Origin of the sequence: Lentzea albidocapillata, assembly GCF_000719115.1 — a bacterium.
Classification (GTDB): domain Bacteria; phylum Actinomycetota; class Actinomycetes; order Mycobacteriales; family Pseudonocardiaceae; genus Lentzea; species Lentzea albidocapillata.
This window is the reverse complement of record NZ_JOEA01000022.1, coordinates 1-57,671: the sequence shown is the minus strand read 5'-3', so window position 1 is coordinate 57,671 and position 57,671 is coordinate 1. Positions and strand designations below refer to the sequence as shown.

Below are 57,671 nucleotides of genomic sequence, written 5' to 3'. Positions count from 1 at the left end.
CGGTCCCAGCCCCACTGCTCGGGGCAGATCGGCGGCGGCGTCCCGAGCAGTGGTCCCAACCCCTTTCCGGGGGGCAAGTCCCGGCGGCGGCGCTCCTCGGAAAGGCCCAACGACCCCCGCGACGACCTCACGCGCCGAGGTCGTCGCGGGGGTTTTCGGCGTTCAGGGCACGAGGAGGCATCACCGTCGTCCCGACCACGCTTTCCCGGGGCGACACGACCTCCGGGGTGACCACGGGGTTGGAATGCGGAGGTGGCGTGACCACGGGGTGACCGCCGGCTCCGGGCGACGCCGGCCCGCTCAGGGCGACCCAGGCCAGCACCAGGGCTGTGACAAGCGCGACACCGATGGAAAGGAACGGAAGCGGCAAATCAGAACGCACCCGGCAGAAGGTAGCGACAGGTCAGGACGAATCCCCCGGATCACCCTCCAGCTTCCCTCGATCGAGTGGTAAAAGAATCGTCACCCATAGCGACAAAACCTACGATGCCGTAACCGACGGTGGCGTAACCAAGGGTTCGTTGTGCAAGCTGACCAGTCGCCTCCGGTCGGGAGCCCGAAGGCGAATGGCAGGACGGGCGAGGTCGTACGAGCAAGGGGGATGTTGTGCTGCTGCGATGGAACAGTCTCGTGTCCCTGGGGGACAGCTTCACCGAGGGCATGGACGACCCGGGCCCCGGCGACACCTACATGGGCTGGGCGGACCGGCTGGCGGGCATGATCGCCCAGCGGGCGCCTGAGTTCAGGTACGCCAACCTCGCGGTCCGAGGCAAGATGCTGCAGGAGATCATCGACGACCAGGTGCCGCTCGCGATCTCGCTCAAGCCGGACCTGGTGACGTTCTGCGGCGGCGGCAACGACATCATGCTGCCCAACAGCGACCCGGACGCGCTGGCCGAGGTCTACGAGGTGGCCGTGGCCGACCTCAGGTCCGCCGGTTGCGACGTCGTGATCTTCACCGGGTTCGACACGCGCTCCACGCCGCTGCTCAGGAGCATCCGCGGCAAGGTCGCCATCTACAACACGCACCTGTGGTCGATCGCCGAGCGCTACCACTGCCGGATGGTCGACCTGTGGGCCATGCACCCGTTGCACGACCGTCGCGCGTGGAGTGAGGACCGGCTGCACCTCTCGCCGGAGGGGCACCAGCGCGTGGCGCTCAAGGCCGCCGAGGTGCTCGGGCTGATCGACGACCAGTCCTGGAACGAGCCGTGGCCCGCGCTGCAGCAGGCCGACTGGGTCACCCAGCGCAAGGCGGACCTCAAGTGGGCGCGCGAGCACGTGGTGCCGTGGATCGGCCGCACGATCAGGGGTGAGTCGATGGGCGACGGCCTGGCGCCCAAGCGGCCCGAACTGCTGCCCATGGCGCGTTGCAGCGACGAAAGCCACGTCGTCAACTGACACAAGCGGAAGGCCCGACCGGCACTCTCCCCCGAATGCCGGTCAGGCCCTCCAGTTGCAGGCGCCTTACCCCCTCGGTAATCCCCCACTCGGCGGCCTGCTGCTCCAACATCCCATGCTTTGGGACCAGACGACTAAACGTCCGCTAAACCTCGGACGAGAGCGAGTCCAGCAGCGTCCGGACCTCGACCGCACGGGCCGAATTGACCTGCGCGTAAAGGCGCAGCGCCTCCGTCAGTTCCGCTGCCGCGGCAGCCCATTCCGCCCGCCGGAGCAACACGCCGCCGAGCACGTGCCGGCCGAAGCCCTCGAGGTACGTCACCTCGGCGACGGCGGCCTGGTCGACGACCTGGCGGGCCAGCAGCTCGGACTGGTCCAGCGCGCCGGCTTCCAGGTGCAGCTCGGCCAGGTTGGCGAGACCACGGATCAGCGCGACGGTGTCGCCCGAGCGCCGGTACACCTCGACGGCGTGAGCCTGGTGCTGCAGAGCGATTTCCACGTGACCGCGGGCCTGTTCCACCTGTGCCACGTTGTTCAGGCCGTGCGCTTCGCCGACGACGTCCCCGGACTGCTGGGCGAGCTGCACGGACTCCCAGAAGTGCAGCAGCGCCTCGTCGTGCTGCTCCAGCCGGAACAGGACGTCGGCGAGCTGGGCGAGCGTCAGCACGAGGTACTGGCGCTCGCCCAGCTCCGTCGCGATCCGGTGCGCGCGGCGAGCGTCCGGCAGCAGGACGGAACGTCCCAGCCGGGCGTTCGTCGTGTAGGTCGTGTCCAGCATGAGGACCTGTCCGAGGCGGCTCCCCGTCACCTCGGCCGCGGCCAGACCGAACCCGACCAGCGCCACCCACTCCCCGGTGAGTGCGCGCACGGTCGCGTAGTGGTGCAGCAGCCGGACCAGTTGCCACACCTGGTCGTGCAGGCCCCGTTCTGCGGACGCGTGCACGACCGCGACGATGTTGGGCCATTCCTGGTCGAACCAGTCGACCGGGTCACCGAACGCCGGTAAGGCCGTGGAACCGTTGTCCGCCAACACGAAGTCCAGGCCGTCACGGGCCGGGCGGATTGCCCGGCGCACGTGGTCGCACGCCACGAGGTAGTAGTTCACCAGGCGCCGCAACGAGTCCAGGTCGGCATGGCCTGCTCCCCGTACGTACAGGCGCACCAGTTCGTGCATCGTGAAGCCGTCCGGCCACGGCTCGACCAGCAGGTTCACCCCGACGAGCTGAACCAGCCGGGACCGGGCCGACTCGACCTGGATGCGGGTCAGCGCGGCGACGGCGTGCGGCGACATCCACCGGCCGGGTGCCAGGCCCACGGACTGGAAGACCTCGCCCAGTTCGGAGGGAAGATCACGGGTCGAGAGGTCCAGCGCCCGCGACACCCCCATCCCCGCCTGCGGCAGGTCGAGGCCGCGCATCCGGTGCCCGTCGTCGGCCAGTTCCCCCACCAGCTCGTCGACCGTCCACTCCGGACTGATCACGAGCTTCGCGGCGGCCACCCGCAGCGCGAGCGGCAACCCACCGCACAGTTCGGCGAGCTTCTGCGAGGCCACCGGGTCTTCCCGCGACAACGGCCTGCCCAGCACGTCGTCCACCAGCGCACGCGCCGACGGGTCGTCCAACGGGCCGAGCTTGCGCACGCGGGCGCTGTTGGTGACGACGAGTCGTTCCATCTGGGACCGCGACGTCACCAGCACCACCGAACCCGAACCGGGCGGCAGCAGCGGCTGGACCTGGTCGAACGCCGTCGCGTCGTCCAGCACCACCAGCACGCGGCGGCGGTTGAGCAGCGAGCGGTACAGCCCGACACGGTCCTCGACGCCGACCGGCACGCCGTCCGCCGGCACGCCCATCGCCACCAGGAACCGGGTCAGCACCTCGCCCGGCTCGGTGTCCCCCAGCGACGCGAACAGCACGCCGTGCGGGAACAGCTCGGAGTTCTCGTGCCCCCACGTGATCGCGAGAGCGCTCTTGCCGACACCGGGTGCACCGGTCAGCACGGCGACCGACGTCGCCAGCAGGTTCCGCGCCCCCACCACGTTGTCGAGCCACAACCTGTCGTCGTCCCGGCCGAACAACCGCGACGCGGAAGCGGGCAGCAACGCCGGTGCCACGATCCCCGCGCGCGGCGCGACGGGACGCGACTCGACCGCGCCGACCACGCTCAACGACGGGTCGTCGCGCAGGACCTGCTCGTGCAACGCGCGCAGCTGCGGCCCGGGGTCGATGCCCAGCTCGTCCACGGCACGGCGCTGAAACCGCTGGTAGGCCTCCAGCGCGTCGGCACGCTGCCCTGCCCGGTACAGCGCGCGCATGCTGTGGGCGACCAGGCGTTCCCGGAACGGGTACTCGGTGCACAGCCCGCGCAGCTCGCCGACCAACTCCAGGTGGCGGCCGAGTTCGAGCTCGGCATCGATGCGTTCCTCCAACGCGGACAGCCGCAGCTCCTCCAGGTCGGACGTCATCGGGTCGCCCGGCACGTCCGCGAGCACCGGCCCGCGCCACAGACCCAGCGCCTCGCGCAGCAAGCCCGCCCTGATGGCGGCGGGCTTGCCGCGAGAAGACGCCACGAGCTGCTTGGCGCGATGCAGGTCGAGGCGCCAGGGATCCACGGCCAGCTGGTAGCCCGTCGGCGTGGTGCGGATGGTCGCGGACCCCGCGGGATCGGACTCCTCCAGCACCTTGCGCAGCCGCGAGACGTACCCGTGCACGATCGTCCGCGCGGTGGCCGGAGGCGTGTCCGTCCACAGCGCGTCGACGATCTGGTCGATCGAGACGGGTCGGTTCGCCTCGACGACCAGCATGGCCAGCAACCCGCGCATGCCACGACGGCCCAGCTGGACGAGCCGTCCGTCCGCGAGCACCTGGAGTGGACCGAGCACGCCGAACTCGAGTCCGGTTTTGCTCCGCATGCCCCTCCTCAGGTGCGCTGACCTCGTCACTTCAACAGGTGCGCAAGCCCGAGTCTCAGATACAAGTACGGCCCAAGTTCGCGGGACGCTACTGTTCACACGTGCCGCGAGACAGGAATTCCGTGGTTGACCGCGGCGCCGGGTGCCTTCTCGGCGGCGCTCTCGGTGATGCGCTCGGTGCGCCCGTGCAGTACCTCGGCCTGGCCGACATCCAGCGCGAGCACGGTCCCGAGGGCGTTCTGGGGCCACCCAAGCCAGCGCTGTTCACCGACGACACCCAGCTGACGTTGTTCACCGCCGACGGCTACCTGCGCGCCTGGGTGCGCGGCAAGCGCACCGGCGAGTGGGAACCGTCCCAGATGGTCTGGCACAGCTATCGACGCTGGCTGATCACCCAGCAGCAACCGGCCCCCGAACGCGGGGCGATCGGCCTGCTCGCCGACGAACGGCTGTACGAGAGCCGCTCGCCGGGCCTCACGTGCCTGCGCGCACTGGCGGCTGAGACACCGTCCACTCCGGAGAACCCGCACAACGAGTCGTCCGGCTGCAACGGCGTCACCCGCACCGCACCGGCGGGCTTCGCGCCGTCCGCGGCGATCGCGTACGACCTCGGCTGCCGGTTCGCGGCCCTGACGCACGGTGGCACGGGCGGCTGGGTGTCCGGCGGCGCACTGGCGTTGCTGGTGCACCTGCTCGCCGTGAAGGCCCGGCCGTTGCGCGAGGCCATCGACCAGGTCATCGGCCGGGTGCTGCGCGACGACACGTACACGGCGACGGTGCTGACGCGCGCCGTGGTGCTGGCCGACGAGCACGACGGCTCTTCGTCCGTGCGCGTCGATCGGCTCGGCAGCGGCTGGACCGGCCCGGAGGCGCTGGCGATCGCGGTCTACACCGTGCTGACGCACCCGAAGCCGTCGCAGTTCGTGGACGCGATGCGCGCCTCCGCGAACCACTCCGGCGGCAGCGACGCCACGGCGGCGTTGACGGGCAACGTGCTCGGCGCGCTGCACGGCACCGACGCGCTGCCCCGCGACTGGCTGATGGGGCTGGAGATGGTGGACGTGCTGGACGCGATGGGCCGCGATCTGGGCATGTCCGCCGTGAACCTGGACTTCAACGAGGACCGCTACGCGTAACCAAACAGAAAGAGCCTGCCGCAGTGCGCTCCCGAATTCGCGCTGCAGCAGGCTCTTCCGCACGAGTAGTTGGTCGACAGCAGGCCGGGTCTTGCCCCGAGCGCGAGCTCCGATCCAGCTCTTGATCAACGAAATCATGCCCCGGAGTCAAGGCTCCGTTGGGCGAGCATGTTAACAGATGTGTACGGGAAGTCCAGGACTCGAGTACACGCGACGATCTTCGTCGACGATGAAGACCTCGCAGTCCTCCTGCTCCGCCGCCCACTCGATCCCGTCCCTGCCCAGCGCAAACGCTGCTGTGGCAGTGGTATCCGCGATCGCGAGGTCGTCGGAGAAAACCGTGACCGACATGATCCCCGTGACGGGCTGACCGGTACGGCCGTCCAGGATGTGCTTGCCGCGTTCGTACAACGCTGACGTGGCAACGGCTCCGTCCCGCACGCCGAGCACGACGCTGACCTGGTCGGCGAGATCAGGATGCCGAACGCCGACGCGCCAAGGCTTTCCGGGTTCGGGTTCGCCGGCCGTCACGACATCGCCGCCGGCGTTGACGCAGAACGACGTGGCTCCGCCCTGGCGCAGCATGTCCGCCGCCCGCTGCACGGCCCAGCCCTTCACGACCGCGCACGGGTCGAGCCCGCGGCCCGGCACCCGTGCCGTGAACGCGCCGCCCGTCGACTGCTCGTACCAGTCGCACAGCGAGAGGACCTCGACGAGATCCGGGGTGAGCTCTTCCCTGGTGAGCTCACCCCGGTCCAGCCGGGACACCTCGCTGCCGGGCTTGAACGGCGAGAACTGGGCGTCTGCCTCGCGCAGCCAGGCGAACGCCCGCTCGGCCAGCGCGGCGTCGCCGTCACGCAGGTCCACCGAGATCGGCAGCCCCATGATCTGCTCGACGCGCCGCACCGCCACCGCTACTGCGCCCCGTCGATCGCGGCCTGCAGCGACTGCTTGTAGCCCTCGGAGGTCGCGGTCGCGCCGGACACCGTGTCGATGTCCGCGCTCTGCGCCTTCAGGGCCGACTCGCGCAGCAGCGGCAGCGCCATCCTGGTCGGGTTGCTGTTGGGCGCCCGCAACGCCTTCACGTCGACGATCTTGGTCCCCTGCAACGTCACCTGCACCTGCACGGTGCCCTCGGAGGTGTTCACCGCGGGCCCGGACACGCTGCGGTTCTGGGCCTGCTGCTGGGTGGTCTGCTGCTGGGTCGTCTTCGGCGCGGCGCCGGTGGCCTGCGGTGCAGCCGTCTGCCGTGCCGTCGCCTGCGGTGCCGCCTGCTGCTGCGTCTGTTCCTGGGCCGGCGGCGCGGCGACCTCGCTGAGTTCGCCTTCGTGCGCGGCACCCGGCGAGTAGATCCAGACCGGAACCAGGCCGGCCACGCTCAGCGCCAGAACGGGAATTGCCCTCTTCACGTCGTCGGGCCCTTTCAGTTGGCCAGCGCGAAGCGCTCGGCGTGGATCTGGTTGCTGGGCACTCCCAGTTCGTCGAGGCTGGTGATCACCGCGTCGGTCATGCCGCCGGGGCCGCAGATGAACACGTCGCGGTCCTGCACGTCCGGCACGAGCGCGACGATGTTCTCCGGGCCGAGCAACGGACCGTTGGCGGTGATGGCCTTCGAGGAACCGGTGACCAGGCGCAGCACGGCGCCCTTGGCCCGTGCGAGACCTTCGAGCTCACGCAGCAGCACTGCTTCGCGCGGGTCGCTGACCCGGTAGAGCACCACGACGTGGCCCTTGATCTCCTCCAGCAGCGCACGGACCGGCGTGACGCCGACACCGCCCGCGACGAGCAACGCGTTGGGCTTGGTCTGGTGCATGGTCGTGAAGGCGCCGTACGGGCCCTCGGCGAACACGCGGGTGCCGACATTGATGTTGCGGATGTCCGCGCTGCCGGTGCCCAGGGCCTTCGCGGTGAGGCGCAGGTACTTGCCGTTCGGTGCCGCGGACAGCGAGAACGGGTTGGCCTGCCACCAGCGATCCTTGGTCAGGAAGCGCCAGAGGAAGAACTGGCCGGCCTTGGCGCCGAGCCGGTCGAGGTCCTTGCCCTCGATGTAGACCGAGACGACGTTGGGCGCCTCGGGCACCACGGCGGCGACGCGGAACTGGTGCTTCCAGTTGCGGTAGGCCGGGAGCACCACGCGTCCGATCAGGACGGACCCGAGCGCGAACGCCCAGAGGCCCCACCAGTAGCCGGTCGCGAGCGCGGACTTGCGGAACGTGCTGCCCACCGCGACCTGGTGCGAGAACGCCAGGAAGATCGCGACGTAGGTGTAGAGGTGGATGAAGTGCCAGGTCTCGTAGGCCAGCCGGCGCCGCGCGAAGCGGGCCGAGACGATGCCGACGACCATGATGATCGCCCACGCCACCAGCGCACGGAGGATGCCCTCCAGCTCGGTCGCCTGCCGGATGACCTCGGCGATCGGGCCGTCCGCGCCCGCGTTGCCCAGCGCGATGAAGACCAGGTGGCCGACCAGCGTGAAGAAGATCGTGAAGCCGATCCAGCGGTGCCACGAGGTGAGCTTGTCCATGCCCAGGCGCCGGTCGAGCCACGGCAGCCGCGCCACCAGGAGCAGCTGGAACGCCATGGCGAGCGCGCCGTACAGGCCCGCGAGCCGGCCGAAGTTGATCAGCTTGTTCGAGCCGACGCCCGCCACGTTGAACAGGTACGTCACGAAGGCCGCGTTGGCGAGGAGGAACACGTAGAGGCCGGCTTTGGCCAGCACCTTGTGCGGCGTCGCCCGACCGGCCGGGGCCGGTCGCACGGGGGGCTGCAGGGTGGTCGTCACGGCGGGCTCCTCGGTCAGGGCGGTCTCTGGCGGTCGGTCTCGATCCTTTGCGTTCGAGCTGTGGCTCCGCTTTGCCTCCGCTGTCGACTTCCTGTCGATCGAGCGGGAGAGCCATCAGGTGACGCACCATGAGCACGTGGACAAGGGGAACTCGGTTCGATTGCTCGTCGTAGATGACGAGCCGCACATCGCTGACCTGGTCGCGACGGTCGCCCGTTACGAGGGCTGGCAGGCCGCGACCGCGCTCAGCGGCGAAGAGGCCCTCAGAGAGGCCGCCGAGTTCCAACCCGACATCGTCGTGCTCGACCTCATGCTGCCTGACCTGGACGGATTCACCGTTCTTGATCGAATGCGGGCGGCCGGCGCGATGGTGCCGGTGGTCTTTCTGACGGCCCGTGACGGCACCGCGGACCGGGTGGCGGGGCTCACCCGAGGCGGCGACGACTACCTCGTGAAACCTTTTTCGGTCGAAGAACTGATGGCACGGCTTCGGGCCGTGCTGCGCCGCTCGACGGGTCCGTCGTGGAAGCGTTCGGTCCTGAAGGTCTCCGATCTGCTGATGGACGAGGACACCCGCGAGGTCCGTCGCGGCGGCAAGCTCGTGACGCTGACGCCGACCGAGTACGAGCTGCTGCGGTACCTGATGCGGCGCTCGCCGGCCGTGCTGACCAAGGCGCAGATCCTCGACCACGTGTGGGAGTACGACTTCGGCGGCCGTTCGAACGTGGTCGAGCTCGTCATCTCCCACCTGCGCCGCAAGCTCGACGACGGCCGCGAGCCGTTGATCCACACCGTGCGCGGTGTGGGGTACGTGCTCCGCCGAGCAGCGGAATGAAGCCTGTCAGCCAGTGGCGGCTGGGCACCCGGCTCGCGCTGGCCCTCGGCGCGCTGGCGTTGACGGTGTTCGTCATCGTCGGCTGGGTCATGGTCACGTCGATGCAGGACTTCCTGGACCGCCGCCTCGACGACCAGATGGCGATCAGCCAGACGGGCGCGGCGAAGGAGGTCCAGCACTACGGGAAGGTCAGCAAGCTTCCCCCGGACTGGTTCGCCGTCGTCTACAAGATGCAGGACGGCGAGCTGCGGCCCCAGCCGGGCGAGCAGCAGCCGGCCGATCGGGAGGAGTTCGACGCCATCGCGAAGAAGGCGTTGAACGGCGACCTGTTCGCGACCGACTACCTGCGTGGCGACGGCAAGTTCCGGCTGCGCGCCTGCGAGATCGTCGACAACGAGATCGTGCTGGTCAGCGCAGCCCCGCTGGACGACAGGGACGGCACGATCTCGCAGTTGATCACGGTCAGCGTGATCGCGTTCCTGGCTGCCCTGGTCGCGCTGGTGGTGGGCGGCCAGGCGTTGATCCGCAAGGGCATGCAGCCGCTGTCGGACATGGCCGACACCGCGCACGACATCTCGTCGCACGACCTGACCGACTCGGGTGACCTCGCCGTGCGGGTGGACAAACGGGGCGGCGGCGTCGAGGTCGAGGAGCTGCGCGAGGCGTTCAACAAGATGCTCGCGCACATCGACACTTCTTTGGTCGCCCGCACGGCCGCAGAACAACGCCTGCGCCGGTTCATCGCTGACGCCTCGCACGAACTGAGGACGCCTCTCACATCGTTGCGTGGCTACGCGGACCTCTTCAAGTACGCGGCGGCCAACGAGCCGGGCGAACGCGAGAAGCACCTGGAGAAGCTGCGGTCGGAGGCGTCACGCATGAGCGTGCTGCTCGACGACCTGTTGTTGCTGGCACGCCTGGACTCCGCGGCGACCGAGCCACCACTGCGCCCGGAGGAGCTGGACCTGTCGGTGATCGCGGAGGCGGCGGCGGACGCGTTCCGCGCGGGCAGGCCGTCGCACGTGCTGGACGTCGACGCCGACACGGTGACCATGACCGCGGACCCCACGCGGTTGCGGCAGGTGCTCGACAACCTGCTGGCCAACGCGGCCGTGCACACACCCGCGGGCACGTCGGTGGCGTTGAAGGTGACGGCCGAGAACGGCTGGGCGGTGATCAGGGTGAGCGACAGCGGACCCGGTATCCCGGCGGCCGACCAGGCACGGATCTTCGACCGGTTCTACCGGGTGGACGACTCGCGGACCCGCCAGCGCGGCGGCAGCGGCCTGGGCCTCGCCGTGGTCCAGTCGCTGGTGGAGGCGCACGGCGGCAGGATCGAGCTGGCCAGCCGGCCGGGGTCGACGGTCTTCACGATCCGCCTCCCCCGGCACCCGGACTAGTCCGCCTGGGACGACGTGGCCCACAGGTCGATGCCCGACTCGACGGCGTGCTTGTCGATCTCGGCGAGCTCGTCGTCGGTCAGCGGCGGCGCCTGCAGGGCCGCGAGGTTCTGCTCCAGCTGCCCCACTGAGGACGCGCCGATCAACGCCGACGTGACGCGCGGGTCGCGGATCGTCCAGGTCAGCGCGAGCTGCGCGAGCGACTGGCCGCGCGACTGCGCGATCTCGTTGAGCGACCGGATGCGGGCGAGGTTCTCGTCGGTGAGCAGGTCCGTCGACAGCGACTTGCCCTGCGAGGCGCGCGAGCCCTCGGGAACGCCGGTGAGGTAGCGGTCGGTCAGCATGCCCTGCGCGAGCGGCGAGAACGCGATGCAGCCCGCGCCGACCTCCTCCAGCGTGTCCAGCAGCTCCGGCTCGATCCAGCGGTTGAGCATCGAGTACGACGGCTGGTGGATCAGCAGCGGCACACCGGCGGACCGGAGCAGCTCGGCGGCCTCGCGGGTCTTGACGGGCGAGTACGACGAGATGCCGGCGTAGAGCGCCTTGCCCTGCTGGACCGCGGACACGAGCGCGCCCATGGTCTCCTCCAGCGGCGTCTCCGGGTCGAACCGGTGGGAGTAGAAGATGTCGACGTAGTCGAGGCCCATCCGGGTCAGCGACTGGTCGAGCGAGCTGAGCAGGTACTTGCGGCTGCCCCACTCCCCGTACGGCCCGGCCCACATGTCGTAGCCCGCTTTTGTGGAAATGACGAGCTCGTCGCGGTACGGCCTGAGATCATCCTTCAGGATCTGCCCGAACGTGATCTCCGCCGAGCCGTAGGGCGGACCGTAGTTGTTGGCGAGGTCGAAGTGCGTGACACCGAGGTCGAACGCCCTCCGCGCGATTCCGCGGCCCAGCTCGTAGGGCCGGTCACCGCCGAAGTTGTGCCAAAGACCGAGCGAGATGGCGGGCAGCTTGAGGCCGCTGCGTCCCGTCCGCCGGTAGGTCATCTGGTCGTAGCGCGCGCTATCCGCGAGGTAGGACATGGTGCCCAGAATGTCACGTCCTAACGAGACAGAGCAGGACGAGAAACACATCTTCATGCAGGCAGAGGACGTCCGCGCGATGGTGATCGAAGCGCAGGACTCGCCCACCGGTCTCACGATCCGCCGGACGTGGATCGACGGCACGCTCGACCTGGACTTCCTGACGATGGCCGGGCCGCTGGCCCTGGTCGGCTGCCACCTGCCGGAAGAACTGACCCTGCGGCACGCGCAGATCGGCACGATCGACCTCAGCAGCACGAACGTGTGGGGTGTGCGGGCGGAAGGCCTGCGCACCAGGAACTTCGAGATGACCCACGCGCGGTGCGGCGACAAGTTCGACCTCGACCACGCCCAGATCGACGGCACCCTTCAGCTGGGTGGCACCAGCGTCGGTTCGTTCACCGCGTACGGCCTGAAGGTCACCGGTTCTTTCATGGCGAGGGAGTTGTACGCGAGGCCGGGATGGCGCGGTGGATGCGCGCTGCACCTGGACAACGTCGACATCGGCGGTGACCTGGTCCTCGACGACGCCATGATCACCGGGCTCGCCGGACCCGCGATCACCGCGAACAGCGCGAAGGTCGGCGGTGTGTTCTCCGCCGAGAACGCGATCATCCGCGGTGACTCCGACGCGCTCTTCCTCCTCGAAGCCGACATCGGCGCGCTGGATCTGCGCGACACCGTGCTGCGCGGGGCGTTGTGCACGGATGGCGCGCGGATCCGTTCCGAGGTGAAGCTCGGCGGGATCGACGCGGTCTCGCGGGAGGCCGACGCCACCATCCGCATGGTGGACACGACGATCGGCGCGGGGCTTCTGCTGACCGGCCTCGTGCGCGGCCGCGCGGGCCAGGCCGTGTCGCTGCACAGAACGACGGTCGGGGCGAGCCTGACCATCCGGGAGGCCGACATCGACGCGGACAGCGGCAAGGCCGCGCTGGAGATCAGCAACTGCGACGTCGGCAGCGAGCTCACGATCCGCCCTGACGTTCTCCTCAACCGCGGTGACGGTCTCGAGCTCGATCTCTTCAGCACGAAGACGGTCCGGGCGCTCGGGCTCGAAGCCGAGGACCTCGTCTCGGCCGACGCCTTCACCGTGACGGTGCGGGGACTGTCCTATCCGGACGCACCGGAGGACACCGACGCGTGGCTCACGATGCTGCGCGACCACACCTTCGGGTACGAAGCTGAGCCGTACCAGCAACTCGCCGCCGTGCACCGCGCCGCCGGGCACGAGCACACCGCACGGCGCGTCCTGATCGCACAACAAGACGACCTGCGCCATCGCGGCGACCCCGGCAACAGGCTGTGGCACTGGTTCCTCGGCGTCACGCTCGGCTACGGCTACCGGCCCTCCCGGGCGGTGATTGGCCTACTCGTCACGTTCCTGCTCGCGCTCTGTCTCGTGTGGACGACCAACGCCTATAACGGCCTGACACCGGCCAAAGACCGCCCCGCGAACTCCTGTTCACCTGTGAACAGGATCAGTCTTGCGGCGGATCTCGCGATCCCGCTCGTGAAGCTCGGTGGCACACCCAGATGCGAACTGGCGAACGGACCAGCAGGACAGTGGGCGACCGGAGCAGGCTGGGTCGTGCAGATCCTGGGTTGGTCGTTCGCCACGCTCAGTGTCGCGGGCTTTACCGGACTCGTTCGCAAAAGCTGACGACCGTGCCGCCGGAAATGAGACGAGGGTCCGCCCACCTGGGCGAACCCTCTTCCCCAATTGAGCCGGCGAGGGGAATCGAACCCCTAACCTTTCGCTTACAAGGCGAGTGCTCTGCCAATTGAGCTACGCCGGCCGGCCTGTGTTCGCGAACATCGTAAGCGCCCGTTGCGGGTGTTACCTGCGGCGAACGGTCTGCTCTCAGTGTGATCGGATTGCTCCGACAGGAGTCAGACCAACCAACCGAGTGGATCAATGCGTCGCAGTGACCGCCTTGACCAGGTCAGGAGGGTAACCAACAGACAGTGATCATGTCCTCCTTTTCGGGTCGCCCGATCGGAGGTGGCAGACGACACAGCAACAGTCGAAGGCCCTGTCACGATCACACGACGGAGGTGCCCACGATTTCCACGAACAGCCTGCACGGCCCGGCTCTGCCCGATGACACCACGGTTCACCTGGTACTCGATCTCGCCCTCAAGATCGGTGAGGTCCAAATGGCCAGTGGGGCCGGTGCGGCCGATGTGACAGCCACGATTCTCTCGGTCACCGAGAGCTATGGACTCCCGCACACCGAAGTCGACGTGATCTACACCTCGATCAGCGTGTCCTGTCATCGCGGCACGGAGGCGTTGCCGATCACGTCGATTCGCGTCGTCCGGCAACGCGGTCTCGACTACACGCGGCTCGCCGATGTCGAACAACTGGTGCGCAATCTGGGGCCGATCGAGGAAGCCCACGCACGGCTCGAAGACATCACGAACGCCAAGCACCCGTACCCGCGCTGGATCGCCACCGCCGCATGGGGCGGAATGGCGGGCGCGGTGGCGTTCCTCGTGGGCGGCGGGCTGGTGCTCGCGCTCACCGCGGCGGTCATCACGGCGGTGGTCGACCGGGTCGGCCGCATCCTCAACCGCCGCAACCTGCCGTTCTTCTTCCAGCAACTCCTCGGCGGCGCGCTCGGCACGGGTGCCGCGCTGGCGATCTACTCGACCGGGTTGCTGCCGGTGCGGCCGAGTCTGCTCGTGGCCGTCGGGATCGTGGTGCTGCTGTCCGGGCTCGCGCTGGTGAGCACCGTGCAGGACGCGATCTCCGGCTACAACGTCACCGCCGCGGGCCGCACGGTCGAAACCGTGCTGCTCAGCGCGGGCCTGATAGCCGGTGTCGCGCTGGCGATCCGCACGGCCGTCCACTTCGGACTGGACATCCGGCTCAGCGACCCGTTGCCGGCCCTGATCTCCGCGGTGCCGATGCAGTTCGCGGCCGGAGCGGCGACCAGTGCGTTCTTCGCACTCGCCTGTTACGCACGGCCACGCGCTCTCGTCGCCGCCGCCATCTCCGGCGCGATCGGCACGGCCGCGTACGGCCTCATGACGAGCCTCGGCCTCGACGCGCTGCTGAGTTCCGCCGTGGCGGCCGCGATCACCGGGTTCGGCGGCGCCACGATGACCCGCCGGTTGCGCATCCCGACGCTCGTCGTCGTCCAGGCCGGCGTGGTCCCGCTGCTGCCCGGCTGGACCACGTACCGAGGCCTGTTCCAGCTCACCGCCGAGGGCGATCCGGCTGGTTTGAGCACGCTCGTCTTCGCGAGTGGCATTGCTCTCGCACTGGCCGGAGGTGTCGTATTCGGCGAGTACCTGGCCCAGCCGGTGCGCACCGGACTGGGGCGTCTGGAGCGCAAGTTCGCAGGTCCGCGCATGTCCGGCCCGCTCAAACCCAGCAAGCGTCGTTTGGAGTGAAACTCGCTGTGACGGGGGTTACACGACACGCCGAGAGCACGGGTCCGCACTAGCCTCGTTTTCGTGAGCATGGACATTGGCGAGAACGGGGCGGAATTCGTAGTCGTGGCCAACCGGCTGCCGGTTGACCTGGAGCGCTTGCCCGACGGAACCGAGCGGTGGAAACACAGCCCGGGCGGGCTCGTGAGCGCGCTCGAACCGTTCCTACGCTCACACAGCGGCGCCTGGGTCGGCTGGCCCGGCGTCGCGGACACCGAGGTGCCGCCGTTCGAGGACGACGGCCTGCTGCTGCACCCCGTCGAGCTCTCGGCCAAGGAGGTCGAGGACTACTACGAGGGCTTCTCCAACGGCACGCTCTGGCCGCTCTACCACGACGTCGTGGCGCAGCCCGCGTTCCACCGGCACTGGTGGAACGCCTACGTGAAGGTCAACCAGCGGTTCGCCGACGCGACCGCGAAGGTCGCCGCCCAGGGCGCGACGGTGTGGGTGCAGGACTACCAGCTGCAGCTCGTCCCGGCGATGCTGCGCGACCAGCGGCCCGACCTCAAGATCGGCTTCTTCCTGCACATCCCGTTCCCGCCGGTCGAGCTGTTCATGCAGCTCCCGTGGCGCACGGAGATCATCCGCGGCCTGCTCGGCGCCGACCTGGTGGGCTTCCACCGGCCCGGCGGCGCGCAGAACTTCCTCTGGCTGGCTCGCCGCCTCGTCGGCCTGGAGCCCAGCCGCGGCACCGTCGGTGTCCGGACCCGGCCAGGTGTCGTGCAGGTCGGCGACCGGACGGTGCGCGTCGGCGCGTTCCCCATCTCGATCGACAGCGCGGGCCTCGACGCGGTGGCCCGGCGCAAGGACACCCAGGCCCGCGCGAGGCAGATTCGAGAGGATCTCGGCAACCCGAAGCGCATCCTGCTGGGTGTGGACCGCCTCGACTACACGAAGGGCATCGACGTCAGGATCCGCGCTCTGTACGAGCTGATCGCGGACGGACGCGTGGACCCGGAGGACGTCGGGATGATCCAGCTCGCGACACCCAGTCGTGAGCGGGTCGACCACTACAAGACGATGCGCCAGGACATCGAGCAGTCGGTCGGGCGGATCAACGGCGAGTTCGGACGGGTCGGCAAGCCCGTCGTGCACTACCTGCACCAGTCGGTGGACCGCGAGGAGCTCGTCGCGTTCATGAGCGCGGCGGACGTCATGGTCGTCACGCCCGTTCGGGACGGTATGAACCTCGTGTGCAAGGAGTACGTGGCCTGCCGATATGATCTTGGTGGAGCTCTGGTGCTCAGCGAGTTCGCCGGCGCTGCCGCAGAACTGACCAGTGCGTTCCTGGTGAACCCCCATGATCTGGACGGTGTCAAGAACGCATTGCAGGCCGCCCTCGACATCGATCCCGCAGAAGGCCGCCGTAGGATGCGCGCGCTGCGCCGTCAGGTCCTCACCCACGACGTTGACCGTTGGGCAAGGTCGTTCCTGGAGGCGTTGGGCACGCAGACCTCGGTCTGAATCCTTTCAGATCCCATGACCCATCGAGTGCTCCAGGAGGGGCGTTGACCGCCGAGGCCCTCCCCGCCGAACTGCGCCGTGCCATCGTGCAGCTGGCCAGGACCCCGCGACTGCTGGTCGCAAGCGACTACGACGGAACACTCGCGCCGATCGTGAGCGATCCGGAGCAGGCCCGCCCGCTCCCGGAGTCGGTGAACGCGCTGCGTTCGCTGGCGTCGCTGCACGAGACCACATCGGCCGTGATCTCGGGTCGCGCGCTGCGCGACCTGGCCACCCTTTCCCGCCTGCCGGGCGAGGTCCACCTGGTGGGCTCGCACGGCTCCGAGTTCGACGTCGGCTTCGTGCACGCGCTGGACGCCAACGCCAAGGCGTTGCTGCGGCGCATCGAGACCGACCTCGAAGAGATCGTCGACGGCCAGGAGGGCGTGCACCTCGAGGTGAAGCCCGCCTCGATCGCCGTGCACGTCCGCCGTGCGGCGAGCGAGGCCATCGGCGCAGCGGTGCTCGACGCCGTCCGCTCCGGCCCGTGCACCTGGGAAGGTGTGCAGGTCACCGAGGGCAAGGCCGTCATCGAGCTCGCCGTCGTCGAGACCAACAAGGGCCACGCCCTCGACATCCTGCGGCACCAGGTGGGCGCCACCGCGGCGATCTTCCTGGGCGACGACGTCACGGACGAGAAGGCGTTCGAGCGCCTGCACGGCCCGGACCTCGGCATCCGCGTGGGTGCCGGTGAGTCGCTGGCCCAGCACTACGTCGCCGATCCGGCCGACGTGGCGACGGTGCTGGCGTTCCTCCTGGAGGAGCGCCGCGCGTGGCTGCACGGCGACCAGGCCGTGCCGATCGAGCGCCTGACCATGCTCGCGAACGAGCGGTCCGTGGCTCTCGTGACGCCGGACGCCAAGGTCAACTGGCTGTGCCACCCCGAGCCGGACTCCGCGGCGATCTTCGCGGACCTGCTCGGCGGCCCCGCCGCAGGCCACTTCTCGATCAAGCCGGAGCACGGGTCGCTGCCGCTGGGCCAGCGCTACCTGCCGGGCACGATGATCGTCGAGACCCGCTGGTCGCGGCTCCTGGTGTCGGACTACCTGGAGCACGACCTGGCCTCGCACCGCACGGACCTCGTCCGGCGGATCTCCGGCTCGACCAACGCGGTGATCACGTTCGCGCCGCGCCCCGAGTTCGGGCAGGTGCCGGTGCGGCTGCTGCGCGAGCGCGACGGCCTGCGCATCGTCGGCACGTCGGACCCGATGGTGCTGCGTTCCCCCGGTGTCGACTGGGAGATCACCTCGGACGGCGTGCAGGAGACCGCACGCGCCGTGGTCCGGCCGCGCGAGGGTGCGCCGGTGTTGCTGGAGCTGCGGTGCGGCACCGACGACATCTCCGAGCACGCCCAGCCCGAGTCCGTGCGCCGTGACCGCGCCGCGGGCTACTGGGCGGACTGGGCGGCGGGTCTTCGACTGCCGACCGTGCAGACGGACCTGGTGCTGCGTTCGGCACTGACCCTGCGTGGCCTGGTGCACAAGGACTCCGGCTCGATCATGGCGGCGGCCACCACGTCACTGCCCGAGGAGCTCGGCGGCGTCCGGAACTGGGACTACCGCTACTGCTGGCTGCGCGACGGCGCGATGACCGCCGCCGCGCTGGTGTCGGTGGGCTCGTACGCGGAGGCCGACGGCTTCCTGGTGTGGCTGCACGGCGTCCTGGAGACCATTCCCGGCCCCGAGCGGCTGCACCCGCTGTACACGCTGCACGGCACTCAGCTGGGCGCCGAGGCCGTCATCGAGTCGCTGCCCGGCTACGCGGGCTCGCGTCCCGTGCGCGTTGGCAACCTCGCGAACCAGCAGGTGCAGCTCGACGTGTTCGGCCCGGTCGTCGACCTGGTCGTGCAGCTGGCCACCGCGCGTGGTGCGTTGTCGGACGCCGACTGGGCGATGGTCCAGGCGATGGCCGAGGCCGTCTCGCGGCGCTGGCACGAGCCCGACCACGGCATCTGGGAGGAGCGGCACGCGCCGCGCCACCACGTGTACTCCAAGGTCATGTGCTGGCTGACCATCGACCGCGCCATCAAGCTCGGCGAGCAGTTCGGCCGCGAGCTGGACCCGTCGTGGGTGCCGCTGCGCGACACGATCTCCAACGACGTGCTCAAGAACGGCTGGAACGACGAGGTCCAGTCCTTCACCACGGCCTACGACGGCGACGACCTGGACGCCGCCTCGCTGTTCGTGGGTCTGTCGGGTCTGATCGACCCGGCCGACGAGCGCTTCCAGTCGACCGTGACGGCCATCGAGGCGGAGCTGCGGTCCGGCTCGACCGTGTACCGCTACCACCGCGACGACGGCCTGCCGGGCGACGAGGGCGGCTTCCACCTCTGCGCCGCCTGGATGATCGAGTCGTACCTGCTCACCGGTCGTCGCACCGAGGCCGAGGAACTCTTCGCGCAGATGGTGGACGCGGCCGGCCCCACCGGCCTGCTGCCCGAGGAGTACGACCCGGTCGCCGAGCGCTCGCTGGGCAACCACCCGCAGGCGTACTCGCACCTCGGGTTGATTCGCTGCGCCCAGCTGCTTTCGCAGTGATTTAGAGGTTCTGCTGCCGCCGCGGTCCTGTTTCAGGGCCGCGGCGGTACTTTTTCGATGATCTTCGCGGTGCCCGGCGAGCCGCCGAGCAACGTGATCACGTCGCCGCGGATGAGATGCGCCCACGCCGGCGGCACGAACGGCCTCAGCCGTGCCGTGGCGCGTTCACCCGGCCCCAGCACGGGCTTGGACTCGATCCACAGCGCGGCCACCCGCTGGTGCTTGCCCGTGACGTCCCACATCGGACGTTCTCCCCTGGCCTGCAACGGTTCCGCGGCGACAGCCAGCGTCAGCTCGACCCGCAGCACGCCTTGGATCGACTCCACGCACCGCCACTGGAACCAGGCGTCGTCCTGGTCCATCTCGGTCGCCGCCTCGGCCAGCAGGGCCCAGTAGCGCGGTGTCTGCCAGGTGTGGCCGTCGAACTCCCCCAGCAGCTGGAGAACCAGCTCCCACTCCTCGAGGTCCAGGTAGTCGAGCAGGTCGGCGCTCTGCACCTCCGAGGGCACCAAGGCCGCTGCGAACCGCAGTAACTCACCGATCTCGCTGTCGTGTCTCCCCAACACCCGCGTATTCGATCACGGCCTGCGCAGCCGCACGCGCCCGGCCGCTCGGGAGCCCGGCACCGACCGCCCCGGACCGCCGCGTCCCCTCGACGCGGCAGCTGCTCAGTCGTCGTCGGTGATGCTCTCGCTGCCCTTGCTCTCGCTGCCCTTGCTGCTGTGCCGCCTGTTCAGTCCCAGCACCTCCAGCGCCGACACCAGATCGTGCGCCACCAGCGCCCGCACCCCGTCCGGCAGCGGCCCGTGGTCCGGCGGCACCAGCGCCTTCTTGAAGCCGAGCCGTGCGGCCTCGCTGAGCCGCTTGCCGACGCCGTTCACGCGCCGGATCTCACCGGCCAGCCCCACCTCACCGAGCACCACCAGGTCGGCCGGCAGGGCGATCTCGCGTTCCGCCGACGCCACCGCCAGCACCACGGCGAGGTCCGCGGCCGGTTCGACCAGCCGCATGCCGCCCACGGTCGCGGTGAAGACGTCCTTCTGGAACAGGTTGACCTTGCCGCGCTTCTCCAGCACCGCCAGCGCCATGGCGATCCGCGCGGAGTCGAGCCCGCTCACCGCGCGCCGGGGCGCCGGGAGATTCGTCTTCGCCACCAACGCCTGCACCTCGCCGAGCATCGGCCGCTTGCCCTCGACGATCACCGTGACGCAGGTGCCCTCGACAGCTTTGTCGCGCCGCGTGAGGAACAACCCGGACGGGTCCGGCACGCACGCGATGCCGTCGTCACGCAGCTCGAAGCACCCCACCTCGTCCGCCGCGCCATAGCGGTTCTTGATGCCGCGCAGCAGCCGCAGACTGGAGTGGCGATCACCCTCGAACTGCAGAACGACGTCGACCAGGTGCTCCAGCACCCTGGGCCCCGCAACGGATCCGTCCTTCGTGACGTGTCCGACCAGGACGATCGGCAGCCCGCGTTCCTTGGCCATCGCGATCAGTCCGGAAGCGACGGCGCGCACCTGGGTCACGCCTCCGGGCCCGCCCTGGGCACTCATCGTCGACATGGTCTGGATGGAGTCGACGATCAACATCGACGGCTTCACCTCGTCGACCTGCCCGAGCAACGCGCTGAGCTCACTCTCGGCCGCCAGGTACATCTCGCCGTGGAGGTTGCCGGTGCGTTCCGCGCGCAGCCGCACCTGCCCCGCCGACTCCTCACCCGTGACATAAAGACAACGCCCGTGGCTCTCGGCCCACCGGTGCGCCGCCTCCAGCAACAACGTCGACTTGCCCACGCCGGGCTCACCGGCGAGCAGCACGACGGCACCAGGCACCAGGCCGCCGCCCAGCACCCGGTCGAACTCGCTGACGCCAGTCGGGAGCGCCCGCGCCGACTCGATGTCGACCTCGCCGATCGGCCGGGCGACCGACGTCGGCGCGCCCGCCACCACCCGCGTCACCGACGCGGTGCCTCGTTCCTCGATGCTGCCCCAGGCCTGGCACTCGGGGCAGCGGCCGAACCACTTCGCCACCTCGTGCCCGCACTCGGCACAACGGAAGATCGGCCGCGCTGTCTTCACCACGAGCCGAACGTTAGAGCACAGGTACGACAGTGCTGGTTTGCCGCTGCTGCGCAGACTCCGGCTCGTTCGCCGGGAAGTCGGTCGTCCTCGCGGACAGCCAGGTCAGGCCCGGCTTCGAGAAACTTCCAAGATTCTTTGGCGGGTTTGTCGATCCGGTGTCGTGCCCGTTCGACGCATCAGTGGAAGGACACGACACACCTGGAGGACACAGTGAGCACCGCAACCGCTTCCGCGACGAAGACCCGCAAGTTCGCCATCGGCCGCTACGCCACCGTCGTCACCCGCGTGCTGACCGGCCTGCTCTTCGCCACGACCGGCCTGAACGGCTTCATCATGTTCATGCCCGCCCCGGACCCCAGCACGATGGCACCCGAAGGTGTGGCCTTCAGCGGCGCCCTCTACGCGACCGGGTACATGCTGCAGCTCGCGTCCGGCGTCCAGTTGCTCTCCGGCATCCTGCTGATCATCGGCCGGTTCGTGCCGCTGGCTCTGGCGCTGCTGGCACCGATGGTCGTGAACATCTTCCTGTTCCACGTCTTCCTGGAGCCCAGCGGCATGGTGATGGCGCTGCTCGTGGTCGCCGCCGAGATCGGCCTCGCATGGGCCTACCGCGACAAGTTCCGCCCGATGCTGCAGGCCTCCTGAACAAACGAAGAACGCCGCCCCCTGATGCCAGGGAGCGGCGTTTTCGTGCGTCGGAAGGCTAGTGGCCGCCGGACTCGTGGTTCTCGCTCGTGCGCTTGTGCTCGGACGGCGCCATGGGCACCTCCAGCGTCAGCGAGCCGGCCTTCTCGAAGAGGAACGTGATCTTGACGGTCTGTGCCGCCACGACCTCGCGGTTCAGGCTCTTGAGCGTGCAGCGGATCTGCAGCACCTCGAGGTCCGGGTCCACGGCCGTCGGTGCGGCGGAGGAGTTCGAGGGGCGGCCGGTCGAGGACGCGGCGGACGACGACACACCCGAGGACGGCGTACCGGTCGACGACACACTCGAGGACGGGGTGCCGGCGTTGGAGGACGGCGTGCCCGCGTTCGACGACGGAACACCCGAGGTCGGCACGACCGACGAGGCAGCGGAGGACGAAGGCGCGGAGGTCTTCGTCGGCGCCTTCGAGGCGTCGTACTCGGCCCGCAGCGCGTACTGCGCCGGGATGTCCTTCGAGCCGACGACCTCGGCCTCGGCCTCGGAGGCCTCGGACTTGATCGACAGCAGCTTGTCCGGGGTGGACCCGGTGTTCGCGATGACGAACGTCAGCGGGACGTCCTCACCGTCCTTGTACCGGTTGCCGTCCGCCGGGAAGGCGAGCATGGCGTTGCGCACCGCGATCGGGCCGGCGTTGCCGCTCGCACCATCGACGGCGGCCACCTGGGTGTCGGTCTGGGTGACCTGACCGGCGCTGCAGCCGACCGCCACCAGGCCGAGGCCAGCGGCCAGCGCTGCCGTCACGATAAACCGGCGAGACACTCCTGAATTCACGGCTCCAGCGTCCTTCCTAGGGAACAACCACCAGGCAAGGAGCCTAACCGGGACCCGAATCGAGGACGCGACGGGCTGCCAGTCGATCTTCGATGAGACGTACCTTGCACGCGAACAGGTGGTTTGTCAACCCCCCGCATGGCCCTGACCAGCACTAACGGATCTTCGAGCAGCAATCGGAGGGTTGCTGGACGTGTTAGGATGGAGGCATCGAAAGGGGCAGAGGACACATGGTTTTCAAGGTCGGAGAGACCGTCGTCTACCCGCACCACGGTGCCGCTCTCATCGAAGCAATCGAGACCCGCGTGATCAAGGGCGAGGAGAAGAAGTACCTCGTTCTCAAGGTAGCGCAGGGCGACCTCACCGTTCGGGTTCCCGCTGACAACGCCGAAATCGTAGGCGTGCGTGACGTTGTCGGCCAGGAAGGGCTCGACAAGGTTTTCGAGGTCTTGCGTGCTCCCCACACCGAGGAGCCGACCAACTGGTCTCGGCGGTACAAGGCCAACCTTGAGAAGCTCGCCTCCGGCGACGTGAACAAGGTTGCGGAAGTGGTGCGCGACCTCTGGCGGCGCGAGAAGGATCGCGGGCTTTCCGCCGGCGAGAAGCGGATGCTGGCGAAGGCGCGGCAGATACTGGTCAGCGAGCTGGCGCTGGCCGAAGGCACCGACGAGGACAAGGCCGAGGTTCTCCTCGACGAAGTTCTCGCCACTGCCTCGTAGTTCTCAACAAGAGCATCGGATGTAAGTCGCGAACATGAGTGTTGTCGCGCTCGTGCCCGCGGCAGGGCGAGGTGAGCGTCTGGGCTACGGGATGCCCAAGGCGCTCGTGCCGGTCAACGGTGTACCGCTGTTGACGCGTGCAGTGCAGGGTCTGTTCGAGTCAGGCCAGGTTCAGCACGTGGTCATCGCCGCCCCACCGTCCGATGTGGATCAAGTGCACACCGCAACCGCCTCGCTGGCCCCGGCCGGCGGGGCGGTGCACGTGCTTCCAGGGGGCTCCGAACGCACCGACTCGGTGCGGCTCGCCCTCGAACACGCGCTCCGCGTGATTCCGGACACCTCGATCGTGCTGGTCCACGACGCTGCCCGCGCCTTCACCCCTCCCGAGGTCATCGCCGGTGTCGTCGCCGCCGTGCGCGGCGGGTACGACGCCGTCATCCCGGTGCTCCCGGTCGCCGACACGATCAAGCAGGTGGACGAGGCCGGAGTGGTCGTCTCCACACCTGATCGAGCCGCGCTGCGGATCGTGCAGACCCCGCAGGGTTTCCGCGCCGAGACTCTCAGAGCCGCCTATTGCTCCGGTATCGCCGCGACTGACGACGCTGCTCTCGTAGAGCAGACCGGTGTCGCGGTCCACACGGTTCCCGGGCACCCCCACGCCATGAAGATCACCACCCCGTTCGACCTCGCGGTCGCGGAAGCACTGTTCAGCGGAGGCCAGGAGTGAGGATCGGCCAGGGCGTCGACGTCCACCCGATCGAAGCGGGTCGTGAGTGCTGGATCGCCGGACTGCTGTGGGAGGGCGTCGACGGGTGCGCAGGCCACTCCGACGGCGACGTGGCCTCCCACGCGCTGTGCGACGCGCTGCTGTCCGCGGCGGGCCTGGGCGACCTGGGCGCCGTCTTCGGTACGTCGGACCCCCGCTGGTCGGGCGCCCACGGCGTTGTCCTGCTCACGGAGGTGCGCCGCCTCATCGAGGAGGCCGGCTTCCGTGTGGGAAACGCCACAGTGCAGGTCATCGGCAACCAGCCGCGCATCGGCAAGCGCCGCGAAGAGGCCCAGCAAGCGCTTTCCGACGCGATCGGCGGCCCGGTCTCGGTGGCCGGCACCACCACGGACGGCCTGGGTCTCACAGGGCGAAACGAGGGCATCGCAGCGATCGCGACAGCCCTGCTGTTCTCGTAGCCTGACGACCATGGCCACGCTTTCAGAAACGCAGCGCGAACTCCTCGACAGCCCGAACTACGCCACTGTCGCCACGCTGACCAAGGACGGCAGCCCGCAGACCTCCGTCGTCTGGATCAAGCGCGACGGCGACGACGTGCTGTTCTCCACCGTCGTCGGCCGCGCGAAGGAACGCCACCTGCGCAACGACCCGCGGTTGAGCATCACCGTCATCAACAAGGACAACCCGTACCAGTACAGCGAGTTCCGCGGTGACGCGTCGCTGACGACCGAGGGTGGCGCCGAGCTCATCAACGAGCTCTCGCACAAGTACCTCGGCAAGGACTACCCCGGCGACGCCGGCACGGACAACGTCCGCGTCATCGTCCGCGTGAAGGTCGCCAAGACCACGGGCACCGCCTAACGCGGCTGCCTCTGCGCAGGCACCTTCAGCACGGCCGTGCCGCCGTCGAGGTCCACCCGGCTTCGCGGCGGCGCGTGGTCGCCCTCGTCGTCGCGCAGCTGCCGTTCCTCCTTGCGGAACTCCAGTTCGTCGCGCTTGCCCGCCTCGAACGTGGCGCCGAGCTCGCTGATCCCGGCCGTCGACATCGGCGTGCCCTTCCTGCCGCGGAAGAACCGCTCGATGACCGCGAGGCAGAACAACGCCGCCACCAACGCGGGTAACGACATCGCGAAAAGGAACCCCAGGCTCATACCTACCCAACTCCCCGCACAGCGGTGTGGTTCCCGCCACTAACATGCGCCTCGTGCCCAAGTACGACGTGTGCCTCTCCTTCGCCGGCGAAGACCGCCCCTACGTCGACGAGGTGGCCCGCCACCTCACCGAGCTGGGCGTGACCCGCTTCTACGACACCGACGAGCAAGCCGATCTCTGGGGCAAGAACCTCATCGAGCACCTCGACCAGATCTACCGCCACGACTCGCGCTTCTGCGTGATGTTCGTGTCGGAGCACTACGCCAGGAAGATGTGGACCAAGCACGAGCGGCAGTCCGCGTTCGACCGCGCGCTGGTCTCCGACACCGAGTACGTGCTGCCGGTCCGGTTCGACGACACCGACCTCCCGGCGCTGCGGGTCGGCACCGGTTACCTCGACCTGCGCCGTCTCACCCCGCGCGAACTGGCCGGGATGATCGCGAAGAAGGTCGGGACCGCGGTCGCCGCGCCGCCGGCGGGCTGGGAGTACCAGCTGTTCTCCGACAACGTGGGGCTGCACATGCGCAACCTCAAGGACAAGCGGATCAGCCACGAGATGGGCTTCGCCGCGGCCGGGCGGACGATCACCACGGACACCGACGCGCTGGACTACTTCACGGCGCGGTCGCGGACGTTCGACGGGATCATCAACGCCATCTCGGACCTGCTCTCGCCGGGCAGGCAGCAGTGGGCGTTCGGTCCGGCGGGCCGGCCGGGCGACAAGGACAAGATCCGCCTGCTGGCGAACCGCTTCGTGGAGCAGTACGAGAACCTGCTCGACTGGTCGGCCGACCTGCGCGGCACCACGACGCCGGACCGGTTCACCGCCCTCTACGCCACCGCCGCGCAGCTCCCTGACCAGCCGCTCAAGCAGATCGAGCAGTTCGTCGAGGAGTTCACGGCCGCCAGCGAGCGCGGTGCGGGCGATCTGGAGCTCACCCTGTCCTACGACATGTCACCGGTCGAGGCCGAGCTCAAAAAGGTCCAGACCACCTAGCCGTTCGGCACGTAGAGTCGGGGGCGTGACGATCCGCGCCGCGCTCTTCGACTTCTCCGGCACGCTGTTCCGCCTCGAGCATCCCGAGCTCGAGTCCAACGGTGCCCTGATGCGTGCCCTCACGGCCCCGGTCGGCATCGCCGACGACATGGACCCCGAACTGGTGGACGCCTGGCACCGCCGCGACCTCGACCCCGACGTCCACCGCTGGGTCCACGTCAGGGTCCTGAAGGACGCCCTGGTCGCGGACGCCGAGGCGTTCTACGACCAGCTGCTGGCCCCGGAGTCGTGGGTGCCGTACCCGGACACCAGGGCCACGCTGGAGCACCTGAAGGACGTCCCCGTCGCGGTGGTCAGCAACATCGGCTGGGACATCCGCAGCGTCTTCGAGCTGCACGGCCTGACGCACCTCGTGGACGAGTTCGTGCTGTCCTACGAAGAAGGCGTCATCAAGCCGGACCCGAAGATCTTCACCACCGCGTGCGAACGGCTGGGCGTCGATCCCCGCGAGGCCGTGATGGTCGGCGACAGCGAGGAGGCGGACGGCGGAGCCGAGGCGATCGGTTGTGCCTTCCGGCTCGTCAACCCGGTTCCTACGAGTGACCGGCCAAATGCACTATTGGATGTGGCCCGTACCATTCCCGTGTGAGCCTCCACATCTACGACACGGCGAGCCGGTCCATGCGGGAGTTCCACCCGCAGGTCAACGGAACGGCGTCGATCTACGTGTGTGGGGCGACGGTGCAGGGTGTGCCGCACATCGGGCACGTCCGCAGCGGCCTGAACTTCGACGTCCTGCGCCGCTGGCTCGCCCGCGACGGCGCTGACGTCACGCTGGTCCGCAACGTCACCGACATCGACGACAAGATCCTCACCAAGGCAGCCGAGCACGACCGGCCCTGGTGGGAGTGGGCGTACACGCACGAGCGCGCCTTCGAGGACGCCTACGACGCGCTGGGCTGCCTGCCGCCGTCGTACGCGCCGCGCGCCACCGGCCACGTCACGCAGATGGTCGAGCTGATGCAGCGGCTGATCGACAAGGGCCACGCGTACGACGTCGACGGCGACGTCTACTTCGACGTGCGTTCTTTCCCCGAGTACGGCGCGCTGTCCGGGCAGCGGCTCGACGGCGTGGAGCAGGGTGAGACGGCGGTGCGCGGCAAGCGCGACCCGCGCGACTTCACGCTGTGGAAGGCCGCGAAGCCCGGTGAGCCGTCCTGGCCGACGCCGTGGGGCGACGGCAGGCCCGGCTGGCACCTGGAGTGCTCGGCGATGGCCACGACGTACCTCGGCGGCACGTTCGACATCCACGGTGGCGGGCTCGACCTGATCTTCCCGCACCACGAGAACGAGCAGGCCCAGTCCCGCGCGGCCGGTGACGGCTTCGCGAACTACTGGATGCACAACTACTGGGTGACGCTGTCCGGCGAGAAGATGGCCAAGTCGCTCGGCAACACCGTCTCCATCCCCGCGATGCTGGACAAGGTCCGCGCGCAGGAGCTGCGGTACTACCTGGTGGCGCCGCACTACCGGTCGCACATCGAGTACTCCGAAGAGGCGTTGCAGGAGGCGGTGACGTCCTACGGGCGCATCGAGTCGTTCCTGCGCCGTGTCGCCGAACGCGCTGGTCAGGTCCAGCTCGGGGGCGACATGTGCCCGGACTTCGTGGTGGCGATGGACAACGACCTGAACACGCCCCAAGCCGTGGCGGCACTGCACAACAAGGTGCGCCAGGGCAACACGGCACTCGCCGACGGCGACCACGAGACGGCCCGTGCGGCCGCCGAGTGCGTGCGCCGGATGGCTGACATCCTCGGCGTCGACCCGTTGTCGCCGAAGTGGAACGACGCCTCGTCTGCCGATCTCGGCATGCGACAGGCGTTGACCATCCTGGTGGATCGACTTCTCGTCGAACGCCAGGACGCCCGCAAGAGCAGGGATTTCGCGCGCTCTGACGCACTGCGCGACCAGCTGCACGACGCGGGCATCGCCGTCGAGGACACCCCCGACGGTCCGCAGTGGACTTTGAAGGACGACTGACTTCCGTGGCTGGCAATTCCAAGCGCAAGGGCGCGATGCGCAATCCGGGCTCGAAGAAGGGCGCGGTCACCGGCTCCGGCGGCCAGAAGTCCAAGGGGCTGCAGGGCAAGGGTCCGACGCCGAAGGCGGTCGAGCGACCGAACCACCCGGCGTACAGGAACGCCAAGATGGCGGCGAAGTCCAGTGCCGCCAGGACCCAGCGCAGGCAGACGAAGGACAAGGCCTCCGCCGAGACCGTGGCGGGCCGCAACCCGGTCGTGGAGTGCATGCGCGCGGGCACGCCCGCGACGGCGCTGTACGTGGCTCTGGGCATCGACTCGGACGACCGCGTGACCGAGGCCGTGAGCCTGGCCGCCGAGCGGGGAATCTCCGTGCTGGAGGTGTCCCGCGGTGAGCTCGACCGGATCACCGGCGGCGCGATGCACCAGGGCCTCGGCCTGCAGGTGCCGCCGTTCGAGTACGCGACCGCGGACGAGCTGCTCGAACTGGCTCAGCGCTCCAGCGCGCCGCCGCTGCTGGTGGCGCTCGACGGCGTGACGGACCCGCGCAACCTGGGTGCCGTGGTGCGGTCCGCCGCGGCGTTCGGCGCGCAGGGCGTCGTGGTGCCGCAGCGCCGCAGCGCGTCGATGACGGCGGTCGCCTGGCGCACGAGCGCGGGCACGGCGGCGAAGATCCCGATCGCGATGGCCACGAACCTCACCCGCACGCTGCGCGACTGGGCCGAGGCCGGCCTGATGGTCGTGGGCCTCGACGCGGACGGTGACGTCGACGTCGACGGTCTGGACCTCGCGACGGGCCCGCTCGTCGTCGTGGTGGGCTCGGAAGGCCGCGGCCTCGGCCGTCTGGTCAAGGAGACCTGCGACCAGACCGTGTCGATCCCGATGGCCACCGGCGTCGAGTCGCTCAACGCGTCCGTCGCGGCGGGTGTCGTGCTGGCCGAGGTCGCCCGCCGCCGCCGTATTGCGGCCAAGGGCTGAAACCCTACTGACGGGGCTTGTCTGACAGTTGTCTGACGTTATCGGCCGGTGCGCGACGCCAATCGCGTTCATTGCCGACGTTAGTGATCGTTTTCCCGCCTGCGAAACCGGTTTCGTCACGCAGGCGGGGAAACAAGATCTCCACACTTGCCAGAACTTCACGACTGATCTCGATGACAAACCGCGGGGCCTATTTCGCGCCACTCCCGGGCGCGGGTACGTTCATCTTGATCGCAATTCACCTGTCCGGCCGCGCCGGAGCCGGGGCTGGTTGGACCGGTTGGCGGAGCTGCGAACACCCGTTTGGCACCAGCTGACACACAACGTGACCATTTGGGATCCAATCAGGCGATCCCGAGGTCAACTGTCAAGAAGATCAGCTCGACGTTTTGCTATTGTAACTACTTTAGGTAACTGCCCTGCTCCGTTTAGGTACACACTGTGGTAGGACAGACGTTGAACGGTCAGGCAGCTTCTACCGTGATTGTCGATAGGAATTGATTACCACCGGCGGGGGCGACGTGACTCGGCGTAGGACGAATCGGGACGTGCCGATTCGCCGCGCGCGGGCAGCGACCCCGCGAGGTACCGCATGACGACCCGCGGCACCCTGCGCGAGCTCGTGGGTTTGCGCGAGTTCCGCGCCATGTGGATCGGTTCGACGGTATCGACCGCCGGTGACCAACTCGCGGCAGTCGCACTATCACTGCTCGTATTCGAACGAACACGATCCGTCGCCGCGACCGCCCTCACGTGGTCGCTGACGCTCTTCCCGCCGTTGATTTCGGGCCCGTTGCTCGGCTGGGTGGCCGACCGGTTCCCGCGCCGCACGGTAATGGTGACGACGGCCTGGTTGCAGGCGGCGTTCATGGCGGCGATGGCCATTCCGGGCATGCCGCTGTGGGCCATGATCGTGCTGCTGGTGGTGGTCCTGGCGATCTCCTCGCCGTACCTCGCGGCCCAGGAGGCGAGCCTCCCGCACGTGCTGCCGCCGAAGCGCTACGACGACGGGGTGGCCTTGTTCGGCACGTCCGTCGACATAGCCCAGATGGCAGGCCTGGCGGCCGCCGGCTTCCTCGTCGCGCACACCAGTCCGGGCCTGGCGCTGGCGGTCAACGCTGTCACGTTCGCCGCTCTGGCGATCCTGGTGCAGACGTCCGTGAAGCACCGCCCGGCCGCGGACCCGCTGGGCCGCAAGAAGAAGAAGGACGACGACGAGCCACGCGGCGTGCTGACGCTGATGGTGTCCGAGCCGCGCCTGAGGACCCTGCTGGGCGTCCGCATGCTCGCGGGCCTCGCGATGGTCCCGGAAGGCCTCGCGATCCCCCTGGCGGCCAGTCTGAACGCGGTCTGGGCGGTCGGCCTGATCCTCGCCATCGAACCCGCCGCGAACGTGCTGGGCGTGGCGCTGCTCTTCCGCCTCGTCCGGGATCCGGCGAAGCGAGAACGTCTCATCGGCCCGCTCGCGATCCTGTCGCTGGCGCCGTTGATCCTGTTCGCTCTGAACCCGAACCTGACCTGGACGATCGTTTTGCTGGTGTTCGCCGGTATAGGCGGGGCTTATCACACACCCGCTCGTTCGGCGTGGATGCGCCTGCTACCGGACCAGTACCGCGGCAGGGCTTATGGCATCGGGCGCGCGGCGCTGCGTTCGAGCCAGGGCGGAGGAATGGCGCTGGCCGGTGTCGTCGCCACTTCGATCGGATCGGTGACGGCCACGATCGCGGGAGCGGGCGGAATCGGACTGCTGCTGGCGACGCAGGCGACCTTCGCCTGGCGACGTGCCCGGGGTCGCGACGACACGAAGGCGGTGGCAATCTGAAACAGAACGGTCACCAATAGCGATATCCGTCGTAGAGGCACCATGATGATCGAGGTGCGAGATTGAAGCCGAGTAGAGGAAGGGTGGCGTTCAGAAGTCCCGGTTACACATGGAAGGACACCTCCTCGTTGCGACGAGCGGCAGCGTGGTGGTCTACGACCTGGTCAGCGGCGGCTTGGCTCATGACGTTCCATGAGCGTAGGGGGTCGTGGTGAAGAACAGTTTGACTGATCGCAGGCGATCGCGGGCATTCGGCTTGACTCCGATTCGCAACTGGGACCTTTGGACCGTTGCGCCTAGTGCGATCGCATACTTTTTCGTGCTCGAAGCGGCCGTAGCCGTTGCCGCCATTTGGCTCCTGACGAGGCTCACCGCAGTCTCGACCGACGACTGGCTCCGCTTCGGCGCGCTCATCGCCGCGATCACCATCCACCTGACCGTCGTGCGCAGAGCCGAAGAGGCACGCCGCAACGAGGCCTCAGGCCCCCACATCGACCTGACCTCGGTCTGGACCTTCGCCGCCGCGGTCGCACTCCCCGGCGGCCTGGCCGTGATCGCCACGATCTGGATGCGCATCCTGATCCAGCCGATCGCCCGCCGTCAGCCCTACCGCTTCGTCTTCGGTACCGCCTCCATGCTCGCCTCCACACTGCTGTCGTGGGCATTGGTGCACCTGTCGGGTGTTTCCCTGGTGGCCACCGGAAACATCCCGACGGACCTGAGCCTCGTCCTGATCCTCGCGATAGCCGCGGTCGTCTACTGGTTCGTCCAGGTGATGACCGTCGCGGCCGCCTTCAAGATCGTGACGCCGAACTCGAAGGTCCTCGACTTCCTCGGCTCCAAGGTCGACAACATGCTCGAAATGAGCACCCTCGGCGCCGGCGCCATGCTCGGCATGCTGATGACGAGCCACTGGGTGGGCCCTCTGCTGCTCACGGTCCCGGTGATCCTGGTGAACGCGTTGTTGTCGAGGGCAGGCGAGCGCCGCACCCACCTGGAACGCCTGCTGCGCGAACAGGAACAGCTGCACCAGCGCCTGGCCGCGGACGCCCACACCGACTACCGGACGGGCCTGCTGAACACCAACGGCCTGGCCGAGTACGCGGGTCGCCTGGCCGAACGCTGCCGCCTGGACGGCGAACCGATGACCGTCCTGGTCATCGACCTGGACCACTTCAAGCGCATCAACGACACCTGGGGTCACCCGGCAGGCAACGCCGTACTGGCGGAGGTGGGCCGAATCCTCCGCGAAAAGCTCCGTCCAGGAGACGTGGCGGGCCGGGACGGCGGCGAGGAGTTCGTGGTGGCGCTGAAGAACACCCCGGTGGCGCAGGGCGTGACGATCGCCGAACGCATCCGCGAGGCCATCGGCTCCCTGGCCGTCCCGACGACCGACAAGCACCGCAACGTGGTCACGCTCTACGGCCGCGAGATCCAGCCCCCGGAACCGGAAGGCGAGTCGCTGCAGGCGATCTCGGCCTCCATCGGCGTGGCGGTGATCCCGGACAACGGCCCCGACATGGCCATGGCCCAGCACTCGGCGGACGCCGCCCTGTACAAGGCCAAGGAGAACGGCCGCAACCAGGTACGGGTGGCAGGCCTGGACATCCCGCCGCGGCTGATGCCCGCACCCCGCCAGGACGACGCGACCAAGCCGATCACCTCACGCAGTGCGTGAACGTCGCCAGGACACGGCCCGGCAGACCAGGTAGATCACGAAGCTCACGGCCGTCACGAGGGCGCTCACGGGAAGCGCCGGTACGAGCGACAGCAGGATGCCTCCCACCGCGGCGGTCTCGGCGAAGACGACGGAAAGAACCGTAGCTCGCAAAGGCGACGCGGTGAGGCGCATCGCGGCGGCCGCCGGCGTGATCATCAACGCCAGCACCAGCAACGCGCCCACGACCTGAACGGACAGCGCGGTCGCGACACCGACCAGCACCGCGAACACGATCGACAGCGTTCGCACCGGAATCCCGCGCGACACCGCCACGTCCGGGTCCACCGACGCGAAGAACAACGGCCGGTAGATGAACGCCATCACCACCAGGACGGCGATGGACGAGATCACCAGGAGCTTGAGGTCCGTCGAGTCGACACCGACGATCTGACCGGTCAGCAGACCGAACTTGTTGGACGCACGCCCCTTGTAGAGCGCCAGCATCAGAATGCCCATGCCGAGCCCGAACGCGAGGATCGCGCCGATCACCGAGTCGCGATCGCTCTCGCGCCGCGACAACACCCCGAGCAACACCGCGGCGATGATCGACCCGGCCAGCGCGCCGTACCCGATGCCGATGCCGAGCAGCAACGCCGCCGCGCCACCGGTGAACGCGAGCTCGCTGGTGCCGTGCACGGCGAAAGCCATCTTGCGGGTCACCACGAGCGGTCCCAGCACGCCGGCGACCAGGCCCAGCACGGCGGCCGCGATCAGCGCGGTCTGTACGAAGTCCAGTTCGAGCAGGTCGAGAAAGCTCACGACGCGGCCTCCGCCGACAGGTGGTGCGTCTGCTCCTCGCAGGCGCCGGCGCCGACCACCAGGATCTGGTCGCGCACCCGCACGACCTCGACCGGCGTCCGGTACAGCTCGGACAGCGTGCGGGAGCTCATGACCTCTTCCGGCGTACCGATGCGGAACCGCCCGCCCACCAGGTACAGGACCCGGTCGACGAGCGGCAGCACGGGATTCAGTTCGTGCGTCACGAAGAGAACGGCGGTGTCGGACTCACGACGCCGCTTGTCGATCAGCTCGGACACGACCCGCTGGTTCGCAAGATCCAGCGACAGCAACGGTTCGTCGCACAGCATCACGGTCGGGTCGCCGACCAGGGCCTGCGCGACCCGCAACCGTTGCTGCTCGCCGCCGGACAGCACCCCGATGGGCGAGTCCGCGTACCGGGTGCCGCCCACGGCCTCGATGGCCGCGTCGACCCGGATCCTGCGGTCCTGACGGCCGCGCAGCCCGAAACCCCACCGGTGGCCGTCCAGGCCCAGCCCGACGAGATCGCGGCCGCGCAAGGTCATGGACTGGTCGAGCGCTCGCTGCTGCGGGATGTACCCGATGGCGTGGTTGCCGCCGGCGACCGAGACCGTGCCCGCGGACAGCGGCTGCAAGCCGAGCAGCACCCGCATCAGGCTGGTCTTGCCGGAGCCGTTGGGCCCCAGGACGGCGAGGAACTCACCGGGTTCGACGTCGAGGTCGAGCCCGTCCCACAGGACTCTGTCCCCGTAGGACAGCCGGGCCCCGCGCAGCGAGATCGCGCTCATGCCTTGAGCGCCCGCGAAAGCTCGTCGACCTGCTTGCTCATCCAGTCAAGGTAGCCGGTCGTACCCTCGGGCAGCGTCTCGGTGACCGCGACGACCGGCACGCCCGCCGCCTTGGCCTTCTCGACCACGCTCTTCGTGACCTGGTTCTCGGTCTGGGTGTTCTCCACCAGCACGTTGATCTGCTTGCCGTCGACCAGCTGGTTCATCTCCGCGAGCGCGGCGGCCGGCACGTCCGACTCCTCCTCGATGGCCTTGCTGAACGCCTCGGGCGTCACGTCCTCGGCGCCGGAGGAGTCGAGCAGGTAGTGCGCGATGGGCTCGGTGGCGGCGACCTTCTTGCCCTGGCCGACGCCGGCGATCTTCTTCTCGAGCTCCTCGAGCTTGGCGGTGAAGTCCGCCGTGTTCTTCTCGAACGTCGTCTTCTTGTCCGGCGCGATGGCACCGAGCTCGTTCGCCGCGGCCTCGGCCACCGCCTGCACGGTGTGCAGGTCGTACCAGACGTGCTCGTTCACGCTGTGGTCGTGACCGTCGGCGTCGGGCGCCCCGGTCTGCGGCTCCGCGTGGTTGTCGCGCAGCGGGAAGGCCTCGATCTTCCTGGTGGCGTCGCTGGTGATCAGCTTGGCGAAGAAGTCGTCGTAGCCGCCGCCGTTGAACACGACGAGCTTGGCGTCCTTGACCAGTGCCGCGTCCGCGGGCTTGCTCTCGTACGAGTGCGGGTCGGCCGACGGGTCGTCCAGCAGGGCCTTGACGTCGACCTCGTCGCCGCCGACGGCCTTGATGACGCTGCCCCACACGTTCGTCGAGGCGATGACCTCGATCTTGCCGCTGTCGGCGGACGGCGTCGTCGTGCCGCAGGCGGCCAGGCTTGCGACGGCGAGAGCGCCGACCAGAGCGTTGCGGAGAGTCATCACGCCGTCCCTCGATCAGGTAATGGAAACCGTTGTCGAGTTCAGTTTACGACACGAAAAAGCCCCCGACGGTCACGCCGGGGGCTTTTCGAAGTGACTCACGCCTCCAGGCGCTCGCCCGACTCGGGGTGGAACAGGTGGATCTCGGTGGTGTCGCGGACGGCCACCTTGACGTGCTGGCCCAGGGTCGGCGGCGTGCGACCGTCGACGCGGACGACGAAGCGCTGCGACGCGTCGCCGATCTTCACCGCACCGTGCACGAGCGCGTCGGCGCCGAGCTCCTCGACCAGCTCGACCGTCATGTCCATGCCCTCTTCGCCCGACGGCACGATGCCGAGCGCCTCGGGCCGGATGCCGAAGGTGACCTCGTCCAGACCACCGGCGGCGTCGAGCGCGGAACGGGTCAGCGGCACGATGATGCCGTCGAGCTTCGCACCCTCGGCCGAGATCGGCACGGTCTTGAGGTTCATGGCCGGCGAGCCGATGAAGCCCGCGACGAACGCGTTGGCCGGGCGGTCGTACAGCGCGCGAGGCGTGTCGCACTGCTGCAGCAGGCCGTCCTTGAGCACCGCGACGCGGTGGCCCATCGTCATGGCCTCGACCTGGTCGTGCGTGACGTAGATCGTGGTGGTGCCGAGGCGCTGCTGGAGGGCGGCGATGTTCGCACGCGTCTCGACGCGCAGCTTGGCGTCCAGGTTGGACAGCGGCTCGTCCATGAGGAACACGGAGGGCTCACGCACGATGGCGCGACCCATGGCGACGCGCTGACGCTGACCACCGGAGAGCGCCTTCGGCTTGCGCTCCAGGTACTTCTGCAGGTCGAGCATCTTGGCGGCCTCTTCGACCTTCGCCTTGATCTCGGGCTTCGGCACACCGCGCAGCTTGAGCGCGAAGCCCATGTTCTCGCCGACGGTCATGTGCGGGTACAGCGCGTACGACTGGAACACCATGGCGATGTCCCGGCCCTTCGGCGGCACGTTCGTCACGTCCTTGCCACCGATGTGGATGGCGCCCTCGTCGATGTCCTCCAGACCCGCGAGCATGCGCAGCGCCGTCGACTTACCGGAACCGGACGGACCGACCAGCACCAGGAACTCGCCGTCGCTCACCTCGAGGGAGAGCTCGTCGACCGCCCGCACCGGCGGGTTGCCGGAGAAGATCCGCGACGCCTTGACGTAGGACACCTCTGCCATGTGACGCACCTTTCACCGCTTGTCTGGGCGCGACGTTATGCATTGCAAGCGCTTACGGGAACAGACGTAAGCGCTTACGTTTCGCGGCGGGACAACGTAAGCGCTTACGTTCACTCAGCCCTTGACGGCGCCGGACGCGAGGCCCTGCACCAGGAACCGTTGCACCAGGTAGAACACGACGATCGCGGGAATCGCGACCAGAATGGACGCGGCGGCGAGGTGCCCCCACTCCGTCCTGTTCTGCTGCACGAACACCTGCAGCCCCACGGCCAGCGTCTTCGACTCGTCCGCCGCGGACAGGAACGCCGACGCGAACGCCACCTCGCCCCACGCCGTCAGGAACGCGTAGAACGACGTGACGGCGAGGCCCGGCTTGGCCAGCGGCATGATCAGCCGCCAGAACACGCCGAACGGCGACAGCCCGTCCACCCGGCCGGCCTCGTCGATGTCCGACGGCACCGTGTCGAAGTAGCCCTTGAGCATGTACGTACAGAACGGCACGGCGGTCGTGCAGTAGACGAGCACCAGGCCGAACGAGGTTCCGTTGAGCCCCAGGGCGATGAGGATGTTGTACAGCGGCACGATCAGCACCGCGAACGGGAACATCTGCACCAGCAGGAACGACATCATCAGGCCGCGCTTGCCGGGGAACCGGAACCGCGAGGCCGCGTACCCGGCGGTGGCCGAGATGAAGACGCCGATCACCGTGGTCATCAGGGCGATCACCACGGAGTTGCCGAACCAGGCGAGGAAGTCGCCCTTCTCGCCCGACAGCACGCGGGTGTAGTTGTCCAAAGAGGACTCGTTGAACAGCTTCGGCGTCGGCTCGACCGCGCGGGCGTCCGGCTTCAGCGAGGTGACGAACACCCAGAAGACCGGGAACACCGCGATGATCGACGCGACGATCAGCGTGACGTGCAGGGCGACGGAGGCGCCCTTGGACCGGTCGGTCCTGCGCAGCCGGTTGCCGGTGGCCTGAACGACCTTCAGCGACGTTGCGTCGAGCGTCATCACCACACCTCGCCCTGCTTGCGCAGCGCTCGCCGATAGATCGTGGCGAACACCAACAACACCGAAAGGATCAGCACGCCGTAGGTCGACGCGATGGCGTAGTCACGGGACGCGCCGGAGAAGAACCGCTCGAACGCGTAGGTGACCAGGATCCGGGCGTTCGGGTTCGGGCCGGCGATCAGGTAGATCACCGGGAACATGTTGAACGTCCAGATGATGCCCAGCAGCACCACCGTCGACGACACGGAACGCAGGCCGGGCAACGTGACGTGCCGGAACCGCTGCCACGGCGTGGCACCGTCCATTTCGGCCGCTTCGTAGAGGTCGCCCGGAATCGACTGCAGGCCACCGAGAAGCGCCACCATCATGAACGGAACGCCGAGCCAGACGTTCACGATGATCACCGACACCAGTGCCCAGTCCGACTGGCCGAGCCACACCGGGTCGGGCAGGCCGACCGAGCGCAGCAGCTGGTTGATGATCCCGTACTGCGCGTTGAACATGTACTTCCACGCGAACGCGCTGATGAACGCGGGCACGGCCCACGGAAGGATCAGCAGAACTCGGTAGAGCGCACGGCCACGCACCTGCCGGTTCAGCAGCAGCGCCAGGCCGAGACCGACGGTGTAGTGCAGGAACACGCACGAGAAGGTCCAGATCAGCGTGCGGACCAGCGTGCCCCAGAACGCGCCGTACGACTCGCCGCCGGACAGCACGTTGAGGTAGTTCTTGAAGCCCACCACGTCGTAGGTGGCCGGCCGATCGAGGATCGGGTTGGCGATGTTGCCTTCGTTGATGTTCGTGAAGGTGAAGAACACGCCCTGTGCGAGCGGGTAGAGCACCAACACCGCGATGACCACCACGACCGGCAGCACCATCGCGTACGCGTACCAGTACCTGTCCAGGAACCGACGCACCGAGACTCTCCTTCCGGCGAACGGCCGGGGCGGTGAAGCCCCGGCCGTTCAACACGATCAGCCGATCGAGTACTCGGTGACGACCTTCTCCTTGTACGCCTTCGCGACGTCGTCAAGGGCGGTCTTGGCGTCCTTCTTGCCGGCCAGGAAGTCCGCGTAGCCGATCTTCAGCGGGTCGAACAGCTCGCCGCCCTCGGGGATCCACGGACGCTCGTGCGCGACCTTGGTGACCGGCTCGAACGCGGCGACGACGGCGTTGGCCTTGACGTCGGCGTTCTGGTAGGCCGACTTGCGGGTCGGCAGCAGGCCCAGTTCCTTGGCGATGGTCGCCTGCGACTCGACCGAAGCCATGCACTGGATGAACTTGACGGACGACTGCTTCGCCTTGGTGCCCTGGCGGATCACGTAGTCGTGGCCACCGACCGGCGCGCTGCCCTTGCCCGCGGTCGGGCCGGGGACCGCGGCGATGCCGAGGTTCGCCGCGTCGGTGAACGCGGCACCCTTGAGGTAGTCGGCGACGGCCCACGGACCGTTGATGACCATGGCGGCCTCACCGCTGGAGAACGCGGCCTGCATGTTCGAGTAGGAGTTCGTCGCGTCGAGCGCCGTGGTGGCGGCCTTGGCGTCGAGCAGGGCCTTCGCGGTCTCCAGCGCCTTCACGTTCTGCGCGGAGTTCACGACGATCTTCTTGGCGGACGCGTCGACCAGGTCGCCGCCCTCGCCGTAGATGAACGGCAGCGCGTAGTACGCGTCGTTGTTGAGGAAGAACGCCTTCTCGCCACCCAGCTTGGGGGCGGCGGCCTTGAGCTCGTCCCACGTCTTCGGCGGCTCGACACCGGCGTCGGCGAGCTTCTTCTTGTTGTAGAGCAACGCGAGCGAGTCGGTCACCTGCGGCACCGCGTAGGTCTTGCCCTCGTACTTCGTGGAGCCCAGCGGGGCCTCCAGGAAGTCGGAGGTGTCCTTCGCGAGGTCGGTGTCGGACAGGTCGGCGACGTAGCTCAGCTTCGCGAGCTGCGGCACCCACGCGACCTCGGAGCGGAAGACGTCGGGGCCCTGGCCACCCTGGGCCGCGGTCTTGTAGTTGTTGAGCGCGCCGTCGAAGGCCTGCGTCTCGACCTTGACCTTGTAGCCGTCCTTGGTGGCACAGCCTTCCGCGATCTTCTTGAAGACCGGGCTCTCGTTGGGACCACTGGTGTCCCAGAAGGTCACCTCGCCCGAGTCGGATCCGCTGTTGCTGCTCGATCCACCGCTTCCGCAGGCGGTGAGCACGAGGGCGACACCCGTCGCCATGGCGGTCACGAGGGTTGTCCGTCGCATCGTTGCTGCCGTTCCCTCCAGCTGGGGCCTCATCTCCGAGTGAGACGAGGGTCTTGCAAGCTTTTGCGAAGATGTTGCGGGCGATTTCACTACCAGAACCATGGTCAGGTCAAGACATGGACCGTAACCAAGCCGTAACGGCCCTGTCTTGCAAACGCGCGTTGCAAAATTTTTCCTAACACGGCAGGCTTGCGCCGAACCTGATCTGAGCTGGGAGGCAACGTGTCCGGACTGTCCGAGATCGCGAGGGCAGCCGGGGTGTCCATCTCGACCGTGAGCCGTGTTCTCAACAGGCGCGCCGGTGTGAACGAGGAGACCCGGCAACGGGTGCTGTCGGTCCTCGCGGAGATGCCGTACACCCCGCGCGGCCTCGGTGCGTTGCAACGCACCGGCGTGATCGGCCTCCTCGTGCCGGAGCTCTCGAACCCGGTCTTCCCCGCGTTCGCCGAGGCGCTGGAGACGCGGGCCGCGCGCCTGGGCTACTCGTCGCTGCTGTGCAACACCCGCAGCGGTGCCCCGATGGGCGAGGAGGAGTACGTCCGGATGCTCCTGGCCCGCGGGGTCGAGGGCATGGTGTTCGTGTCACCGGAGATCACCAACGTCGAGGTGCCGCTCGGTCAGGCGCCGCGCCCGAGCTACTACGCGAAGCTCCTGGCGGACGGCGTCCACATGGTGTTCCTGAACGGTGCAACGCCCGCACTGGACGTGCCCGACGTGACGGTCGACGAGCAGCTCGCGGGCTACATGGCGACCAGGCACCTGATCGAGCTCGGGCACCGGCGGATCGGGTTCGTCTCGGGCCCCGCACGTTCGCTGCCGTCCCGGCTGAAGCGCGCCGGCTGGGCTGCGGCTCTCGAAGAAGACCACCTGCCGGCGGGTTCGGAGTACGTCTCACACGCGTCGTTCAGCGCGGAGGGCGGCGGTCAGGCCGTGGCGCGGCTGCTCGACACGGTGAGCCCGACAGCGGTGATCTGCTCCTCCGACCACATGGCGCTCGGCGTCATGCGGGAGGCACACCAAAGGGGGATTTCGGTACCCGAGGAGCTGTCGGTCGTCGGGTTCGACGACATTCCATTGGCTGCCTATTCGTCGCCCGCTTTGACCACGCTCGCGCAGCCGATCGAGGAGATGGCCGCAGCCGCGATCGACGAGCTCGTGCTGCGGCTGGACCCGGATCGCCGCAGGCAGAGCACCGACAACTACACCCGTGTCTTCCGGCCGCGGCTCGTTGTCAGGGAATCGTCTGCGCCCCCGAAACGAGATGACCGATTGACCTAATTGGTCTGGACCAACTTCTGAACAAGGCAGATGGGCCAACCAGCGCGGATGCGTCATTTGAGGGACGCAGGTCACCCTGACTTCACGTATTGGTTCTGAACCGTTACGGTCCTTTCATGGCGCGGTCGATGCATGTGCGACGTCCGGCAACGTTGGCCTCTCTGGCCGCTGAGCTGGGCGTTTCCCGGACAACGGTGTCCAACGCGTACAACCGGCCCGACCAGCTCTCTCCCGAGCTGCGTCGGCGGGTGTTGGACACGGCCCGAAGGCTGGGTTATCCCGGCCCGGATCCTGTGGCGCGCTCGTTGCGCACGCGCAAAGCCGGGGCGGTGGGCCTGTTGCTCACCGAGAACCTCTCGTACGCGTTCCGCGACCCGGCCGCGATCGGGTTCCTGGAGGGCCTCGCGCTCGCGTGCGAGGATGCCGGAACCGGTCTGCTGCTGGTCCCCGCCAATCCCGAACGCGAGGACGTCGCGTCCGTCCACCGCGCCGGTGTCGACGGCTTCGTCGTCTACTCGGTGCCGGACGACGACCCGCACCTCGCCGCCGTGCTGGAACGCCCGGTGCCCACCGTCGTCTGCGACCAGCCGGACCTCGGCACCGTGGACCGCGTCGGCATCGACGACCGCGGCGCGATGTACGAGCTCGCGAGGCACCTCATCGGGCTGGGCCACCGCCGCATCGGCGTCGTGTGCATGCGTCTCGCACGTGACCGCAACGACGGCTTCGTGACGCCGGACCGCCAGCACGCCGCCCACTTCCACGTGCAGCGCAACCGCCTGTCCGGCCTGGCCGAGGCGTTCAGCGAGGCCGGCGTCGACTGGTCGCAGGTGCCCGTGGCCGAGCGCTTCGACCACAACACGGCCTCCGGTGCGTCCGGTGCGGCCCAGGTCCTCGACCGCGACCCGCAGATCACCGCGCTGATCTGCACCTCGGACGTGCTCGCCCTGGGCGCCATGACCGAGGCCGCCCGCCGTGGCCTGCGCGTGCCGCACGACATCACCGTGACCGGCTTCGACGGCATCCGCGCCGGCGAGGAGGCCGGGCTCACCACGGTCCGTCAGCCGGTGCTGGAGAAGGGCCGGGCGGCGGGCAAGCTGCTGCTCGACGCGAACGAGCGGACGCGCCCGCGGTCGGTGAACCTCGCCACCGAGCTGATCATCGGCAAGACGTCGGCGCCGCCGCGCGGTGGTGCCGAGGAGCGTTGGTTCGGGCCGTGATCAGTGCTCGCGAGGACTAGTGCTCGAGCCTGAAGACGGTGGGTGAGCTGGCCTTCCCGGCCAGCTTCGCCACCAGCAGGTAGTCGCCGGGCCCGACGCGCGTGTGGGCCCCGCACCCCGGCTTCGAGGTGGAGCCCGCCCACTTCGTGCCGTAGTTGAAGGTCTCCTTCGGCTGCATCACGCGGGTCTCCGTGCCCACCGCCGAGAGGCAGTGGTTGCTCGACCACAGCACCGTCGCGCCGTCCGCGGTCAGCACCGTGAGCTCGCGGTGCTGGCGGCCGATGTCCCTGATGCACGGCACCGGCCCGGTGTTGATCACGTCCATGGACAGTTCCGGCTGGTCACCGATGGTGTAGAAGGGCTTGTTCGCCTTCGCCACGACCCCGATCACGTCGTCCGGGCAGGGCTGCGGCGGTCCGGGAGGCGGGGGCGGCGGCGTGGTCTCCGTCGGCGAGGGCGGCGGGGTCGTCGATGAGGACGACGCGGCCGCAGGGCTCTCGGACAGGCTCGGCGGCGGGTTCGAGGACGACGCAGCAGCGGCGTTCGTGGGCTGTGCGGTCTCGGCGTCGGAGCCGAACATCCCGACGATCCAGATCACGACCAGGAGTGTGACCAGCGCGGCCCCGATCGCGGCGAGACGGCGGCGCCAGTACACCGTGGGCGACAGCGGACCTGTGGGCTCGATCACGGCCCGAACGTAACTCGACCAGGTCTGATCCAGCGGTAGGCAAGCATCGCTCGATCCGGTGAACGTGATATTGAGCGGAAACCCCTTGTGAACGTGCGCTAACTCCGGTTCCAATCGACGCGGGGTCCGCCGGTAGGCCATGGAGGTGTGTCACATGACCGCGATCGACGAACTGCTCAAGCGGAACTACGAGCTCGGGAACGTGGTTCCCGGAGACCGTTCGTCCGCGAAGCCGTCCCTTCAGGTGGCAATTCTGACCTGCATGGACTCGCGCATCCGGGTGTTCGAGATCTTCGGTTTGAAGCAGGGTGAGGCGCACGTGCTGCGCAACGCGGGCGGTGTCGTCACCGACGACGCGATCCGGTCGCTCGCTCTGAGCCAGCGCAAGCTGGGCACGCGCGAGGTCCTGCTCGTGCACCACACGAACTGCGGCCTGGAGATGGTGACCGAGGACGACTTCAAGGACGAGCTGGAGGCCGACACCGGTCTGCGCCCGACCTGGGCCGTCGAGGCGTTCAAGGTCGTCGAGCAGAGCGTGCGCGGTTCGATGGCCCGCCTTCGCCACAGCGCGTTCATCCCGCACACCGACAAGGTCCGCGGGTTCGTCTACGACGTGCACACCGGTGAACTGCGCGAGGTCGACGCCGCGGAGACCGCCGCCGCCTGAGGTTCTTTGTGAAGGGCCCCCTCCAGGGGGCCTTTTCGTTGCGCGACAATGGCAGGCGATGAATCACGAGTTGCTGCTGGGCTGGTGGGACACCGCGGCCCGAGACCTGCCGTGGCGCCGTCCCGACTGCACCGCCTGGGGCGTACTGGTCAGCGAGATCATGCTGCAGCAGACGCCCGTCTCCCGCGTCGAACCGATCTGGCACGAGTGGCTGGCACGCTGGCCCGTACCGTCCGCGATGGCGGCCTCCTCGCAGGGTGAAGTCCTGCGGATGTGGGGCAAGCTCGGCTATCCGCGGCGCGCCATGCGGTTGCACGAGGCCGCCACCGCCATCGCCCGCGACCACGGCGACGTGGTGCCGTCGGACATCGAGACGCTGGAGTCACTGCCCGGCATCGGCAGCTACACGGCTCGTGCGGTGGCCACGTTCGCGTACGGGCAGAAGTGCGCCGTCGTCGACACGAACGTCCGGCGCGTGGTTGCGCGCGCTGTGCACGGGGCCGGGGACGCGGGGCCGCCGTCCACCAAGCGCGATCTCCGTGACGTCGAGGCGATCCTGCCCTCGTCGCAGGAGGACGCAGCGGTGTTCTCGGCGGCGTTGATGGAGCTCGGCGCGTTGATCTGCACGGCGAAGAACCAGAAGTGCGCGGACTGCCCGTTGTTCGCCGAGTGCGCGTGGCAGCTGGCCGGGCGGCCCGCCTATGCGGGGCCGGAGAAGAAGGTGCAGAAGTTCGCCGGCACCGACCGCCAGGTGCGGGGCAGGCTGCTGGACGTGCTGCGGGGCGCGCCGGGGCCGGTGCCCAAGATCCAGCTCGACATCGTCTGGAGCGACATCACGCAGCGCGAGAAGTGCCTGGTCTCGCTGCTCGACGACGGTCTGGTCGAGCAGACGCGGGACGGCCTGTTCGCACTCCCAGGGGAGCACTGAATGCACGCGCTGGTGGCGTTCTTCGACGACGAGGCGGACAGGAAGGTCCGCGACCTGCAACAACGCATCGGCGCGAAGCACAACTACCCGCCGCACCTCACCTATGCCGTCGCGAGCACCATCGGTCCCAAGGTCCGCAAGGAACTGCGGGAGGACCTCGGCCGGCTGTGGCTGCCGGACCTCTACCTGCACTCGCTCAGCACGTTCTCGACGGCCGACAACGTGCTGATGCTCGCGGCCGTGGTGGACACCGAACTGCTGGCCGTGCACTCCGCCATCCACGACGTGCTGGCGGGCAACGTGAAGAACCCGAGCGCCTACTACCTGCCGGGCAACTGGGTGCCGCACTGCACGCTTGCGCACGACATCGACGACGGCGCGATGAAGGCCGCGTTCGCCGCGATCTTCCCGGTCGAGCCGATCCGCGCGAAGGTCCGCGAGGTGTCGATCGTCGACACTCAGACCGGCGAGATCGACGTGCTCAAGAAGGCCTCCACAGCACCCCGGTAGACCCACGGCGCGCTGTCGTGCACGACGTGCCCGGCCTCCTCGACGTAGAGGTAGTGGCCTCGGGAACGCCGTGCCGCCTCCTCCATCTGCCCTGGCAGCTGGCCGCCCCTGCCCGCCTCGATCACCAGCGACGGGCACTCGACGGCGTCGATGAAGTCCCAGTACGCCCGCGTGCCCCAGTGGCCGGCGATCTCGTACAGGTCGTCCATCTCGGCGATCAGGTGCCAGCCGTCCTCGCGTTCCTCGAAGTACTCGGCGAACAGCGGTGCGCCGAAGTACGACGTCACGTGCCCGAGCGACTGGAAGGGCACCGGCCAGGCGTCGAAGAGCCACTTCCACTCGTCGATCGTCCTGCCCCTGTTGTCCGGGGCGAAGTCCTCGACCACAATCGCGCTGACCAGGTCCGGTCGGGTCGCCGCGAGACACCACGCGTGCAGCCCGCCCATGGAGTGCCCGATCACCACGGCGGGCCCGAGGTCGAGGTCCTCGATCGCCGTGGCGGCGTCAGCGACGAAGTCCTCGGTGCGGAACGGTCCCCGCCGCGGGTTGCGGCCGTGCCCGCGCTGGTCGAAGCCGACCACGCGCCCGAACGGCCTGAGCCACTGCGCGACCGGCCACCAGGCGGTGGCCCTGCTCATCAGACCGTGCAGGAGCAGTACGCCTTGACCCGTTCCGCCGAACTCCACCACCGACACAGGGATGATTAACGCATGAAGGCCCGCCCGTACCTGATCGCCCTGGTGTTGGTCGTGCTCGTCGCAGGTCTGCTCGTGGTGTTCAGAACGCCGGGCGGCGACCCCGCGCAGCAGGCGCGCCAGGAGACGTCGCCGCAGGCCGCGGTGGAGGCAGGGGCTGGCGCGGGCGACGCGTACTACCCGACGGACGGCAACAGCGGTTACGACGTCACGCTCTACGACCTGGCGATCACCTACGACCCTGGGTCCAGGAAACTCGACGGCGTCGCGACCGTCACCGCGACCGCGTCCCAGGACCTCTCGCGCTTCAACCTCGACCTCGAGGGCTTGAAGGTCAGCGAGGTGCAGGTCGGCGGGCAGCCCGCGAAGTTCGTGCAGGAAGGCGACCACGAACTGGTGATCACGCCTGCTTCGCCGCTCGCGAAGAGCAAGCCCTTCACCACCGTCGTCACCTACGGCGGCGAGCCCACGACGATCAACGACGCCTCACTGGGCCGCAGCGGCTGGCAGATCTCGTCCACCGGCGGAGCGTTCGCCGCAGGTCAGCCGCACTCCGCGACGACGTGGTTCCCGGCCAACGACACCCCGCGCGACAAGGCGGCGCTGAAGGTCGCGGCCCGCGTGCCGGACGGCTGGACGGCGATCTCGAACGGCCTCGAAGGCCCTGCGACCCGCGACGGCGGCTGGACGACGTTCACCTGGTCGGAGGAGACGCCGCTCGCGACGTACCTGGCCACCGTGGCGATCGACAAGTTCGAGGTCGTTCGCTCGAAACTGCCCGACGGCACGCCGGTGGTCGACGCCTACGCGCCCGGCACGTCCGCCGCCAAGAAGCCGATCCAGTCGCAGGGACCGGAGGTCCTCGCGTACCTGGAGACGAAGTTCGGCCCGTACCCGCAGCGCGCGGCGGGCAGCATCTGGGTCGCGGACCAGATCGGGTTCTCGCTGGAGACCCAGACCCGTCCGATCTACGCCGCCTGGGCCGACCTGGAGACGGTCGTGCACGAGAACGCCCACCAGTGGTTCGGCGACTCGGTGTCGATCGAGAACTGGGCGGACATCTGCCTGAACGAGTGCCTCGCGTCCTACGCGCAGTGGCTGTGGCTGGAGAAGGAGGGCACGGACCTCGACCAGCGCTACCGCGACAACGTGGAGCAGCGGCGCGACCGGGCGGCGTTCTGGGCGCCGAAGCTCTACGACATGGGCAAGGGCAACGAGTTCCGCGGCGTCTATGACAAGGGCCTGATGGGGATGCACGCGCTGCGCAAGCAGGTCGGTGACGACGTGTTCTTCAAGGCGCTGCAGACGTGGCTGGTGAAGCACCGCGACGGCAACGCCTCGTGGCCGGAGTTCGAGGAGCACTTCAAGCAGGCCTCCGGGCAGCCGTTGGACGGGTTCTTCGCGGCGTGGTTCCGCAAGTCGGGCATTCCCGAAGATCAGTACCTGCTGCCTGTCGGTGTTCGTCGCTAGGCTGGTCGGCATGGCAGTCGTGAAGATCAACGCGATCAAGGTTCCCGAGGGCAACGGCCCCGAGCTCGAGAAGCGGTTCGCCGCCCGTCTGGGCGCGGTCGACAACCAGCCCGGCTTCCTCGGCTTCGAGCTCCTGCGCCCCGTCGCGGGTGAGGACCGCTACTTCGTCGTCACGCACTGGGAGACCGACGAGGCCTTCACCGCGTGGCGCGACGGTGAGGCCGGTGCGGCCGCTCACTCGGGTGAGCGCGCACGGCCCGTGTCGAGCGGTGCCGACCTGCTGGAGTTCGAGGTCGTGCTGGGGAGCAAGCCCAAGCAGTGATCGAGGAGGCCTACGACAGAGCCGCCGAGCTGATCGCCGGCGCGGACGCCGTGCTCGTCTGCGCCGGTGCCGGCATGGGGGTCGACTCGGGTCTTCCCGACTTCCGCGGCACCGAGGGCTTCTGGCGGGCGTACCCGCCCTACGAGCGGCTCGGGCTGAAGTTCGAGGAGATCGCCGACCCCGTGCACTTCGCCGACGATCCCGCGCTGGCGTGGGGTTTCTACGGCCATCGGCTGGGCCTGTACCGCGCGACCGTGCCGCACGAGGGTTTCGCCGTGCTGCGGTCATGGAGTGCGCGCATTTTCACGTCCAATGTGGACGGACAGTTCCAGAAGGCGGGTTTCACGGACGTCGCCGAGGTCCACGGGTCGATCCACCACGCCCAGTGCGTGGAGCCGTGCACGGACGAGATCTGGGAGTGCTCGTTCGACGTCACCGTCGATCCGGAGACGATGCGGGCGACCGGCGAACTGCCGTCGTGCCCGTCGTGCGGTGGGCTGGCGCGGCCCAACATCCTGATGTTCGGCGACTGGGGCTGGGTGCCGCACCGCAGCCAGCGTCAGCTCGACGAGCTGACAGCGTGGCGCAGGAACCAGCGCAGGCTCGTCGTGGTCGAGATCGGTGCCGGCACCGCCGTGCCGACCGTGCGGCGTCAGGCCGAACTGGCCAGCGCGGCCAACGGCGCGTTGATCCGGATCAACGTCCGCGAGCCGGAGGTCCGGCACGGCCGCGGAGTGTCGCTGCCGGTCGGCGCGCTCGAAGCCCTCACAGCGTTGGCACGACGAACTGCGTGACGACGGCCCGGTGGTCGCTGCCGGGCACGTCGAACACGTCCAGCGTGTCCACCAGAATCTTCGAGTCCACCAGCACGTGGTCGATGGTGACCGGCGGCGGCCAGAACCCGCTGGCGCTCGGCCAGGTGTGGATCAGCCCCTTGCCGACCTGGTCGGCCGCGTCCACGTAGCCCTTGTTCAGCAGCCGCGTGAGGCCGACGTGGTCGAGCGTGGCGTTGAAGTCGCCGGCGAGCACCCTGATCGCGCCGGTCGAGTCGGGCGCGGGCAGACCGGCGAGCTCTCGTTGCCACGGCTCAGGTCCGTCGGTGACGACCGGCGGCAACGGGTGCACCGAGACGACCTCGATGTCCTTGCCCGGCAGGTCGACGAGCGCACCGGCCTGCTGCAACGAGCCCGGCGGCGTCAGGTCGCGCCGCGAGAGCGGGAACCGGGAGGCGATGCCGCTGCCCGACCCGCCCGGTTCGTCGAGGAAGACCCGGTTGGGCAGCACCTGGCGCAGACCCGCCCGGTCGAGGTCGCCCACCATCTGCGGCGTCAGCTCCTGCATCGCCAGGATGTCGATGTTGCGCTTCCTGACCTCCTGCACGATGAACTGCGCGTCCGCGATGCCGGTGAGCAGGTTCGACGTCATCAGCCTGACCTGCTGTCCCACCCCGTTCGGCCGTGCGTCGGAGAACGCCCGCGGCGCCACGTTCGCGACCAGCACGACCGCCACCAGCGTCATCGTCAGCCCGATGACCCACCGCTTGCGGAACAACGCGAACAACCCGATGAGCAGGCCCACGACGGTGATGTACGGGGTCAGTGACGTCGCGGCGATCATGTACCGCGTGCCGTCGATACCGAGCAGCCTGACCAGCGCCGCCGTGACGAACGCCATCGCGCACACGACCAGCAGGAACGTGGCGAAACCGCTTCGGGGCGGCTTCACCTCGGTGGTGACCACGCCGTGCAGTGTGCCCGAGCGCGCGTCGGTCTCCGGTGTGCTCACACCCGAAAGGACGGCCCGCGCCCCTGTCCCGTTGCCCGCCGAAAATTGTCAGACCCCTCCGTCATGCTGATTCCAACCGACTCAGAGGGGACCGAATGGGAGCCAAGGACTGGATGCTCTTCTACGCATCCGACGACGTCAGCAAGGTCCTGCGGGCAGCACCGAAGATCGACCGCGAAGCCACGGCCGCCTTCGTGGAACGCCTCTACCCGTCGCACGAGATCCGCCCGATCGAGGACGGCAACCTCCACTACGGCAACCCGCCGAAGGGCACCGTCTACGCCGGCGTGTTCCCAGGCCTGTCCATCATCTGCACCCAGGACGCCGCCGGCGACTCCCACACCGACCTGCCCGCGCACTTCGTCAGCGAGGCCGCCGGCCGCACCCTGTACCTGCACGCCATGCACAGCGTCGTCGACTTCTTCTCGTACGCCATCTGGGAGCCGGACGGCACGCTGCGCCGCGCGTACAGCCTCTCCCCGAACAGCGGCGTGATCGCCGACGTCGGCACTCCCCTGCCGTTCGAGGAGAAGTACCGCGCGGGCGACCCGGAGTTCCTCGAAAGCCTCGACTCCGACGACGAGTACCCGTTCCGCTTCCACCCGCTCGATCTGGCCGAGGCCGCCCTGCGCGAGCTGTTCGGCTTCAACTACGAGGGCGCGTACGAGGACGACGACCCGGAACTGGAGGAGGTCGTACTGGCGGGCTACGCCGTGACGCCGCGCTGACTGCCGGGACGAGGCGGAGCAGGCCGATGATCGCGTCGAGCAGCCGCTCGACCACGTCCGGATTGAACACGTGAGCCGCGCCGGCGAGGTAGCTGGTGAACGCCACGTACGCGTGGTCAACCGATACCGGTAGCCGCAGCTGCATCGACAGCGGACGGTCCTCGTTCTCGACGGTTCGCGGCATCTCGCCGGCCGACCGGCTACCGAGCCCTCCACCGAAGACCTGCGTGATCTTCAGCGGCACCAGGTCGCCGGTGGCCACCTCCATCGATGCGAACACGCCACCCATCTCTGGAGAAGTCCAGCGCGTAGTCGAAGCGCTACCTCGACGCCCGCCTGAGCCACCCCAGCACCGTGCCGTAGTCGCTCCCCATCGCCCGCGTGAGGTCAGCCCACGGAGAGCCCGCGCGTCCGGGACTGCATCGTCAGACAGTCGCAGCAGGGTGCCGCGGCCGCGCGCCGGGCATGCGGTCAAGGAGACCGCAGATCGTGTCGACCACGACCAGCAGGTCGTCAGGGTAGATGTGGTCGTACACGGCCAGGTAGACGAAGCCCGACTCGAAGGTCAGCGACATCTGCCTGGCCCAGGTGGGCAGGCTCTCCGCCTGGTCGATCAGCCAGTGCAGCGCGTCGAAGTTCAGCTCCCTGGCCGCAGCCGCGGGATCGCTGCCGTATGCGGAGAACTCCTGGTCCATGGGCGGCAGCAACGGCACCGGCAGCCACTCGGCATCTGCCTGCTTCGCGGTTTCGGGCTCGTTGCTGACGATCTGCTTCCACTCGGACTCGAGCCGGGCGGGCGACAACGGCTGTCCGTTGTTGACGTTGTACTTGTTCGGCCGCGTGACCTTCAGCGGAGCCAGGCGTGCGGTGGCGATCTCGATGCGGTGCTGCTGCAGCCAGCGCACGCCGAGGCCGCGGCTGTCGTACCGGATCGAGGCTTCGGTCACCCTGACGTGCCACGGACCGCGCTGGAAGTCCAGCGACAGGTCGTACTGCCGCTTCGACCGGAACGCGATCGAGTACTCGTTCCAGAACGGCTTGCACAGCTCAGCCGTCCACATGGCCGCCTCGTCAGGACCGAGCACCTTGCCGCCGAGACGCTGTGCCAGCGGGGTCAGCGCGGCGATCTGTTCGTCCCGAGCCTTCCCATGGCTCCGGAACTGGAGCCAGCGCCTCACGACCAAGAACAAGATCATGGCGACAAAGCTGGTCAGAACAAAAGGATGGAGCAGGTAGTCCGTCACCCACAACTTGAAGATTTCCACCATCAGATGTCCAGATACCCTTCGATGCGCTGTTTCGAGTGATCGGTTCCGGTCTCACGCGACTCTGCGGCCTGCTGTTGCAGGGATTGGTTTCGTGCGCCCTTTTCGTGGGCGAAGTTGACCTGGGCGAGGGCCTCGTTGCCGACGGCGTCGAGCATCGACTTCCCGAATCCCTGCTTCATACGCTCGCCGACGATGCCGTCATGGCTGTTCATCCGGGTGACCGGGTTGCTCCTGAACGTCTCCCACTTCGTCTTGCCGTGGAGCGCGTCGGTCGCTTCCTGGCTCCGGACCTTCTTGTCCGCCATGGCCTTCTTGAAGCCGGTGCCGAGGTTCTTCGCCTTGCTCGCCAGGTTGCGCAGGAAGTCCATGATCTTGGTCAGCAGCTGGCGCAGCTTCGCGACGATGCGCGACACCCGGCTCGCGGTGGAGGCGACCCGAACGCCGGTCGCGGCGCCCGCCGCGGCCGTGGAAGCACCACAACTCGGCACTGCGGCGGCCAGGGCAGGAATCCAGATCATGATCAGCCAGGTGATCAGCTCGGTGAGGATCGCCTTGATGACGTCCTCGATGACCTGCATGACCATCGACGACATCATCAGCAGCTCAGCCAGTTCGCCGGCCTGACCCGCGACCCCGTCGATACCGTGGGCGAACTCGCCCAGCTTCGTGGCGGCCGCTTCGGACGCGTCGCCGCCCCAGGTCGTCACGGTGCTCTGCAGGTCCTCGGTGAACCTGGTGCTCAGGTCTGAGATGCCCTGGGCGATCGCCCCGAAGTTCTCACCGGCCTGCTGCAACGCCGGACCGTCACCGCTCACGAAGTGGATCGCGTCTTCCAGCGGCTGCACGATGGCGATCAGGAAGTTCAGCCCCTGGCCGACCAGAAAGCCGAGCGGGTCCGTCACCATCCCCTGGCCGAACTCGACCACCGAGGTGACCAGCGCGCTGCCCTCGGAAGTCAGTCCGGCGACGCCCCCGGTCTCGCCCGTCTTACCTGCGGCTTCCTTCGCCTTGACGAAGTTGCCGTAGATCGGCGCGTTCTCCGCGGCCTTTTCGCCGAGGGTCTTCTCGCCGACCTTGATCTCGATCTCGTTCTCGCCGCCCTCGTCGGCGTAGAAGGAGTCTTCCGCCACGCCGGTCTACCCCCTCTCGACCTGGATGCCGTCGAGCAACGCCTTCAGTGCCGCTTCCTGCTCCGCATAGCCCTGGGCTGTGTCGCGGAACTTCTCCGCGCCGGAGTCCAGTCCTTCGGTCATCGCGGTGAGCGTGTCCTTGAGATCGCCGAGCATTTGCGTGTACTGCTGCTTCACGAAGATCCCGACAACGCCCCACGACTTGTCGCCAACGTCCGCCTTGTCCACGAGAGCCGCGACCTGGCCCGCGAACCCGCGGTGGCCCTGGAGCTTGCCCGCGTACTCCCGCAGCTCCTCCGGGTCGACGCTGAACCCGCTCACCGGCCGTCCTCGTCGTCGAAGAGGTTCAGGAACTTGCCGTCCTGTTTGGACGGAGCGGCGGGAGGCTGCGGTGACCTGTCGTTCCACGCGTTGCTGCGCAGGATGTTCTGGTCGGTGAAGTCGTCCTGCGGCTCGGGCGCGGGCCTGCGCGGCGGAGCAGGCGGCTGCCGGACCTGGCCTGCGTTCGGGGGCGTGGGCATCGGCGGCGCGGGAGGCGCCGGCGGGCGAGGCGGGGCTGCGGGGGCGGTGTCGTCCGACCTCACGGCACGGAGTTCCTCTTTGGACATTCCGAAGAGCTGCGCCTGGGTTTCGAGCACCTGGTCCGAGAGCTTCATGTCGTCGCCGATCGCGCCCTCGACGATGCCTGCCTGGCGGCGGGCGGCCTCGGCGACGGCCTTCTGCAGCGTCGACATGAGTTCGGCGGCCAGGGCGTGCGGCGGCCTGCGCATGGCGAGGTCGGTCAGTCTGATGTCCTTGATGCTGCCGGAGGGGCCCGCCACCACCGTCACGGCGCGGTCGGCCGAGGTGGCGACCGCTTCCAGTTCGGTGAGTTGTTGTTGCATCTCGCCGACCTTCGAGAACTGCTGGTCAACGCGTTGCATCTGCGACTGGAACCGCTCGAACTGAGCGACCAACTGCTCGAAAGCCGCCGACGGCACAGGGAACCTCCTCCTGGGACACCTGCTCTCGCAAGATCACGCGGAGCGGGCGTAATGGTGGCAGGAGAAGTCTGCGGTTCGCGGCGAAACGCGCGAATCGATGTGGCCGAGTGACGGGCACTACAGGTCAGACGGCGGCGGCGGGGTCGTGGGGCTCCACGTTCACGAAACCGTCCTCAAAGGACAGTGTGAGGAACTCGAGCCGACAAACGAAAACGGCCCCCAGGAGCCTGGGGGCCGTTCTCACGTACTGCCTAGATCACTCGGTCTCGTTCGCCGGAGCGTCCTGCGACTCGGCGGCGGGCGCCGAGGCGGTGAGGTCGACGGGCGGTGCGTCGGGCACGCGGTTCGGCTTGGCCTCGCCGCGGAACACGAACTGCGCCTTGTCGTGCTGGTCCGACTCGCCGTCCCAGCCCTCGACGTCGGTGAGGATGATCTGGCCGGGCTGAAGTTCGCCGAACAGGATCTTCTCCGACAGGGTGTCCTCGATCTCGCGCTGGATCGTCCGGCGCAGCGGGCGAGCGCCCAGCACCGGGTCGAAGCCGCGCTTCGCGAGCAGCATCTTCGCGCGATCCGTGAGCTCGATCGCCATGTCCTTGTTCTTCAGCTGCGTCTCGACGCGGGCGATCATCAGGTCCACCATCTTGATGATCTCGTCCTGAGTCAGCTGGTGGAAGACGATGATGTCGTCGATGCGGTTGAGGAACTCGGGGCGGAAGTGCTTCTTCAGCTCGTCGTTGACCTTGTTCTTCATGCGCTCGTAGTTGGACGCGCCGTCCTGACCCGAGGTGAAGCCGAGGCCGACGGCCTTGCTGATGTCCGACGTGCCCAGGTTCGACGTGAAGATGATGACGGTGTTCTTGAAGTCCACCGTCCGGCCCTGACCATCGGTCAGGCGGCCGTCCTCCAGCACCTGGAGCAGCGTGTTGTAGACCTCCTGGTGGGCCTTCTCGATCTCGTCGAAGAGCACGACGGAGAACGGCTTGCGGCGCACCTTCTCGGTGAGCTGGCCGCCCTCTTCGTAGCCGACGTAACCGGGAGGGGCACCGAAGAGCCGCGACGCGGTGTACCGGTCGTGGAACTCGCCCATGTCGATCTGGATGAGCGCGTCGTCATCGCCGAACAGGAAGTTCGCCAGCGCCTTCGAGAGCTCGGTCTTACCGACACCGGACGGGCCGGCGAAGATGAACGAGCCGGAGGGGCGCTTCGGGTCCTTCAGACCGGCGCGGGTGCGGCGGATCGCCTTCGACACGGCCTTGACCGCGTCGACCTGGCCGATGATCCGCTTGTGCAGCTCGTCCTCCATGCGGAGCAGACGCGTGGTCTCCTCCTCGGTGAGCTTGAACACCGGGATGCCGGTCCAGTTGGCGAGGACCTCGGCGATCTGCTCGTCGTCGACCTCCGCGACGACGTCCAGGTCACCGTCCTTCCACTGCTTCTCCCGCTCGGCCTTCTGGCCCAGGAGCTGCTTCTCCGCGTCACGCAGCTTCGCCGCGCGCTCGAAGTCCTGCGCGTCGATCGCGGACTCCTTGTCGCGACGGACGTCCGCGATCTTCTCGTCGAACTCGCGCAGGTCTGGCGGCGCGGTCATCCGGCGGATGCGCATGCGCGCGCCGGCCTCGTCGATGAGGTCGATCGCCTTGTCGGGCAGGAACCGGTCGTTGATGTACCGGTCGGCCAGCGTGGCGGCGGCGACCAGCGCGGAGTCGGTGATCGAGACGCGGTGGTGCGCCTCGTACCGGTCACGCAGGCCCTTGAGGATCTCGATGGTGTGCTCGAGCGACGGCTCGCCCACCTGGATCGGCTGGAAGCGGCGCTCCAGCGCGGGGTCCTTCTCGACGTGCTTGCGGTACTCGTCGAGGGTGGTGGCACCGATCGTCTGCAGCTCACCGCGAGCCAGCATCGGCTTGAGGATCGACGCGGCGTCGATCGCGCCCTCGGCGGCACCCGCACCGACGAGGGTGTGGATCTCGTCGATGAACAGGATGATGTCGCCGCGCGTGCGGATCTCCTTGAGAACCTTCTTCAGGCGCTCTTCGAAGTCACCGCGGTAGCGCGAGCCCGCGACCAGCGAGCCGAGGTCGAGCGTGTAGAGCTGCTTGTCCTTGAGCGTCTCGGGCACCTCGCCCTTGACGACCATCTGCGCCAGCCCCTCGACGACGGCGGTCTTGCCGACGCCGGGCTCGCCGATGAGGACCGGGTTGTTCTTGGTGCGGCGGGACAGCACCTGCATGACCCGCTCGATCTCCTTGGCCCGCCCGATGACCGGGTCGAGCTTGCCTTCACGGGCAGAGGCCGTGAGGTTGCGCCCGAACTGGTCGAGCACCAAGGACGACGACGGCGTGCCTTCGCCACGACCGGTCGACTCCGCCGCGCCCTTCTCGGTGGAGTAACCGGACAGCAGCTGCAGCACCTGCTGACGCACCCGGTTGAGGTCGGCCCCGAGCTTCACGAGGACCTGGGCGGCGACGCCCTCGCCCTCGCGGATCAGGCCGAGCAGGATGTGCTCGGTGCCGATGTAGTTGTGGCCGAGCTGAAGCGCCTCGCGCAGCGAGAGCTCCAGGACCTTCTTCGCACGGGGGGTGAAGGGGATGTGTCCACTCGGAGCCTGCTGGCCCTGGCCGATGATCTCCTCGACCTGCTGGCGGACGCCCTCCAGCGCAATCCCCAACGACTCCAGCGCCTTGGCGGCGACACCTTCACCCTCGTGGATCAGACCCAGGAGGATGTGCTCGGTGCCGATGTAGTTGTGGTTGAGCATCCGTGCCTCTTCTTGGGCAAGGACAACCACCCGCCTCGCGCGGTCGGTGAACCTTTCGAACATTCGCACTCCCTGACTGCTGCGTCGGCGGTCCTCGGCTCCACCGATCTACCCTGGTGAGCGCGGCACCGTGGCTCCACTGTAGTGGGCGGTCCCGAGGCCTGTGGCTCCCATCAGCGGCAAGCCGCGTCCGGTGAACATTGACATCTGCATCAACGCAGGTCGGAAGCAACGGATTCCACAGATCGGGCGATGTCCGCTGAACGCGAACAACCGACCATTGAGCGATACTCCTGTGACCGGGCACACCAGAAGAGGCGAACTAAGGGAGATCCCAGGTAAGGTTAGGCAAGCCTGATACGCATGAGATTGGACTTGCGCGTTGACCGTACCTGCGAGGGTCTCACAGCAGAACCCGCGTGCGCTCACGCCACTGGCCGAATCCATCGCCCGCCTGCGGACCGGCACCGAGATCGTCTTCGGCACACCGTCCGACGACTGGACGATCTGCTCGGACCTGCTGGCGGAGCCCACCCGGTTCGACCTGTGGCGCAAGGACCTCGCGGAGTGGATGGTCGAGCAGTACGGCGAGTCCGACGACCGCGCGACGGCCGGCTACATCATGGGCTGGTACCTGCACCAGCCCGGCTACCTGGCAGGCCTCCTCTTCCACACGGCCCGCCGAGTGCCAACACTCAAGCCCTCGGACATGGCGTTCCACATCAACACGGCAGGCCGCCCGCACCCCGACGGCATGGCGCTGATGTGCGACGAGTTCGCCTGCCTCCCGGACGACCCGGCCTCGAACCACCCAGCGGCAACCGTCGTAGCCAACGAAGCAGCCCTGGCAGCAATCCTGCGCGCCCGCTACGCAGCACACGCAGCCCAGTTCGTGGCCTCCTTCGGCCAGGTGGTCCGCTTCGGCCGCCGCCAACTCTGGGCAGCAGCGACCGACATGCTCGAATACGGCCCGTGGGCAGCAGGCCGCCTGTTCGGCGACGAGAACGCAGGCGTCACCGACGCCGCGATGATCCTCCCCGAAAAACTGGAACCGTTCGTAGCAGCCTCGTCCCTTCACTTCACCGACGAGGGCTGAGGGGTGTCAAGCGGACACGCTTTTCGTCCGCTTGACACCCCTACCTGCATGTGGCCCGCTCTTGGTGCGGCTCGTGATGGGACCCCACCGCCAACGCACCCAGCTACGCAACAGGCAGCCGCCCAACGCAACAGGCGTGCCATCAACCCGCTCGTGGCGTGGACCCCCTGATCAGATTGCCGGGGTCTGGGGCAGAGCCCCAGGGGAAGCACGCAACGCAAGCTCGCCGCCCGCAAGGCGACCACCCGCCCGGTCGCGGCACGCCCGATCGCGGCACGCAAAGGCGACCACCCACAACAGCCGCGGCACGCAAAGGTGACCACGCTGACGCAGGCGTCCCCCCGTTACGGGAACCCCCTGCATCACAACGTACTCAGAGGGTCCGACAACTCACGACACCCGATGCCGAGACCCCACAGGCACAACCAACGGCGTCCCAGAAACCGGATCCTCGACAACCCGAGCATCCAACCCTGTGAACGCTCAAGTTATTCCCGGGGCCTGCGCTCAAGTAATTCCGCAGGTGGTGGGTCCTGGTGATGTTCTACCCGGTGGTCTTGTTCTTGTCGCTG

54 protein-coding genes and 1 tRNA gene are annotated in these 57,671 nt (G+C 68.3%); 29 read left to right on the top strand and 26 right to left on the bottom strand.

Annotation, left to right across the window (positions count from 1 at the left end; all coding sequences use genetic code 11):
* Positions 1–127: 127 nt before the first annotated feature.
* The gene (locus IG04_RS0132455) at positions 128–382 is read right to left on the bottom strand and encodes a hypothetical protein (protein ID WP_144065657.1); all 255 of its coding nucleotides are present in this window, start codon (positions 380–382) and stop codon (positions 128–130) included.
* 227 nt (positions 383–609) lie between these two features.
* Between IG04_RS0132455 and IG04_RS0132450 the strand changes: the two genes are divergently transcribed.
* A complete protein-coding gene (locus tag IG04_RS0132450) occupies positions 610–1,401 on the top strand; it encodes an SGNH/GDSL hydrolase family protein (protein ID WP_030480553.1) in 792 nt (263 codons plus the stop codon).
* A 145-nt stretch (positions 1,402–1,546) separates the two neighbouring features.
* Here IG04_RS0132450 and IG04_RS0132445 read toward each other — a convergent pair whose 3' ends face one another.
* Positions 1,547–4,312, bottom strand: a complete 2,766-nt coding sequence (locus IG04_RS0132445) for an AfsR/SARP family transcriptional regulator (RefSeq protein WP_030480552.1) — start codon at positions 4,310–4,312, stop codon at positions 1,547–1,549.
* A gap of 122 nt (positions 4,313–4,434) precedes the next feature.
* Here IG04_RS0132445 and IG04_RS0132440 point away from each other — a divergent pair, with 122 nt between their 5' ends.
* On the top strand, positions 4,435–5,448 hold the full coding sequence (locus tag IG04_RS0132440) for an ADP-ribosylglycohydrolase family protein (RefSeq protein ID WP_245816675.1): 1,014 nt from the start codon (positions 4,435–4,437) through the stop codon (positions 5,446–5,448).
* A gap of 171 nt (positions 5,449–5,619) precedes the next feature.
* On the opposite strand, the gene IG04_RS0132435 is transcribed toward IG04_RS0132440, so the two are convergent.
* From IG04_RS0132435 to IG04_RS0132425, 3 genes are read right to left on the bottom strand one after another with little or no spacing between them, the layout of a single operon-like run.
* Positions 5,620–6,360: an FAD:protein FMN transferase gene (locus tag IG04_RS0132435; RefSeq protein ID WP_245816676.1), complete on the bottom strand. Its 741-nt coding sequence runs from the start codon at positions 6,358–6,360 to the stop codon at positions 5,620–5,622.
* A gap of 2 nt (positions 6,361–6,362) precedes the next feature.
* A complete protein-coding gene (locus IG04_RS0132430; RefSeq protein ID WP_030480549.1) occupies positions 6,363–6,857 on the bottom strand; it encodes an FMN-binding protein in 495 nt (164 codons plus the stop codon).
* 14 nt (positions 6,858–6,871) lie between these two features.
* On the bottom strand, positions 6,872–8,230 hold the full coding sequence (locus IG04_RS0132425; protein WP_030480548.1) for a ferredoxin reductase family protein: 1,359 nt from the start codon (positions 8,228–8,230) through the stop codon (positions 6,872–6,874).
* A 136-nt stretch (positions 8,231–8,366) separates the two neighbouring features.
* On the opposite strand from IG04_RS0132425, the gene IG04_RS0132420 reads away from it, so the two are divergent.
* Together IG04_RS0132420 and IG04_RS0132415 are read left to right on the top strand one after the other, a co-directional pair.
* A complete protein-coding gene (locus tag IG04_RS0132420) occupies positions 8,367–9,065 on the top strand; it encodes a response regulator transcription factor (protein ID WP_030480547.1) in 699 nt (232 codons plus the stop codon).
* Positions 9,062–10,465: a sensor histidine kinase gene (locus tag IG04_RS0132415; RefSeq protein WP_030480546.1), complete on the top strand. Its 1,404-nt coding sequence runs from the start codon at positions 9,062–9,064 to the stop codon at positions 10,463–10,465. Before IG04_RS0132420 ends, IG04_RS0132415 begins: the two co-directional genes overlap by 4 nt.
* Here the strand turns inward: IG04_RS0132415 and mgrA are convergent.
* Positions 10,462–11,490, bottom strand: a complete 1,029-nt coding sequence (mgrA, locus tag IG04_RS0132410; protein WP_030480545.1) for an L-glyceraldehyde 3-phosphate reductase — start codon at positions 11,488–11,490, stop codon at positions 10,462–10,464. The genes IG04_RS0132415 and mgrA overlap by 4 nt on opposite strands.
* A 10-nt stretch (positions 11,491–11,500) precedes the next feature.
* Between mgrA and IG04_RS0132405 the strand changes: the two genes are divergently transcribed.
* Entirely contained in the window at positions 11,501–13,153 is a 1,653-nt protein-coding gene (locus tag IG04_RS0132405) for a hypothetical protein (RefSeq protein ID WP_084402102.1), read from the top strand.
* 63 nt (positions 13,154–13,216) lie between these two features.
* Here IG04_RS0132405 and IG04_RS0132400 read toward each other — a convergent pair.
* Positions 13,217–13,289: transfer RNA gene (locus tag IG04_RS0132400), tRNA-Thr, on the bottom strand.
* Between the two features lie 259 nt (positions 13,290–13,548).
* Between IG04_RS0132400 and IG04_RS0132395 the strand changes: the two genes are divergently transcribed.
* The 3 genes from IG04_RS0132395 (at position 13,549) to otsB (ending at position 18,971) form a co-directional block, all read left to right on the top strand.
* Complete coding sequence (locus tag IG04_RS0132395; protein ID WP_051771122.1) at positions 13,549–14,892, top strand: threonine/serine exporter family protein; 1,344 nt, start codon at positions 13,549–13,551, stop codon at positions 14,890–14,892.
* Positions 14,893–14,961: 69 nt separating this feature from the next.
* Positions 14,962–16,395: an alpha,alpha-trehalose-phosphate synthase (UDP-forming) gene (locus IG04_RS0132390; protein ID WP_030480542.1), complete on the top strand. Its 1,434-nt coding sequence runs from the start codon at positions 14,962–14,964 to the stop codon at positions 16,393–16,395.
* 44 nt (positions 16,396–16,439) lie between these two features.
* Positions 16,440–18,971, top strand: coding sequence for a trehalose-phosphatase (otsB, locus tag IG04_RS0132385; RefSeq protein WP_030480541.1), 2,532 nt, complete (start codon positions 16,440–16,442; stop codon positions 18,969–18,971).
* A 32-nt stretch (positions 18,972–19,003) separates the two neighbouring features.
* On the opposite strand, the gene IG04_RS43160 is transcribed toward otsB, so the two are convergent.
* On the bottom strand, positions 19,004–19,537 hold the full coding sequence (locus IG04_RS43160; protein ID WP_051771121.1) for a hypothetical protein: 534 nt from the start codon (positions 19,535–19,537) through the stop codon (positions 19,004–19,006).
* A gap of 102 nt (positions 19,538–19,639) precedes the next feature.
* Positions 19,640–21,052: a DNA repair protein RadA gene (gene radA, locus IG04_RS0132375; protein WP_084402103.1), complete on the bottom strand. Its 1,413-nt coding sequence runs from the start codon at positions 21,050–21,052 to the stop codon at positions 19,640–19,642.
* A gap of 210 nt (positions 21,053–21,262) precedes the next feature.
* Here radA and IG04_RS0132370 point away from each other — a divergent pair, with 210 nt between their 5' ends.
* Positions 21,263–21,697: a hypothetical protein gene (locus IG04_RS0132370; protein WP_051771119.1), complete on the top strand. Its 435-nt coding sequence runs from the start codon at positions 21,263–21,265 to the stop codon at positions 21,695–21,697.
* A gap of 58 nt (positions 21,698–21,755) precedes the next feature.
* Here the strand turns inward: IG04_RS0132370 and IG04_RS0132365 are convergent, their stop codons facing one another.
* Positions 21,756–22,496 (bottom strand): hypothetical protein, encoded by a 741-nt coding sequence (locus IG04_RS0132365; protein ID WP_051771117.1) that lies wholly within the window; start codon positions 22,494–22,496, stop codon positions 21,756–21,758.
* A gap of 260 nt (positions 22,497–22,756) precedes the next feature.
* On the opposite strand from IG04_RS0132365, the gene IG04_RS0132360 reads away from it, so the two are divergent.
* Genes IG04_RS0132360 through IG04_RS0132345 form a run of 4 tightly spaced genes read left to right on the top strand, consistent with a single transcriptional unit; the run spans position 22,757 to position 24,833 of the window.
* Positions 22,757–23,245 carry a CarD family transcriptional regulator gene (locus IG04_RS0132360; RefSeq protein ID WP_012782996.1) on the top strand — a complete coding sequence of 163 codons (489 nt, stop codon included), beginning with the start codon at positions 22,757–22,759 and terminating at the stop codon, positions 23,243–23,245.
* A gap of 34 nt (positions 23,246–23,279) precedes the next feature.
* On the top strand, positions 23,280–23,972 hold the full coding sequence (gene ispD, locus IG04_RS0132355) for a 2-C-methyl-D-erythritol 4-phosphate cytidylyltransferase (protein WP_030480536.1): 693 nt from the start codon (positions 23,280–23,282) through the stop codon (positions 23,970–23,972).
* Complete coding sequence (gene ispF, locus IG04_RS0132350) at positions 23,969–24,430, top strand: 2-C-methyl-D-erythritol 2,4-cyclodiphosphate synthase (RefSeq protein WP_030480535.1); 462 nt, start codon at positions 23,969–23,971, stop codon at positions 24,428–24,430. Before ispD ends, ispF begins: the two co-directional genes overlap by 4 nt.
* A gap of 10 nt (positions 24,431–24,440) precedes the next feature.
* Positions 24,441–24,833 carry a PPOX class F420-dependent oxidoreductase gene (locus IG04_RS0132345; protein WP_030480534.1) on the top strand — a complete coding sequence of 131 codons (393 nt, stop codon included), beginning with the start codon at positions 24,441–24,443 and terminating at the stop codon, positions 24,831–24,833.
* Here the strand turns inward: IG04_RS0132345 and IG04_RS0132340 are convergent.
* On the bottom strand, positions 24,830–25,123 hold the full coding sequence (locus tag IG04_RS0132340) for a DUF6191 domain-containing protein (protein WP_051771115.1): 294 nt from the start codon (positions 25,121–25,123) through the stop codon (positions 24,830–24,832). The two genes, IG04_RS0132345 and IG04_RS0132340, sit on opposite strands and share 4 nt — an antisense overlap.
* 53 nt (positions 25,124–25,176) lie before the next feature.
* Between IG04_RS0132340 and IG04_RS44425 the strand changes: the two genes are divergently transcribed.
* The 6 genes from IG04_RS44425 to IG04_RS0132310 all read left to right on the top strand — a co-directional run bounded on the left by IG04_RS44425 (position 25,177) and on the right by IG04_RS0132310 (position 32,638).
* Positions 25,177–26,121, top strand: coding sequence for a toll/interleukin-1 receptor domain-containing protein (locus tag IG04_RS44425; protein WP_159460513.1), 945 nt, complete (start codon positions 25,177–25,179; stop codon positions 26,119–26,121).
* A 25-nt stretch (positions 26,122–26,146) separates the two neighbouring features.
* A complete protein-coding gene (locus tag IG04_RS0132330) occupies positions 26,147–26,770 on the top strand; it encodes an HAD family hydrolase (protein WP_030480531.1) in 624 nt (207 codons plus the stop codon).
* Positions 26,767–28,161, top strand: a complete 1,395-nt coding sequence (gene cysS, locus IG04_RS0132325) for a cysteine--tRNA ligase (protein WP_030480530.1) — start codon at positions 26,767–26,769, stop codon at positions 28,159–28,161. Before IG04_RS0132330 ends, cysS begins: the two co-directional genes overlap by 4 nt.
* Before the next feature lie 5 nt (positions 28,162–28,166).
* Positions 28,167–29,138: a 23S rRNA (guanosine(2251)-2'-O)-methyltransferase RlmB gene (gene rlmB, locus IG04_RS0132320; protein ID WP_030480529.1), complete on the top strand. Its 972-nt coding sequence runs from the start codon at positions 28,167–28,169 to the stop codon at positions 29,136–29,138.
* 592 nt (positions 29,139–29,730) lie between these two features.
* The gene (locus tag IG04_RS0132315) at positions 29,731–30,960 is read left to right on the top strand and encodes an MFS transporter (protein ID WP_030480528.1); all 1,230 of its coding nucleotides are present in this window, start codon (positions 29,731–29,733) and stop codon (positions 30,958–30,960) included.
* Positions 30,961–31,279: 319 nt separating this feature from the next.
* Entirely contained in the window at positions 31,280–32,638 is a 1,359-nt protein-coding gene (locus IG04_RS0132310; protein ID WP_245816677.1) for a GGDEF domain-containing protein, read from the top strand.
* Here the strand turns inward: IG04_RS0132310 and IG04_RS0132305 are convergent.
* From IG04_RS0132305 to IG04_RS0132275, 7 genes are all read right to left on the bottom strand, one after another.
* Positions 32,624–33,439, bottom strand: a complete 816-nt coding sequence (locus IG04_RS0132305) for a metal ABC transporter permease (RefSeq protein WP_030480526.1) — start codon at positions 33,437–33,439, stop codon at positions 32,624–32,626. The genes IG04_RS0132310 and IG04_RS0132305 overlap by 15 nt on opposite strands.
* On the bottom strand, positions 33,436–34,227 hold the full coding sequence (locus tag IG04_RS0132300; RefSeq protein ID WP_030480525.1) for a metal ABC transporter ATP-binding protein: 792 nt from the start codon (positions 34,225–34,227) through the stop codon (positions 33,436–33,438). The genes IG04_RS0132305 and IG04_RS0132300 overlap by 4 nt, the downstream gene beginning before the upstream one ends.
* The gene (locus IG04_RS0132295; RefSeq protein ID WP_030480524.1) at positions 34,224–35,135 is read right to left on the bottom strand and encodes a metal ABC transporter solute-binding protein, Zn/Mn family; all 912 of its coding nucleotides are present in this window, start codon (positions 35,133–35,135) and stop codon (positions 34,224–34,226) included. The genes IG04_RS0132300 and IG04_RS0132295 overlap by 4 nt, the downstream gene beginning before the upstream one ends.
* A 98-nt stretch (positions 35,136–35,233) precedes the next feature.
* Positions 35,234–36,328: an ABC transporter ATP-binding protein gene (locus IG04_RS0132290; RefSeq protein ID WP_030480523.1), complete on the bottom strand. Its 1,095-nt coding sequence runs from the start codon at positions 36,326–36,328 to the stop codon at positions 35,234–35,236.
* Between the two features lie 114 nt (positions 36,329–36,442).
* Positions 36,443–37,339 (bottom strand): sugar ABC transporter permease, encoded by an 897-nt coding sequence (locus IG04_RS0132285; RefSeq protein WP_030480522.1) that lies wholly within the window; start codon positions 37,337–37,339, stop codon positions 36,443–36,445.
* Positions 37,339–38,256 carry a carbohydrate ABC transporter permease gene (locus tag IG04_RS0132280; RefSeq protein ID WP_030480521.1) on the bottom strand — a complete coding sequence of 306 codons (918 nt, stop codon included), beginning with the start codon at positions 38,254–38,256 and terminating at the stop codon, positions 37,339–37,341. The genes IG04_RS0132285 and IG04_RS0132280 overlap by 1 nt, the downstream gene beginning before the upstream one ends.
* 57 nt (positions 38,257–38,313) lie before the next feature.
* Positions 38,314–39,573, bottom strand: a complete 1,260-nt coding sequence (locus IG04_RS0132275) for an extracellular solute-binding protein (RefSeq protein WP_030480520.1) — start codon at positions 39,571–39,573, stop codon at positions 38,314–38,316.
* A 222-nt stretch (positions 39,574–39,795) separates the two neighbouring features.
* On the opposite strand from IG04_RS0132275, the gene IG04_RS0132270 reads away from it, so the two are divergent.
* Positions 39,796–40,851, top strand: a complete 1,056-nt coding sequence (locus IG04_RS0132270; protein ID WP_030480519.1) for a LacI family DNA-binding transcriptional regulator — start codon at positions 39,796–39,798, stop codon at positions 40,849–40,851.
* 116 nt (positions 40,852–40,967) lie between these two features.
* Positions 40,968–42,071: a LacI family DNA-binding transcriptional regulator gene (locus tag IG04_RS0132265; RefSeq protein WP_030480518.1), complete on the top strand. Its 1,104-nt coding sequence runs from the start codon at positions 40,968–40,970 to the stop codon at positions 42,069–42,071.
* A gap of 16 nt (positions 42,072–42,087) precedes the next feature.
* Here the strand turns inward: IG04_RS0132265 and IG04_RS46785 are convergent, their stop codons facing one another.
* On the bottom strand, positions 42,088–42,759 hold the full coding sequence (locus IG04_RS46785; RefSeq protein ID WP_144065659.1) for a hypothetical protein: 672 nt from the start codon (positions 42,757–42,759) through the stop codon (positions 42,088–42,090).
* Between the two features lie 154 nt (positions 42,760–42,913).
* On the opposite strand from IG04_RS46785, the gene IG04_RS0132250 reads away from it, so the two are divergent.
* The 3 genes from IG04_RS0132250 to IG04_RS0132240 are packed head-to-tail and all read left to right on the top strand — an operon-like array spanning position 42,914 to position 44,864.
* Positions 42,914–43,426, top strand: a complete 513-nt coding sequence (locus tag IG04_RS0132250) for a beta-class carbonic anhydrase (protein WP_030480515.1) — start codon at positions 42,914–42,916, stop codon at positions 43,424–43,426.
* Positions 43,427–43,484: 58 nt separating this feature from the next.
* Complete coding sequence (locus IG04_RS0132245; RefSeq protein ID WP_030480514.1) at positions 43,485–44,354, top strand: HhH-GPD family protein; 870 nt, start codon at positions 43,485–43,487, stop codon at positions 44,352–44,354.
* Complete coding sequence (locus IG04_RS0132240) at positions 44,355–44,864, top strand: 2'-5' RNA ligase family protein (protein ID WP_030480513.1); 510 nt, start codon at positions 44,355–44,357, stop codon at positions 44,862–44,864.
* Here IG04_RS0132240 and IG04_RS0132235 read toward each other — a convergent pair.
* Complete coding sequence (locus tag IG04_RS0132235) at positions 44,813–45,559, bottom strand: alpha/beta fold hydrolase (RefSeq protein ID WP_030480512.1); 747 nt, start codon at positions 45,557–45,559, stop codon at positions 44,813–44,815. The genes IG04_RS0132240 and IG04_RS0132235 overlap by 52 nt on opposite strands.
* A gap of 15 nt (positions 45,560–45,574) precedes the next feature.
* Here IG04_RS0132235 and IG04_RS0132230 point away from each other — a divergent pair, with 15 nt between their 5' ends.
* From IG04_RS0132230 to IG04_RS0132220, 3 genes are read left to right on the top strand one after another with little or no spacing between them, the layout of a single operon-like run.
* Positions 45,575–47,029, top strand: a complete 1,455-nt coding sequence (locus tag IG04_RS0132230) for a M1 family metallopeptidase (protein WP_030480511.1) — start codon at positions 45,575–45,577, stop codon at positions 47,027–47,029.
* 10 nt (positions 47,030–47,039) lie between these two features.
* A complete protein-coding gene (locus IG04_RS0132225; protein ID WP_030480510.1) occupies positions 47,040–47,351 on the top strand; it encodes an antibiotic biosynthesis monooxygenase family protein in 312 nt (103 codons plus the stop codon).
* Complete coding sequence (locus IG04_RS0132220) at positions 47,351–48,145, top strand: SIR2 family NAD-dependent protein deacylase (RefSeq protein WP_030480509.1); 795 nt, start codon at positions 47,351–47,353, stop codon at positions 48,143–48,145. The genes IG04_RS0132225 and IG04_RS0132220 overlap by 1 nt, the downstream gene beginning before the upstream one ends.
* Here the strand turns inward: IG04_RS0132220 and IG04_RS0132215 are convergent.
* On the bottom strand, positions 48,117–49,136 hold the full coding sequence (locus tag IG04_RS0132215; RefSeq protein WP_030480508.1) for an endonuclease/exonuclease/phosphatase family protein: 1,020 nt from the start codon (positions 49,134–49,136) through the stop codon (positions 48,117–48,119). The genes IG04_RS0132220 and IG04_RS0132215 overlap by 29 nt on opposite strands.
* A gap of 95 nt (positions 49,137–49,231) precedes the next feature.
* Between IG04_RS0132215 and IG04_RS0132210 the strand changes: the two genes are divergently transcribed.
* The gene (locus IG04_RS0132210; RefSeq protein ID WP_030480507.1) at positions 49,232–49,864 is read left to right on the top strand and encodes a DUF6928 family protein; all 633 of its coding nucleotides are present in this window, start codon (positions 49,232–49,234) and stop codon (positions 49,862–49,864) included.
* A gap of 425 nt (positions 49,865–50,289) precedes the next feature.
* Here IG04_RS0132210 and IG04_RS0132205 read toward each other — a convergent pair whose 3' ends face one another.
* From IG04_RS0132205 to IG04_RS0132180, 5 genes are all read right to left on the bottom strand, one after another.
* Positions 50,290–51,060, bottom strand: coding sequence for a hypothetical protein (locus IG04_RS0132205; protein WP_144065660.1), 771 nt, complete (start codon positions 51,058–51,060; stop codon positions 50,290–50,292).
* Between the two features lie 71 nt (positions 51,061–51,131).
* Positions 51,132–52,262, bottom strand: a complete 1,131-nt coding sequence (locus IG04_RS0132200) for a WXG100 family type VII secretion target (protein ID WP_030480505.1) — start codon at positions 52,260–52,262, stop codon at positions 51,132–51,134.
* 6 nt (positions 52,263–52,268) lie between these two features.
* Positions 52,269–52,583 carry a WXG100 family type VII secretion target gene (locus tag IG04_RS0132195; RefSeq protein ID WP_030480504.1) on the bottom strand — a complete coding sequence of 105 codons (315 nt, stop codon included), beginning with the start codon at positions 52,581–52,583 and terminating at the stop codon, positions 52,269–52,271.
* On the bottom strand, positions 52,580–53,242 hold the full coding sequence (locus IG04_RS0132190) for a YbaB/EbfC family nucleoid-associated protein (protein ID WP_030480503.1): 663 nt from the start codon (positions 53,240–53,242) through the stop codon (positions 52,580–52,582). The genes IG04_RS0132195 and IG04_RS0132190 overlap by 4 nt, the downstream gene beginning before the upstream one ends.
* Before the next feature lie 259 nt (positions 53,243–53,501).
* Positions 53,502–56,066: an ATP-dependent Clp protease ATP-binding subunit gene (locus tag IG04_RS0132180; protein ID WP_030480502.1), complete on the bottom strand. Its 2,565-nt coding sequence runs from the start codon at positions 56,064–56,066 to the stop codon at positions 53,502–53,504.
* A 319-nt stretch (positions 56,067–56,385) separates the two neighbouring features.
* Between IG04_RS0132180 and IG04_RS0132175 the strand changes: the two genes are divergently transcribed.
* Complete coding sequence (locus IG04_RS0132175; RefSeq protein WP_051771110.1) at positions 56,386–57,099, top strand: hypothetical protein; 714 nt, start codon at positions 56,386–56,388, stop codon at positions 57,097–57,099.
* The last annotated feature ends 572 nt before the right edge of the window (positions 57,100–57,671 follow it).

Coding starts and splice junctions, on each gene's coding strand:
- IG04_RS0132445 (WP_030480552.1), bottom strand. CDS start 4,312: ATGCGGAGCAAAACCGGACTCGAGTTCGGCGTGCTCGGTCCACTCCAG.
- IG04_RS0132415 (WP_030480546.1), top strand. CDS start 9,062: ATGAAGCCTGTCAGCCAGTGGCGGCTGGGCACCCGGCTCGCGCTGGCC.
- mgrA (WP_030480545.1), bottom strand. CDS start 11,490: ATGTCCTACCTCGCGGATAGCGCGCGCTACGACCAGATGACCTACCGG.
- IG04_RS0132405 (WP_084402102.1), top strand. CDS start 11,501: ATGTCACGTCCTAACGAGACAGAGCAGGACGAGAAACACATCTTCATG.
- IG04_RS0132390 (WP_030480542.1), top strand. CDS start 14,962: ATGGACATTGGCGAGAACGGGGCGGAATTCGTAGTCGTGGCCAACCGG.
- IG04_RS0132360 (WP_012782996.1), top strand. CDS start 22,757: ATGGTTTTCAAGGTCGGAGAGACCGTCGTCTACCCGCACCACGGTGCC.
- ispD (WP_030480536.1), top strand. CDS start 23,280: ATGAGTGTTGTCGCGCTCGTGCCCGCGGCAGGGCGAGGTGAGCGTCTG.
- IG04_RS0132345 (WP_030480534.1), top strand. CDS start 24,441: ATGGCCACGCTTTCAGAAACGCAGCGCGAACTCCTCGACAGCCCGAAC.
- IG04_RS0132340 (WP_051771115.1), bottom strand. CDS start 25,123: ATGAGCCTGGGGTTCCTTTTCGCGATGTCGTTACCCGCGTTGGTGGCG.
- IG04_RS0132315 (WP_030480528.1), top strand. CDS start 29,731: ATGACGACCCGCGGCACCCTGCGCGAGCTCGTGGGTTTGCGCGAGTTC.
- IG04_RS0132300 (WP_030480525.1), bottom strand. CDS start 34,227: ATGAGCGCGATCTCGCTGCGCGGGGCCCGGCTGTCCTACGGGGACAGA.
- IG04_RS0132295 (WP_030480524.1), bottom strand. CDS start 35,135: ATGACTCTCCGCAACGCTCTGGTCGGCGCTCTCGCCGTCGCAAGCCTG.
- IG04_RS0132290 (WP_030480523.1), bottom strand. CDS start 36,328: ATGGCAGAGGTGTCCTACGTCAAGGCGTCGCGGATCTTCTCCGGCAAC.
- IG04_RS0132285 (WP_030480522.1), bottom strand. CDS start 37,339: ATGACGCTCGACGCAACGTCGCTGAAGGTCGTTCAGGCCACCGGCAAC.
- IG04_RS0132275 (WP_030480520.1), bottom strand. CDS start 39,573: ATGCGACGGACAACCCTCGTGACCGCCATGGCGACGGGTGTCGCCCTC.
- IG04_RS0132265 (WP_030480518.1), top strand. CDS start 40,968: ATGGCGCGGTCGATGCATGTGCGACGTCCGGCAACGTTGGCCTCTCTG.
- IG04_RS0132250 (WP_030480515.1), top strand. CDS start 42,914: ATGACCGCGATCGACGAACTGCTCAAGCGGAACTACGAGCTCGGGAAC.
- IG04_RS0132245 (WP_030480514.1), top strand. CDS start 43,485: ATGAATCACGAGTTGCTGCTGGGCTGGTGGGACACCGCGGCCCGAGAC.
- IG04_RS0132240 (WP_030480513.1), top strand. CDS start 44,355: ATGCACGCGCTGGTGGCGTTCTTCGACGACGAGGCGGACAGGAAGGTC.
- IG04_RS0132230 (WP_030480511.1), top strand. CDS start 45,575: ATGAAGGCCCGCCCGTACCTGATCGCCCTGGTGTTGGTCGTGCTCGTC.
- IG04_RS0132225 (WP_030480510.1), top strand. CDS start 47,040: ATGGCAGTCGTGAAGATCAACGCGATCAAGGTTCCCGAGGGCAACGGC.
- IG04_RS0132210 (WP_030480507.1), top strand. CDS start 49,232: ATGGGAGCCAAGGACTGGATGCTCTTCTACGCATCCGACGACGTCAGC.
- IG04_RS0132205 (WP_144065660.1), bottom strand. CDS start 51,060: ATGATCTTGTTCTTGGTCGTGAGGCGCTGGCTCCAGTTCCGGAGCCAT.
- IG04_RS0132180 (WP_030480502.1), bottom strand. CDS start 56,066: ATGTTCGAAAGGTTCACCGACCGCGCGAGGCGGGTGGTTGTCCTTGCC.